Source organism: Gallibacterium faecale (assembly GCF_027920745.1).
In the GTDB taxonomy this organism is placed as follows: Bacteria; Pseudomonadota; Gammaproteobacteria; order Enterobacterales; family Pasteurellaceae; genus Gallibacterium; species Gallibacterium faecale.
Genome location: NZ_JAQIBB010000046.1, coordinates 1 through 57,671, shown reverse-complemented (window position 1 = coordinate 57,671; position 57,671 = coordinate 1). Strand labels below are relative to the sequence as shown.

The following is a 57,671-nucleotide window of genomic DNA, read 5'->3' as shown; positions in this document are numbered from 1 at the left end:
TGGTAATACTGCACGTGCAATTCGTGAAATGTATCCAAAAGCAAAATTTGTTACTGTGTTTGCTAAACCAACTGGTGCACCATTAGTTGATAATTATATTGTTGATATTCCCCAAAATACTTGGATCGAACAACCTTGGGATATGGGTATTACCTTTGTTCCACCTCTCTCTCGTAAATAATTTTAAGCAAAAGATATTTGGAGTTGCTTATGTATTTAGCACAAATTAAAGCAGAACTTACTCAAGCTGCTGATGTATTAGATAAATTTTTATCTGATGATAGAAATATTCAACTCATCCAAGATGCCGCATTATTAATTGCCAATAGCTTTAAGCAAGGCGGGAAAGTGTTAAGCTGTGGTAATGGTGGTTCACACTGTGATGCTATGCACTTTGCTGAAGAATTGACGGGACGTTATCGTGAAAATCGCCCAGGTTATCCTGCCATTGCAATTTCTGATGTTAGCCATTTAAGCTGTGTAAGTAATGACTTTGGTTATGATTATGTCTTTTCACGTTATGTAGAAGCGGTGGGACAGCAAGGCGATGTGTTATTTGGTTTATCCACTTCTGGTAACTCTAAAAATGTATTAAATGCTATTGAAGCAGCCAAAGCCAAAGGTATGAAGGTTATTGCTTTAACTGGTAAAGATGGCGGTAAAATGGCAGGCTTAGCTGATGTTGAAATTCGTGTTCCTCATTTTGGCTATGCTGATCGCATTCAAGAAATTCACATTAAGGTGATTCATATCTTAATGATGTTAATTGAGTTTGAAATGGCGAAAGATAACGCCTAATTAATTTATCTGTATCTAGGGGAGAAGTTCTCCCCTAATTTTTTGTCTATTGATTGTTTGAGTTGGCACACCATAATGAAAGTCTTTTCCTCTTTATTGCAACGTATTACGTTAAGACAGTTCTTTATCATTATTATTGCCCTGGTTGCTCTCTATTTTGCTTCACTCTTTATGCTGATGGGCAGCGGTAAGCAAGTAGAATTACAAGATGTTTTATTACTCGCAGCATTGATCTTAATTTTTAATGCTTCACGGATTGCTTTTTATATCATTGTTATTCCTATTGCTTTAGCCTATACCCTTTATGCTCCCGTTGGTTTAATGTTTGGCGAACCAAATTATCAATATCTTGCTTCTGTATTAGCGACCAATATCGCTGAAGGGGCTGAATTTTTACAACAAATTCCGCTTAAATATTATGCGATGGCGATTGCCATTATTCCGCTATTGCTCTTTTTTCGTTATCTCACACAACGTTTCCAACTTAAATTTTATCGCAATAAAACTTTACTCTGTCTAATCCTTTTCTTTGCATTGGTAAATCAAACGCCATTTGCCTTTTTCCATACTTTTTTTACTGCTGCGGGGCAAGTGAAGGACGAATTGTTCAAACTCAATCAATTACAGTTAGAAAGCGAATGGGGACCAGCAAAATTCTCAGGTAAATATAAAAATTACGTCTTAATTATTGGAGAAAGTGTCAGACGAGATTACTTACATGCTTATGGCTATCCGATTGAAAATACCCCATTTATAGAAAAAACAAATGGTGTATTAGTAGAAGGGTTGGAATCTGCTGGCAGCAATACCATTGCCTCACTACGTTTGATGCTGACAAAACCAGATACTAAACGTTGGGCACCGAATTATTCGCTCACCTTAATCGATTTGATTAAAGCTTCTGGCGTCAAAACTTATTGGATTTCAAATCAAGGATTCTTAGGTGAATTTGATACGCCAATCACCGCCATTGCTAATTTGAATGATGAAAGATATTTTATTGCTAATAATGACTCTATTCGTAATGATTCTAGCGATTTCGAATTATTAGCACCTTTTAAACAGGTCTTACAACAAAAAACCGATCAAGCCAAATTTATTGTTTTACATCTTTATGGTTCTCACCCTAAAGCGTGTGATCGAATTAAAGATTATAAAAATATTGCACCAGTGAAAAATAAAAAATATCAATATTTAAGCTGTTATGTTTCTTCAATTAAGAAAACAGATGATCTTTTGGCTCAAGTTTATCAAGCTTTACAACATCAATATCAAACTGAACAGCAACCATTCACAATGATCTATTTTGCTGATCATGGCTTAGCTCATAAAACCATTGATGGAGAAATTCTGTTCTTTAATAATGCAGGAAGCCCATTACACCATGATGTTCCGCTATTTATGACCTCATCCGATAGCCAACAACATACTAAATGTAAGAGCTTTAAATCAGGATTAAACTTTACGGAATCTATTGCGAATTGGATGCAAATTACTAATGAAAAAGTTTCACCACAATTTGATTTATTTAATTGCAAAGATGATCCAGATGACTACGGCTTAGATGGCCGTTTACCAAAAACAAAACGTGATCCTGCAATTGATATTCGTGGAAAATAATCTTTGCTTTGCAGTAAATTTCGATGTATCAATTTACTGCGAATAACTAAATAATCTACTCATTGTTTAGAGGATAATACAATGCGAATTCTATTAGTTGAAGATGACCCGATGATTGCCAACGCTTTATCAGAAAGTTTAAAAGATGCCAGTTATGCAGTCGATTGGGTAGAAAATGGTGAATTAGCATTAGCTGCTGTCAAGGCACAACCTTATGATCTCGTATTGTTGGATTTAGGTTTACCTAAAAAAGATGGATTAGTTGTCTTAGCTCAATTACGCCAACAGCAATACCGTTTTCCAATAATTATTCTCACTGCAAGGGATGATCTCCCTAGTCGATTGCAAGGATTAGATGGTGGAGCGGATGATTATATTATCAAACCATTTGATATGGCGGAATTACTCGCTCGTATCCGTGTAGCACTACGTAAACAAAGCGAACATCTTACTTCAGAACTTTGTTACGGCACATTAAAACTTAATCTAAAAACCTATCAAGTGCAGCAATTAACGACAAATGACACTCACCAATTAACCAACAAAGAGTTCGCGATTCTACAAGTCTTATTACAACATCCAGGTGTTATTTATTCTCGTAGTGACTTAGAAGATAAAATTTATGGGTGGGGTGAAGAGGTAGAGAGTAATGCTGTTGATTTTTTAATTCATTCATTAAGAAAAAAACTCGGTAAAGAAGCAATTAAAAATATTCGAGGTGTCGGTTGGACTATTCCAAAATAACCAATCTCTTACGTAAATGGCGTTCGTCAATTCAAGCGAAGCTAACCTTTACGCTGGTCATTGTTACCTTATTAACTGCGGGGATTACAGGCATTACTACCGCATATAATGCTTTTTATGCTGCCTATCAATTACAAGATGATTGGCTGATTCAAACAGCCCGTTTTGTTTCTTTGCGTAGTGCATTAGCTGAAGAAATGCCATTAAATGATGATGACAACCAAATCTATGTACAAACTTCATTAACACCACCTCGTGATAAGTATTTTATTCCATTCTTAAATCAAATGTATGAAGGTTTCTATACCATCAAAATTAACAAAAAAGAATTCCGTGTTTATGTAAGACAAATTAAGACCTTACGTATTGCAGTGATGCAAGAAACTGAATTTAGAACTAAAAAAGCGATTGAATCCACGTGGGAAACCATATTGCCATTTTTAATTTTTATTCCTTTAGTGATCTTATTGGGGATTTTAGTTATTAACTTTACTTTTATTCCTTTACGCCGTTTATCTACATTAATCAAACAGCGTAATGAAAGTGATCTCAGTGTCATTCCATTAGCTAACACCCCTTATGAAGTGCATAGTTTTATTAATGCTATCAATCACCTACTGAAAAAAGTAGATAAATCAGTGAAAGAACAACAGCAATTTATTGCCAATGCAGCCCATGAATTACGTTCTCCAATGACAGTACTTTCTTTGCAAGCAGAACGTCTTACCACCCATACCGTTCCAACAGAAACTAAACAACAAATTGAACAGCTCGTCACTGCCATTCAACGTAATCGCCATCTATTGGATCAATTACTCTCTTTTGCTCGTAGCCAAGCACAACAATCGCCTTCAGATATCGGATTAATCTCAATCAAAAACACATTTAAACAGGTGATCGAAACGTTATTGCCTCTCGCTGAACAAAAAGAAATTGATATTGGGGTAATTACAGAACAAGACTATATGCTCAAAATTAGTGAAACTGATTTATTTACGATTATAAAAATTCTCGTTGAAAATGCGATTTTATATTCACCAGTTGGTAGTCTTGTTGATCTCGCAGTAACAAAAACTGATCAAAAAATTATAATTAGTGTTGAAGATAATGGCTTGGGTATGCCTGCTGAAGAATACGATAAAGTGCTAAAACCTTTTTATCGCATACTAGGTACCCAACAGCAGGGAACTGGCTTAGGATTAGCGATTGCTAATACTTTAGTTCAACATTATCAAGGGACTATCCAATTAAAACCAGCGTTGCAATATGAACATGGCTTGAGAATTGAAATTACATTTCTTGAGAAAAAATAGGGAATTTAAACAAAATTCCCCTTACTTATAATTATTCCGTTACATTCTGATTATTAATCTTTTGCTTATATTCCACACCCCAATCAAATAACGCTTGAATAATTGGCTCCATAGATGCACCTAATGGTGTCAGGGTATATTCTACACGTGGCGGTACTTCTGCATACACTGTCCGTTTCACTAAGCCATCATTTTCTAAACTGCGTAACTGTAAAGTGAGAGTACGTTGCGTAATATTTCGACACAGTTTTTGTAATTCATTAAATCGTTTAGTCCCACCTAATAGCCGATATAAAATTACTCCTTTCCATTTTCCACCAATAATGTCTAATGCAATTTCAATCGGACAAGGTTGATCCGAACAATTAGGGGTCATAGTATGTACATTTATTTCTTCTGATTGCATAGTGTGTACTCCAAATTTTTTATTCATCATTAATGGCAAAACCAATAGTATAAAAATGATATTTAAGTAAAATTAAGTATATTATATATCACTTCTGTGCGTACTTTCCATTATTGCTGTATGGTGATATAGTGCCCGCCTAATTTGTTAAACACAAAAGGTGATAATAAAATGAATAATGTAGATGTACTTAAACCTTTCCAATTTCGTTATGCTTGTAAAAAATTTAATCCTAACAAAATTATTAGTGAACAAGATTTCCAAACACTTTTAGAAGTAGCTCGCCTTTCTCCAAGTTCTTTTGGATTTGAGCCTTGGAAATTCCTCGTCATTGAAAAACAAACTATTAAAGATAAACTTGCTCCCGTAGCATGGGGTGCCAAAAGAAGCCTTGAGGGAGCAAGTCACTTTGTCATTATCTTAGCGCGTAAACAAGATGACGTTCGTTATGGTTCAGCTTATTTAGAGCATATCATGACCGATATTCAGCATAAACCACGTGAAATTATTGAAAGAATGAGCAGTTTATTCAAAGAGTGGCAAACCAAAGACTTTACTATCGCAGACAGCGATACCAGTTTATTTGACTGGGCAAGCAAACAAACATATATCGCTATGGCAAATATGATGACTGCGGCAGCTATGATGGGAATTGATTCTTGTCCAATCGAAGGATTTAATCGTGAAGCAGTTGAAAATATTTTAATTGAAGAAGGTGTTTTAGATCCACAACACTTTGGTGTATCTGTGATGGTTGGCTTTGGTTATCGTGATGAAGAACAACCGGCTAAAACTCGTCAAGCACTCCAAGATATTGTTCAATGGGTTAAATAATCAATCAATAAGGCTAGGGTGGTTAAACTGCCCTAACCTTTATACCTTTAAAATATTGCTAAATTATAGTTTTAGTTTTTTCAATAATCCTGCATAAAAGTAATTAGTGATAATACTCACTAGATACCAAATTACTCTTTTTACTATTGATAAATGTTTTGTATAAACAAAAACATATTCTAATTCTGCTGTTGCTCCACGTCTTACTTTAAATTGCCCAGCACCAGAACTTAAATTAAGTTGTAACTTATTATCTCTAGCATATTCCATCGCATAAGCAATCACCCTACGATATAACGCCTCTTTTTTAGAATAACTAAAATCATAACCAACAATAGGAGCGGTCACTATATTATCTTCTCCAATCAAGCCGACCACACCAACATATTTATTATATTTATGATCATAAAGCATTCTTAAATGTAGAATCTCTTTTTTTACTAATTCTTGTAAATATAATGGAGTAAATTGTACATTATGTTGAGAATATTTATCTAGATAAAGTTGATTATAAAGTGCTACTGCTCTTTCAAATAAAGCAAAATTCTCTATATCTACTTCTATAAATTCATAACGTTTATCATCCCTTAATTTTTTATCTCTTCGATAATTAATATGTTTATCACATTCAGAATAATCATTAAATAAGTAAACTTGCCTAAATGTAATAGGTAACCAATTATCTTTTAACAAATTACAATACAAACGATGATTTTGGATATTATTCACACTACGCAATAGCAGTGTATGAGCTGGATAGTCATTGATTGCCATTTCTCTCAATTTTTGCAAATCAATACTATTAAATGATTCAGGATAAAAATTTGTTGATAACATATAATTATTCAACATTTGTATTTTATCTATATTGATAACTTTTAAAATAAAGCTAAACAGTTTAATAAGAATTTTTGAAATTATTTTCTGATATTTTATCGTTATTTTACTTAACTCATCTTCTGCATAGGCAACGGTTGCATTATATATCGAAACAACATAACAGTTAGGCTTAATATCATCAACTACGGTAGTAATAATTTCAACTTCATTCAGTTTATATTTAATAACTTTAGTATCTAAATTAGCAATCATCTCTTTTGAATGATATTGCTTAAATATATCAAAAAGTTTTGCTAATATATTCTTAAACATTAATTGTATTTCCCATCATATTCAATATCAAAAGCCCTAAGGACACTAAGACAGGTCATATTAATATAAAACCCAGCTATAGGTTTGCTAGGATTTAATAAACGGTGAGTTGAAGCAGAGTTAAAGGGAATAGCTTGTTGATCAATCGCACTAGCATTAATAATACATATATCATCAACTTGGAGATTAGCTTCTGCTAATACTTCTCTAATCGCTTGATCCAGTAAAGCCTCTGCTGTCTACTCTTCCGCTAAAAAGCACCTTTTTGCTAATCCTGTTACTTTTTCTGTTACCCCTAACGAAAGATGATTACGCTTATCTATATCCGTTGATAACACAACTTTTGTCGGTAACGCCTTACCAATTCCAAGAATATTGATACCTTGCTTCACCATTTTATTTCCTTCCTATTTACTATCTAATCTGTTTAGAAAATATAGCATTGAAAATAAAAAACGCACTTAACTTGTTAGTTTAGTGCGTTTCTCATTAAGGTTATAAGAGAGTTTGTTTATAAATAATTAAATTAATACTTGATTAGGTGCCAAGTAACCTTGTGTTGCTTGTTCTTTTTCATCGAAAGATACAAGTTCCCAAGCTTCTTGATCTGCTAATACAGCACGGATTAATTTATTATTTAAATCGTGTCCTGATTTATATGCAGTAAATTCACCAATAATGTTATGGCCTGCCATATAAAGGTCACCAATCGCATCAAGCAATTTATGACGAACTAATTCGTCTTTAAAACGTAAACCTTCTTCATTCAAAATGCGATAGTCATCTAACACGATAGCATTATCTAAACTACCACCTAATGCAAGACCATGAGATTGTAAATATTCAATATCACGCATAAAACCGAATGTTCTTGCACGGCTAATTTGTTGAATAAAGGCTTTGGTTGAAAAATCTAATTGATAATATGCCACATCATTGCTAATCGCAGGATGTTTAAAATTAATCGTAAAATCTAATTTAAAGCCATTATATGGTTTAAACTCTGCCCATTTATCACCATCTTCAACACGAATTGCTTTTCTAATACGAATAAATTTTTTCGCTGCCTCTTGCTCTTCAATGCCTGCATCTAACAATAAGTAAACAAAAGGACTTGCACTTCCATCCATAATTGGAATTTCTGGTGCATCCACTTCAATGATAATGTTATCAATACCTAAACCAGCTAATGCCGAATTAAGATGCTCAACAGTAGAAATACGCACGCCGTCATCATTGATCATGCAAGTACAAAGTGTTGTATCACGGATCAAATGAGGATCAGCTGCAAAAGAAACGACTTCTGGCAAATCAGTACGACAATAAATTACGCCTGTATTTACAGGTGCAGGGCGTAAAGTTAATGTCACTTTTTTACCACTGTGAAGTCCGATTCCTGTTACTTTTACACTTTGTTTTAGCGTTCTTTGTTTAATCATAATTACTCCAGTTATCAATGATTTATAGTTCATTGAAACTTTTCATTTTTACAAAATTAATTTGCGTTCTCACGCAAGAATGTTGGCAAATCAAATAATTTTGCCTCTTCTAATGCAGTTTTCTTCACTGCATTACCATTATTTGCAGTTCCTACTGAACCTTCAGTTGCTCTAAATTGTTCAGCACGAGTTGTTTCACCTAATGGTGGTAATTTATAGCCGCCAAAATTACCTTTTGCATCTTGTGCTTGTGTATTATTTGCCACGATCTCAATACGTGGTTCACCATTTACATTGCGACCACCAATACCAGTCGCCACAATTGTCACACGTAATTCATCTTCTGGTAATTCTGGATTCACACTGGTACCAATCACTACAGTCGCATCTTCTGCAGCAAATGCATGGATAGTTTCACCTACCGCTTCAAATTCGCCCATCGCAAAATTAAAACCGCTAGTAGTAATATTTACCAATACACCTTTAGCGCCAGAAATATCAATATCTTCTAATAATGGGCTAGCAATCGCTTCTTGAGCAGCTTTCTCTGCACGGCCATCACCAACTTCGCCAGAAGCAATTCCTGTTCCCATCATTGCATATCCCATTTCAGACATCACAGTTTTTACGTCAGCAAAGTCAACGTTAATTAACCCTGGTGAAGTAATGATATCTGAAATACCACGTACTGCATTACGTAATACGTCGTTCGCAGCCGCTAATGCGTCAAGGAAAGAGATATTCTTACCTAAAACTTTTAATAATTTATCATTTGGAATTGTAATTAGAGAGTCAACGTATTTAGCCAATTCTTGGATGCCCGCTTCAGCAAATTGCATCCGTTTTTTTCCTTCAAATTTGAAAGGTTTTGTTACTACAGCAACTGTCAAAATACCTAATTCTTTTGCCACTTCAGCAATAATTGGCGCCGCACCAGTCCCTGTACCACCGCCCATTCCTGCAGCGATAAATACCATATCAGCACCTTCCAACATATTGCGTAATGCTTCACGATCTTCTTCGGCTGCTTGGCGGCCAACTTCTGGTTTTGCACCAGCTCCAAGTCCTTTAGTAATTTCAGCACCAATTTGGATAGTTTGTTGAGCTAAACTTTTACGTAACGCTTGGGCATCAGTATTCACTGAAAAAAACTCAACTCCTTTGAATTCATCCTGTACCATATGGTTCAATGCGTTACCACCACCGCCACCAACACCGATGACTTTGATGACTGCATCCTGGACTATTTCATCAATAGGCTCAAATAACATATTTGCTCTCTCTTATATAACCATTAAAAAACATTATGACATTCTGTTTATTGTATGCCAAAAATAGAGAATATCAAAATTCAGACTTCACTTTATCAATAAATTTTTTAAATAAATTACCGATTTTGTTTGTTTTTGACACTTCTCCGGTTATTCCTTTGATTTGTGGCTGTACTCCAGAACCTTGATAATAAGTATATTGTAATAAACCTAACACAGTTGCATATTGTGGTTTATCAACATAATCTGTTAATCCTGTGATATTCAATGGCGTACCAATTTTTACCTGGACTTGTTGACCAAAGACTTCTGTTGCACAATCCAACATACCATCAATTAATGCACCACCACCAGTCAAAACAATGCCTGCAATTAACTCAGATGACACATTGTTCTCCTTAAGGTGTCTTTTTAATTGGTGTAACTCTTTATCCACTAGGGTTAATAGCTCTTTATAACGCGCTGAAGTAATAATAGACAAAGACTCTTTAGTTAATACTCTTGATGGACGGCCACCGATCCCTGGTACTTCAATAATTTTTTCAGAAGCATTGCGTTTTTCTGGCGTTGATAACAACACCGCACTGCCGTAATTTACTTTAATATTTTCTGCATTGGTTCTGGAAGTAAAAATACCTTGCGCAACATCATCAGTCACACGATTTCCAGCATATGGAATCACTTTACTATAACGTAATGCACCATCAGTGAAGACTAAAATATCCATTGTGCCTGCTCCAATATCAATTAAGCATACACCAAGTTCTTTTTCTTCTTCACTTAATACTGAATAACTTGACGCCAGACCAGAAAATACAATTTCATCCACTTTTAAGCCACTACGCTCAACTGCTTTCCGTAAATTTACCAACCAATCTTGATGGCAAGCAATTAGATGAGCTTGGGCAGTAAGACGTACACCCTGTAAGCCTAGTGGATTTTTAATATTTGTTTGTTGATCAACTGAATACTCTTGTGGAATAACATGTAATACTGTTAAGCCATCACCTACTTTTACTGAGCTTGCAATATGCATTGCTTCATCAATATCTGCTTGAGTGACCTCACCTGATAACGCAACAAAACCACTTTCATTCAGACTTTGAATATGCTCACCAGTAATCGCTAAAGTAACACGCGCAATCAATTTTAGATCTGCTACTGATTCTGCTGCTTCAATTGCTCGTCGAATTGAATTCACCACGGCTTCTAAATCAGTAATACTACCTTTATCAATTCCTTTTGATGGGCAGCTACCAACACCAATCACATTCACCACACCATCAGGCAATAATTCCCCAACAACGGCGATAACTTTTGAAGTGCCTATTTCCAGGCCGACAATTATTTGTGGTTCATCAATCTTAGCCATAATTATTATTCACTTAATGTATTTTGTTGTTTTTCTGTATTTTGCGGTGCGTCAGCAAAACTAACCGCTGCTCCAGTATTATATCGCAAATCAATATATGCAATTTTTTTATTTTCAGGAATTTCAATTTGTGGATAAATCGTTAAAAAGCGATCAATTTTATCTTTCCACTCACCTCGTCCAAGCTTCAATATAATATCATTAGATAAGGTTACGTTCCACGAGCCCCTATCATCAATTGAAACAAATTTTAACCCCATATTTTTAGGTTTTAAAATTTTACTTAATTCATACCAAGCTTTTAGCGTAGTTACCCCTTGAAAATCAGGGCCAGATAAATGAGGTAAATTATCATCATTAATTTTACCTTTAGGTAAGGTAAAGATAACTCCATCTGAGGTTAGATAATTTACCTCATTCCATTTTGCTGCCGGAATATATTCCGTTACGCTAATATTTAACTGAGCAGGCCAAATTTTTCTAATAGAAATTGTTTTAATCCAAGATAAAGATTCAAACATTTTTTCAATAGATTCAACATCCTGCCCAAAATAACCTCTTAGCCCTTGATGACTATCCGCATATTTCTTTAGCATTTCTCTAACATCATCATTAGTGGTAAACAAAGGTTTACCTTTTAAGTTAAATGAATGAATCGGAGAAGGATCCATTTTCTCAAATAGATCCATACGGTGCGAATAGCCGTAATAAAGAATTCCAGCTACCACAGCAAACAAAACTAATTTCAGCCAAGTTTTTAAACTGATAACTGGCTCACTTTTTTCTGGTTTGCTGTAATATGCGACAGAGGCTCTATGATGGCGAGTTTGTGACACAAATTTTGAACGATTTCTCATTCAGCACTTAACTCCAAAATTTTAACCACTAATTGAGAAAAACTATACCCCACGACTTTCGCTGCCATTGGAAATAAGCTATGGCTTGTCATACCAGGATTAGTATTTACTTCAACCAATCTAAATTGGTCTTTAGCATCGGTCATCACATCAATGCGACTCCAACCTCGACATCCAACAATATCATAAGCTTGTTTTACTAATTGGCGTAATTCAGCTTCACGTTGCTCACTTAAACCAGATGGGCAAAAATATTGCGTATTATCAGAAATATATTTTGCTTCATAATCATAAAACTCACCCGCTGGTTTAATTAAAATAGAAGGTAATACTTCCCCATCAAGGACAGGAACAGAAAATTCTTGTCCCGCTAACCACTCCTCAATTAACACCGTATCATCATGAGTAAGCGCTAAATCAACTGCGGCAGCAAGATCTTCTACTTTTTTTACTTTAGTTAAACCAACACTTGACCCCTCTAAAGAGGGTTTTACCATCAATGGCAAGCCCAATTTGTTAACAATCGCTTGCGCATCTAAAGTAGCACGCGTTTCACGAGTGATAACTTCCATTTCAGCGACAGGTAATCCTACGGCTTTCCATAATAATTTGGTACGCATTTTATCCATGGTTAATGCGGATGCCATCACACCGCACCCGGTATAAGGAATACCTAATTGTTCTAATAATCCTTGTAGTGAACCATCTTCACCACCACGGCCATGTAAAATATTAAACACACGTTGGAAGCCTTGTTTTTTTAACTCTTCAACTGGAAAAGTTTGTGGATCTACAGGATGTGCATCAAACCCTTCTGAACGTAATGCCTCTAATACCGCCGCACCAGAAACTAATGACACTTCTCGTTCTGCAGAGTTTCCACCTAATAATACGGCAATTTTTTCTTGTTTTAATTGTTGAATATCCATTATTTACTCCATAACTCTACGAGATGACGAGATAATTTACTTACACTTCCCGCACCTTGCGCCAAAATTAAATCACCATCTTGCAACACTTGATCCATAATCTCTGGCAACTGTGCTGGATCAGCTAAAAAAATTGGGTCAATTTTACCTAAATTACGAATTGAACGGCATAAAGAACGACTATCAGCGCCTGTAATTGGTGCTTCTCCCGCTGGATAAACGTCTAACATAATCAATACATCAACTTGTGATAGCACTTGCACAAAATCATCAAAGAGATCTCGAGTTCGGCTATAACGGTGCGGTTGGAAAATCATCACAATACGTTTATTTTCCCATCCTTGACGTGCTGCCTGAATAGTAACATTAACTTCAGTTGGATGATGACCATAGTCATCTATTAACATTACTTTTCCATTTGGACGAATAAATGAACCTAATTGATCAAAACGACGACCAGCACCTTGGAAATCAGCCAGTGCCCCTAAAATCGCTTCATTATCAATACCCTCTTCTTTAGCAACAACTAACGCTGCCGTAGCATTAAGCGCATTATGACGACCTGGCACATTTAATAAAACTTCTATTTTTTCACCACTCGGACAAATTACCGTATAGTGTCCTTGGAAACCTGTCTGGCTATAATTTTCAATACGATAATCAGCTGTTTCACTAAATCCGTATGTAATCACTTGGCGTCCCACTTTTGCGGTTAAGGTCTGTAACACAGGATCATCCGCACATAACACAGCCAAACCATAAAACGGCAAATTATGTAAGAAATTCACATAAGTTTGTTTCATTTCTTCAAAATCACCGTGGTAAGTATCCATATGATCTGGTTCAATATTAGTGACTACTGAAACCATTGGTTGTAAATGCAAAAATGACGCATCACTTTCATCTGCTTCAGCAATTAAATAACGACTTAATCCCAGATGAGCATTCGTACCAGCTGATTTCACTAACCCACCATTAACAAACGTCGGATCTAATTTCGCTTGCGCATAAATCATCGCAATCATCGCGGTCGTTGTTGTTTTTCCGTGTGTTCCTGCAACGGCAATACCATGGCGAAAACGCATAATTTCTGCCAGCATTTGTGCGCGTTGGATTACAGGAATGCGCGCTTCACGTGCAGCCACCACTTCTGGATTATCAGGTTTAATTGCACTTGAAACTACGACCACACTTGCTCCTGCGATATTGGTTGCTGCATGTTGTAAAAAGATTTTTGCACCTAAGCTAGCTAAGCGTAATGTCACTGCATTTTCTTGAATATCTGATCCAGTAATATGGTAGCCTTCATTTAATAACACTTCTGCAATACCACCCATACCTGCACCACCAATACCAACAAAATGAATTTGTTTTACTCGGCGCATTTCTGGCACAACCATACGTACTTGATGTTGAAAACTTTGTTTAATTTTATCGTCCATGTTGTTCTCTTATTGTGTAACTGAAATAATCGTTGCCGCAACTTGTTGTGCAGCTTGAGGAGTTGCTTTTGTTTGTGCTTTTTCTGCCATAGCTAATAACGTTTGGCGCTCCCATTGCTGTAAAAAAACAACAACTTTATCAGCGGTTAAATCGACTTGCTCTATAATTTCTGCTGCACCCTCATCAGCTAAATAGCGTGCATTTAAATATTGTTGTCTATCTTTATGTTGGAATGGTACAAAAATTGCTGGCACACCGGCTGCAGCAATTTCACAAACTGTTAAAGCACCAGAACGACAAATCACTACATCTGCCCAAGCATAAGCCTCTGCCATATCATCAATAAAATCTGTTACGGTCACTTCAGCATTGCTTGGATATAAAGCGCGAATTTTCTCACTACCACCTTGCCCTACTTGATGGCGAATTGTAATGCGATCACCTACTTTCTTAGCAACTTCAGGCATTAATAAATTGAGAACTCTTGCACCTTGGCTTCCCCCTACCACTAATACACGCAATTTGCCTTCACGTTGTAAAAAACGCTGTTGTGGTGAGGGTAATTGAAACATATCTGCTCTAACTGGATTACCAACAACTTCTGCATCAGCAAACGCAGTAGGGAACGCTTGTAAAACACGTGTAGCAATTTTTGCTAGCCATTTATTAGTTAAGCCCGCTACTGCATTTTGTTCATGTAGAATGACTGGCACACCACATAACTTAGCAGCAACTCCACCTGGTCCCGATACATATCCTCCCATACCTAACACAGCATCAGGTTGATATTTTTTAATAATTTTCTTCGCTTGTAAGATTGCTTTAACAATTTTAAACGGGGCTTGTATCAGGGCTTTAATTCCTTTACCCCGTAATCCTGAAATTTCTATAAAATGGATTGGAATACCATGTTTAGGTACCAGATCGGCTTCCATCCGATCCTTAGTACCTAACCATTCAACTTGCCAGCCTTGAGCCTGTAATACTCTTGCTACTGCAATTGCTGGGAAAACATGACCGCCAGTGCCGCCTGCCATAACTAATAAACGTTTTGCCATAAATAACTCTAATCATCTCGTAAATGTGCATGCCCACTTGCTAAGCGATTTTCATGATCGACTCGCATTAAAATCCCAATTGCAATACACATAATAATTAAACTTGAACCACCATAACTAATCAGTGGGAAAGTTAATCCTTTGGTAGGTAATAGACCAATTGTGACACCTAAATTCACAAAACCTTGGAAAAAGATCCAAAATGCAATACCAAAGGCAAAAAAACCGCGAAATTTCGCTTCTAATTTTAATGATTCTTTACCAATTTTTAATGCTCGAAATACGAGTGCTGATAATAGGAAAACAATCACTAACACCCCAACAAATCCAAACTCTTCACCTATAATGGCTAATACAAAGTCGGTATGCGCTTCGGGTAAGTATTCTAATTTTAAGACAGAATTTCCTAACCCTTGTCCCCAAAACTCTCCATTACCAAAAGCCATTAATGAGTTTGATAATTGATAGCCTGTTCCGAATGCATCAGCAAATGGATCCATATAAGAGGTAACCCGTTTCATTCGGTAGGGTGAAATCACAATCAAAAACATCAACATACTTGCACCCATACCGATTAATAAAAAGAATTGGAATATTTTTGCCCCTACTACAAATAGCATCCCGAACGTGATCACAAACAGTACAACACTACTTCCGAGGTCAGGCTGGCAAAGTAAGAATAAGATTAGAATTCCGCAAACAATGGTCGGACGAATAAAAATGAGCTGTCGAGTAGTAACAACATCATACTTACGCACAAAAAAGCTAGAAAGGTAACAAATTAGGGCTAATTTTGCCAATTCTGCTGGTTGGAAATTAACAAATCCTAAAGAGATCCAACGAGTCGCGCCATTAATATTACGCCCGACAATTAACACCACAATTAACGATATTAAGGCGAGAAGGTATAGTCCTGTACTCCACTTTTCCCATTTTTCCATAGGAATCTGCAAGACAAAAAAGAATAATGCAACGCCGGTAACAATATAAACACCATCTCTAATTGTAAAATAGAGTGGATCATCATATAACTTAGCAGCAGTGGTAAATGAGGCGGTAGTTACCGCAATAAAGCCAATAAATAATAGGATAATAAACAATAAAAATAAGGTACGATCATACAAAGACGATTGTGGTGTAATACGTCCCCAGCGCCAAAACCCATCTTTTATTTTCGATAACATTAATCCTGACCTTATTCTGTTGATTGTTTTGCTAAACGGGCAAATTCATTTCCCCTAACTTCAAAATTTGCAAATTGATCTAAACTTGCACACGCTGGTGATAACAATACCATATCACCTGCTTGTAACAATGGACGAATTGCATTGATTGCTTCTTCCATCGTATCAACGATAACACTTTGTGTAGAAAGTTCTGCTAAAGCTTGTTTATCCTGACCAAAGCAATAACAGAAAATATTCGGCTTATTAATCAAAGGTTTTAATTCGCTAAAATCAGCACCTTTACCATCACCACCTAATAATAGGTATAGCCGTCCTGCAACTTCTAATCCATTTAATGCTGCTTGAGTACTTCCTACATTGGTTGCTTTTGAATCATTAACCCAACGTACTCCATTAGCTTCGTGTACAGTTTGGAAACGATGATCTAAACCACCAAATGTTTTTAATGCTTCAATAATACCGTGTTCAGGTACATTTACTGCTTGTGCTAAGGCAATAGAAGCTAATGCATTCATATAATTGTGGCGACCGCTTAATTTCAGCTGATCCAGTGCTAATAACTGTTTTTCTGGTGTAGCTAAATAGACTTTATTTTCTGTTATCGCTAAATAATAATCTGAACCTGTTTCTGCAAAACTTAATAATGTTTGTTGTGGCTCATTCTCATCTGGATAAGTTAAACGATCCTCTTTATTAACAATTAAAGTTTTTGCTTGATGATAAATGCGCAATTTAGCTTGGCGATAATCCTCTAAATCACGATAACGATTCATATGATCTTCAGAAATATTTAAAATTGTTGCTGCTGCCGCTTGTAAACTAAAGGTTGTTTCTAATTGAAAACTTGATAGCTCAAGTACGTATAAATCGTGCGGTTCGGTTAATAACGACAGCGCTGGAATACCAATATTACCACCAATGCCAACTTTGATACCCGCAGCTTTAGCCATTTCATATACTAAAGTAGTAACAGTACTCTTACCGTTAGATCCTGTAATAGCGACTATTGGTGCTTGTGCTTCGCGACAAAATAATTCAATATCACCAACCACCTCAACACCTGCGGCAATCGCTTGTGCAATTTCTGGTGTCTTTAATGCAATACCGGGACTTAACACAATTAAATCACTGTTTAATAACCATTCTGTGTTTAAACTACCTGTGTGTACTGGAATATCATTAGCAAGTTGATCTAAACCGGCTGGATGTTGGCGTGTATCAATGACTTGTAGCTTTACCCCCTTATTCACAAAATAATCAACACAAGAAATCCCTGTTTTACCTAATCCAACAATAGTGACTGTTTTGCCAGTATAATCGAAATGACGAGTTGCCATATGTCCCCCAATATTGCTTAACGCAATTTCAATGTGACTAATCCTAATAACACCAAAATCAAGGAAATAATCCAAAAGCGGACAATTACTCGTGGTTCTGGCCAACCTTTTAATTCAAAATGGTGATGAATTGGCGCCATACGGAAAATGCGCTGTTTTCTTAATTTGTATGAACCTACTTGTAAAATAACCGAGAGTGTTTCCATTACAAATACACCGCCCATAATCACCAACACGAATTCTTGTCTTACTAAAACGGCGATAGTTCCAATTGCACCACCTAGCGATAATGAACCAACATCGCCCATAAATACTTGTGCGGGATAAGTATTAAACCAAAGGAAACCTAATCCAGCGCCCACAATAGCGGTACAGACCACCACTAATTCAGCACTAAATTTAATATATGGAATATGCAAGTAATCGGCGAAATTGATATTTCCTGTTGCCCACGCAATTAAAGCAAACGCCGCACAAACTAACACGGTTGGCATAATCGCCAATCCATCTAAGCCATCGGTTAGATTTACAGCATTACTGGTACCAACAATCACAAAATAGGCAAGAACAATATAGAATAAACCTAATTGTGGCATAATCTCTTTAAAGAAAGGCACGACTAATAAAGTCGCATTAGTACCTTTCCCAATGTAATACATACCGCATACTGCCAATAAAGCCACCACAGACAGCCAAAAATATTTCCAGCGCGCAATCAATCCATCCGTATTTTTCCGAACAACCTTGCGATAGTCATCAATAAACCCAATCGCTCCATAGCCAAATAAAACAAATAACACGAACCAAACATAGGGATTTTCGAGGTTTGCCCATAGCAGGGTACTTACACCAATAGAAGCTAGAATCATAATTCCGCCCATAGTTGGAGTACCACGTTTACTAAAATGGCTTTGTGGACCATCATCACGCACTACTTGGCCAATTTGTAATAACTGTAAACGAGTAATCACTTTTGGACCAATCCATAAGCAGAATAATAAAGCGGTTAATAACGCTAAAATTGCTCGCACAGTAATATATGAGAAAACATTAAAAAACGTGTGATACTGAACTAAAAACTCACTAATCCAAACTAACATTGTTCAAAACCTTTAAATGCTTCGACGATCTCTTCCATTTTCATTGAACGAGATCCTTTGACTAATAATAAAATTGTTTTTCCTGCTTGTAGCTGTTCTGTTATGTATTGCTGCAATGCGGTAATTAATGCGGCTTTTTGTTGATAATGTTCTCCATGGCACAAACTACTAATGATTTCGCTATAATGCCCAAAACTAACCACTTTACTTAAATTCGCTTGTTGTGCAGCCTCAGCAACCTGATGATGGCACTGTTCTGTACTTTCCCCCAATTCTGCCATATCACCAACTGCAAGAATTTTTACGGTTTGTGCTGATTGTTGTAAAACAGCAATCGCTGCTTTTAGGGAATCTACATTAGCATTGTAAGTATCGTCTAAAATTGTGAATTGTGAATTCACTACTACTGGAAATAATCGACCTTTTACCCGTTTTCCTAAAGCTAAGCCAGCTTTAACATCTGCCAAAGACGCACCTAACGCCATCGCTAATGAAGTAGCTGCTAACGAATTACTAATATTATGCTCACCTAAATAAGGTAAATCGATCGCTGTTTCACCTTGTGGGGTACAAAGAATAAAATGATAGCCGATTGCAGAAGCTTGAATCTCTTTTGCGTAAATATCTGCTTGAGGAGAATTAATAGAAAATTGTTGAATCTGATGAGAACCAATATTGCGTTGCCAATAATTAAGGTACTGACAATTCGCATTAATGATTGCGATACCTGTTGTCGTTAGCCCTTGGTAAATTTCACCTTTCGCCTTAGCAACTCCCTCAATTGAGCCAAAGCCCGCTAAATGTGCTGGAGCAACGTTATTCACTAATGCTGCATCTGGGCGAGCTAATTGCGTAGTATAGGCAATTTCACCAGCATGATTTGCCCCTAATTCAATCACAGCATAACGGTGTTGGTTAGTTAAACGTAATAATGTTAATGGTACGCCAATATCATTATTGAAGTTTCCAGCAGTAAATAAGACTTCATCAGCTGATTTCGCCGTTTGTTGTAAAATCGCTGCCGTCATTTCTTTTACGGTGGTTTTACCAGAGGATCCTGTCATTGCTGCCACTTTTGGATTCACTTTAGTTCTTACCCAAGCAGCTAATTGTCCTAATGCTTTTTTCGTATCTGTTACGACTAATTGCGGTAACGGAATCGCCAAATTAGGTTGTTCAACCACTAAAATTTTTGCGCCTTGTTGATACACACGATCTAAAAATTGGTGTGCATCAAAACTTTCTCCCCGTAATGCAAAAAAAATACTGCCGCAACAATTTGTGCGGCTATCAGTTGTAACACTATCTACTTCAATATCAGCTTGGGGAGGATTAATTTCTTTTGCTGCTAATACTTTACTTAAAGTAGAGAAATTAATTGAGATCATTTGTTATTCTTCTTTGTTGACTAAGTTTTGTTATTAAGTCCAAGTAATTGTGAAACAATTTCACGATCAGAAAAATGGTGTTTTGTGTGTCCAATAATTTGATAATCTTCATGGCCTTTACCCGCAACTAAAATCAAATCATTAGGCTTAGCCTGCTCAAATGCATAGGCTAATGCTTGTTCACGGCGATGAATTATAGTAGCGTTATTTGGAAAGTCTAGCCCTTGAACAATATCATTTATAATTGCTGCCGCATCTTCAGTACGTGGATTATCATCCGTAATAATCACTTTATCTGCTAATTGTTCTGCAATCTTTGCCATTTGTGGGCGTTTACCCTTATCACGATCACCTCCACAACCAAAAATACACCACAGTTCACCATGGCAATGTAAACGTGATGCAAGTAATGCTTTTTCTAAGGCATCTGGTGTATGAGCGTAATCAACAACGGCTGTTGGTTTATTTTCTGCGGTAAAACGCTCCATTCTTCCACATACACCTTCAAGTTGCGAAACTGTGTTGAGTAAATCTGATAAAGGATACCCAAGTGATAATAATGTTGCTGTCGCTAACAACAAATTACTCACGTTAAATTCACCAATTAATTTTGAGTGGAAAATTGCACTTCCCCAGCTTGATGAGAAATGAATTGTAGCACCTAGTGGATGGTATTCAATTTGTTCTGCTTTCAACCATTGTTGATGTTGTGGAGTAAAGGTTGCAGATAAACTCACTTCTACTGCATCAGGTAGTTCTTGTAGCCACTGTTTTCCCACAACATCATCTGCATTAATCACTCTTTGTTTTACATCTAACTCTGTAAACAATGTTTTTTTCGCAGCTGCATAAGCTTCTAATGTATGGTGATAATCTAAATGATCACGGCTTAAATTAGTAAATACGGCTGCATCAAAATGTAATGCCGCAACACGTTGTTGTACCAAGCCATGTGAAGAAACCTCCATCGCAACAAATTCTGCACCCTGTTCAACAAACTCAGCTAAATTACGTTGAATTTCTACTGCTGAGCCTGTGGTATTTGTTGCAGGTTGGATATGCTGATAAAAGCCGTTACCAATCGTCCCCATCACTGCACTACGTTTACCCAATAGATGATTCCATTGCGTTAATAGATTCGCTACGGTAGTTTTACCATTAGTTCCGGTGACACCAACAAGGGTTAATTGAGTTGAAGGTTGTTGATAAAACTCACCAGCCAGCTTAGAAAGCTGACTAGCCAGTTGATAGACATGAATAACAGGGATATTATCTTGCCACGTTAAACGAGTATGATCTGCTGGATCATCACTTTCGACAATAATTGCTGCAGCGCCTGCATTAATTGCTTGTGTCACAAATTTTCTACCGTCAATTTGATGTCCAATTAATCCAATAAACACATCACCTTGTTTTACTGCTCGACTATCTAATTGCATAGTTTGCAACTGATGATTTGGTAATGTTAGACCAAAATAACGGCTTAAACGCTGCATTGCTTTACCCTTAGTTATCTCTTAAATTTTCATTTTTTAATGTGTCAATACGCACAATACGTTTTGCACTCTTTGTATCACCCTCAATACCATCTGGAGTAATATTTTTCGCGCGTAAAGTATGCCCCATAATTTTTGAGAATACTGGCGCAGAAATTGCCCCACCATAATATTTACCTGCTGTTGGGTTATTAATCAAAATAACTAACGCAAACTGTGGATCACTTGCAGGCGCAATTCCAGCGGTATAAGCAATATATTTATCTACATATTGACCATTTTCTAATTTTTTCGCTGTACCAGTTTTAATTGCCACACGATATCCAGGAACAGCCGCAGCAATACCACCACCGCCTGGTTGTGCAACACTTTCCATCATATGTACTACTTCACGCGTAATTTTTTCTGGATAAATACGCTCACCAATAACTGGTGGATCAACTTTAGTGATTGAAAGCGGACGATAAACACCAAAACTACCTAATGCCACATAAGCTCGAGCTAATTGTAATGGTGTTACAGTTAAACCATAGCCATAAGCTACTGTTGCACGTTCAATATCCGCCCAACGCTTACGGTGTAATGGTAAGGTTCCTGATTGCTCACCGACTAAACCTAAATTAGTTGGCATTCCAAATCCAGCTTTATGATATGTATTCATCAATACCGAAATTGGCATTTGTAAAGATAAACGGCTCACCCCAACGTTACTAGATTTTTGCAAAATCCCAGTAATAGATAATTCATTACGTGGAGCAACATCGCGGATAGTATGCCCATTAACCACAAATGGTTTAGTATTAATCACTGTATCTGGTGAGATAATTTTTTGATTTAATGCAGTTAACACCACAAACGGTTTTACTGTTGAACCTGGTTCAAATGTATCGGTAATCGCACGATTACGGCGTAATTCAGCTTGTGAACCAAAAATATTATTCGGGTTATAAGACGGCGCTGTAGCCATCGCTAGAATTTCACCTGTACTAATTTTTACTAATACGGCTGTACCTGATTCTGCTTTATTCTCAGCTACTGCTTTTTTAATTTCGCGGAATACCATTGACTGTAAATGGCGATCGATACTTAATGTCACATCATGGGCATCATATTTTTGAGTACTCGAAATATTCTCAATAATATTTCCTGATTTATCACGACGATAGGTTTTAGATCCTGATTTTCCAATTAACAAAGAATCAAAGCTTTTTTCGATCCCTTCAATCCCTTGTCCATCAATATTGGTATAACCTAATAATTGTGCAGACTCTTCCACTGTTGGATAGAAACGGCGGTACTCTTTACGCATAGAAACGCCTGTGATTTTAAGATCGTGAATATATTTCGCCATTGTTGGAGAAATTTGGCGATCTAAATACACAAAACGAGATTTAGGATTTTTATTAAGACGATTGATAACGTCCGATAACGGTACATTTAATGTTTCAGCTAAGCGTTGCCAACGATCTTTTTCCATTAATGAATTTTTTTCAAAAATTTCTTTTGGATCGGCAATAATCGAATAATTCTCTACACTGACTGACAATAATTCACCTTTGCGATCAAGAATATCGCCACGGATATAAGGAATTTGTTCTGTACGAAGTGAACGTTTATTGCCTTCTGCAATATAAAAATCTGCATTAACTAACTGAACATATGCAGCTCTTGCGATAAGCGCAATTAGACCAGCCATAATTAATATAATCGTGACAATATAGCGTCCTTTAGAAAAACTGCTTGTTTGTTGTGATGATTTAATTTTTGCCCGTACCATTGTGTTACCTAGTTATCTGTTTTATTCAATAATTAATACTTCTTGTTCATCCTGTGTTGACTGCATTCCTAATTGACGGGCAATTCCTTCAATACGAGTACGATCACTCAATGCGCTATCTTCTAAACGCAAATTCAGTGCTTCACTTTGTAATGCCTGATATTCCGTCTGTAATTGATTTTTTTCATTAATCGCTAGACGTGTTAAATGCGTAATCCAAATTGTAGAAACTGCGGTAATTAATAAAGCAATTAATAAAAGCATAACGGTTTTATTCGCCTGAAAAATATCATCTACAATGATTCGCCATAACGGATAACGATCATAGCTTTTAAATATCATCTTAATCTCTCCGCTACACGTAATACTGCACTTCTTGAACGGCTATTTACGGCGAGCTCTGCTTCTGTTGGCATAATCGCTTTACCAATTAATTTTAATTTTTGATTACGTTCGATTTGTGCTTCAGTTAACGGGAGTCCTCTTGGAATTTCGTCACCTTTACTCTGTTTTTTCATAAAACGTTTTACTAAACGATCTTCCAAAGAGTGAAAACTGATAATCGCTAATCTGCCTTCAGGTGCTAACACATCGATAGCTGAATTAAGAATCTTTTCTAATTCTTCTAACTCACTATTAATAAAAATACGAATAGCTTGAAAGCTACGAGTTGCTGGATGTTTATGTTTTTCTTTTATTGGCATAGATTGCGCAATCAGTTGTGCTAGTTGCAATGTGCGTGTTAATGGTTCTGTTTTATTTTGTAATGCCTGGCGATTAAATTCGACAATATTATGTGCAATACGTTTGGCAAAACGCTCTTCACCAAAAGTTTTCAATACCCAAACCAAATCACTTTCTGATACTTGTTGTAACCATTCTGCGGCAGAAATTCCTTTAGAACTATCCATTCTCATATCTAATGGACCATCTTGCATAAAGCTAAATCCACGTTCAGCATCATCTAACTGTGGCGAAGAAACGCCTAAATCAAGCAAAATACCATCAATTTTGCCAACTAAATTATGCGCTTCACAGATTGATTTAATTTCAGAAAAAGTATTGTGTTCAATTGAAAAACGAGAATCTTGAATTGCTTGTGCGGCAAGAATCGCCTCTGGGTCACGATCAATAGCAATAAGACGACCTTGTTCACCTAACTCAGATAAAATTTTACGAGAATGTCCGCCTCGCCCAAAGGTACCATCAATATAGATACCATTAGGCTTTAAAGACAATCCTTCTACTGCTTCATTGAGTAAAACAGTAAAATGTGCAGGATCTGAATAGGTTACTTGTTCCATATGAATAAAACTCGCTTATAAAAACAAAGTTCTTAACTCATCAGACGTCGCCATCGTACCACTGCTACCAATTTGAATGTCTTCTGCAATTTGTTGTTGCCATTTTTCAGCTTGCCAAATTTCAAATTTATTTAGCTGACCAACAAGCATAATTTCTTTTTCTAGGGCGGCATGTTGTCTTAATGCAGGACTTAACAAAATGCGACCAGTTTTATCCAATTCACATTCTGTTGCATAGCCCAACATAACACGTTGTAAACGTCGTCCAGTTTCATCAAAGTTTGGTAATTGCAGTAATTTTTGCTCGACGATTTCCCACTCTGATAAGGGATATAACAATAGGCAAGGTTGGCGAATATCGGCGGTACAAATAAGTTGTCCTTGTTCTTTCTCAAGAAGCTCGGTGCGATAACGAGTTGGAATCGCTAAACGACCCTTGGCATCCAGATTAATTAATGATGCACCTCGAAACATAACTCGCTACCTATAAATCAGTTGAAATGAAGAATTTATTACCACTATTTACCACAATTTACCACTTATCGTTAGTCTATTCTCTGAAATAGAGGATTGCAAGTAATTCCTTGTTGTTTTTTATCAAAATAATGCTTATTTCACTTATCTTGTGATACAAAGCATAAAAAAAGCTATGAAAATAGAATTTCATAGCCAATTCGATGACAAAGTCTATTTAATATTTTGTTCTAATTAGCTTTTAGGTTTCGCCCTAAAGGGCGCCTTCATTTTCTTTACTTGTGTAAAGAAAACGAAGCAAAAGAAACACACCCTCACACACTTGCTAATCCTCATTCCAATAAGATTTTCCGGGCGGCAAAAAACAGAGATTTTTCTCACTACGTTCGAAAAATGATCACTTTTTTTGCCTAAAAATCTTATTTGCATTCGGGCAAGTGTGAGAGGGAACCTAATGAACATTTATTAAGATTTGTGAATAAATTTAAGTTTGTCAGCTATCTAAGCTATGAAAATAGAATTTCATAGCTTTTTTATAAATTTGTTCCTCAATAGATGATTAGCTTTGCGTAACTATCTCAATGCTATTCATTAATGATTTTTTTGCTGTACTTAAATGATGTTTTAACTCAGTAATAGCACCAAGATCATCTTGGCTTACTATTTTTACTAATATCGCCAAATGTTCTTCTACCGCCAATACATTTCTAGTCTTCAAATCTCGATTATCCCATTGATAATGAAAGTTAAAAATAATAGAAATAAGTTCAATGAAATCATTTATAAATGGATTATTAGCTGCTGATAGAATTAGAGAATGAAATTGATGATCTAATTTTGAAAAATCTGTAAATCTCTCAGAAATATTTTCTCTCAATGTACGATGTTCCTGTAATAGCATTTTCATTTTACTCCACCGTACATCTGAACTAGGTAAGTTCATAAAGCAATTCAATGCATGGCATTCCAACATTTCTCTTAATTCAAATAACTTATCTGCATAATGTGGTGTAAAGGCTACTAGTTGCCATTTTCCTCGACCTAAATTTTTAATTAAGTTAAAACGAGAAAATTGAATTAGGTATTCTCTAACAGAAAAAATATCTACATTCGCATTTTTAGCCAACCACAATTCCGACACCTGATCGCCTGGTTTTATAACTTTAGATTGAATAGCTGCTTTAAAGTAAGTTTCTATCTTTTTAATCGCTTTAGGATCATTTCTTTTCGTTTTCAATTTTAAAAATTTATCTTCTTCTGTAGGAACTCGAATGACAATATAATTATCTCCTTGTTTCGCTAAAATTCCTTTCTCTAACAAAGACATTAATACATAACGTATTGTCGTACGGCTTACACTGTATAAAGATGCCAAAATAGTTTGTGATGGTAATGGTGATGATAAAACACCTTCTCTTAAGGCATCTATCATTTGATTACTTACTTCTTGCCTCAATTCAAAATCTCTACTCATCAAATTTTCTCTCAATTAATAAAAAACATATAAAAAACATTAAAACACTTTCATATTCACATTACTACAACAACCCTAAGAATTTTTCCAAAATCTACAGAATAATGCTCCCACTATTTATTAAAAAGAGGATAACAAAATGAAAGCTTTAATTTGTAATAAACCGTTTGAATTCATTTATCAAGAACTAGATATTCCTACTCCAAAAGAAAACAATGTTCTACTAAAAATTGCAGCCGTAGGTATATGTGGTACTGATATACATGCGTTTGCCGGTAACCAACCTTTTTTTACTTACCCTCGTATACTAGGGCATGAAGCCAGTGGCACAATTAAAGCTGTTGGCAATAAAGTAACTAATTGGAAGGTTGGACAAAGAGTCGCTCTTATTCCTTATGTTTCTTGTGGTGAATGCGATGCTTGCCGCAGTGGAAAAACAAATTGTTGTGAAAAAATTTCCGTGATTGGAGTCCATGAAGATGGCTGCTTCTGTGAATATCTATCTGTTCCCGAAAAAAATATTCTACCTATATCTGATAATGTTGATGATATTAGTGCAGCTCTTATCGAACCATTTGCAATTAGTGCTCATGCTGTACGCAGAGCAAACATCCAACCAAATGATGATGTTCTTATTGTTGGAGCTGGACCAATTGGATTAGGTGCTGCGGCAATTGCAGCTGCAGATGGTGCACATGTTGTCATTGCAGATACAAGTGAGGCTCGCAGAGAACATATTAAAAAACAACTCAAATTATCTTCTTTTGACCCTATTTCTGAAAAAGTTGAAGATTATTTTAATGGGAAACTTCCTCTTATTGTCATTGATGCAACTGGTAACCAAAAAGCCATGAATAACGCAGTAAATCTGATAAGACATGGAGGCAGAATTGTTTTTGTTGGTTTATTTAAAGGCGATTTTTCATTTTCTGATCCTGACTTTCATAAAAAAGAAACTACTTTATTAGGAAGCCGAAATGCAACTTATGAAGATTTTTCTAAAGTACAACAACTAATGGCCCAAAATAAATTATCTGCTGCCATGATGTTGACTCATACTTTTAATTTTGAAGGTTTAGCTGATATCTATGCTGAGCAAATTGTTAATAATAAATCTTTAATTAAGAGTGTTATTACTTTCAAATAAAAGACAGATAAAAAACAGGCAATGTTGCGGTTTTAGTCATTTTCAACATTACGTTATTTGCTAATTACCTGATTATATTACAGTGATTTATAACGTGATTTCTTCTACTACAACTTAGCGAGGTAAAAACTATGCGCTTACTCAAAAAATCTTTATTAACTCTATCGTTAGGATTATTAAGCTTCTCTATTAATAGCTTAGCTGCAACAGAAATTATGATTGCTTATGGAAACCAACCAGGAGAACCTATCGATAAAGCAATGCATTTTTGGGCTGATAAAGTTAAAGAAAAATCTAATGGTGACATTATTTTTAAATTATTCCCATCAAGTCAATTAGGTGGTCAAACTGAAGTATTAGAACAAGCTCGTTTTGGAGCCAATATTATTACAATTAGTGACTATGGTGAATTGATGGATATTGTTCCAGATCTAGGAGTTGTCAATGCCCCTTATCTTTCACAATCATTTGAAAAAAATCAAAACTCCTTCATTCAGACTGGTTTAAAGGACTTAGTCAACAATTAGATAAACAAAACATTCATATTGTTATTCCTGATGTTATTTATGGAACACGTCATTTATTAACCAAAAAGCCTATTACTAAACCTGAAGATCTAAAAGGAGTAAAAGTAAGGGTTCAGCATTCTCGTGTCTATTTACAAACTATCAAAGCTATGGGTGGTGTCCCAACTCCTATGTCTTTAGCAGATGTTTATCCTGGATTATCTGAAGGTATTATTGACGGATTAGAAAATCCAACAGTAGTGCTATATGGTGGAAAATTCTATGAAGTTGCAAAAAATCTTAATTTAACCGCACATACTACTAATATGTCTCCATTTGTAACTGGAACAGCATTTTGGAATACATTAACACCAGAGCAACAAAAAATTATTGTTGATACAGGTAATGAAATGGTCGCCTATGGTGCTAGTTTGATTTTTGATGCAGAAAAAGATGCATTAGAAAAATTGAAGAAAGCTGGAGTTCAGGTTAATGAAGTTGATATAGAAGCATTTAAAAATTCTGTTAGAGAACTTATTCAGAATGGTTTTCCAGAATGGTCACCTAATCTATACAAAAATATTCAATCTCAATTAGAGCAATACTAATCACTATCAAACGGTGAGTTATCTTACTCACCGTTTTTTAATTGGAGGGATTTATCATTATGAATTCACAATCTCAACAAAAAAAATTCTGGTTTAGCGATATTGATGAAATTCTCGCTTCCTTTTTCTTAGCACTAATAGTGCTACTTTCTGGTTATGGTGTCATTATGCGCTATTTTCTTAACTCTCCAAGTGCTTGGGTTGAGGAAATTTGTGTAGTCTTTTTTATTTGGTTTACATTCCTCGCATCAAGTGCACTTTGTAAAAATAATGAGTTGATTCGTATTGACTTTTTATTAAGCAAATTACCTCACAAAATAGCGAACTTTATTGATGGCGTTATCCAGCCATGCATTATGCTTTTTGCACTTTTTTTTATGATTTATTTAGGTTTCAAGCTATTACCAATGTCTAAAGTCCGTTTTACACCAACTTTACATGTTTCTTATTTAGCTATTTACGCCATTATCCCTATTAGCGCTTGTTTCATGGCTTATTACGAAATAAGAAAAATTTATTATTTCTTTAAAATTAACAGAGGGAATCAACTATGAGCGTTATTATTCCTATAGCTATTTTATTAATATTATTTGTTATCGGTACACCTGTAGCTTTTTGTATTTTTATCTCCACATTAAGTTATTTTCTAATGAGCAATCAACCAATGATTATGCTTATTCAACGTCTTGCCGGTGGACTTGAATCTGTAACTTTATTAGCAATTCCATTTTTTATCATGGCTGGTGTCTTTATGAATCACACTGGTATTAGTGCTAGGTTATTAAAGTTTTGTGAAGTACTCACAGGACATATGAATGGTGGTTTAGCTCAAGTTAATGTTGCTTTAAGTACCTTAATGGGCGGATTATCTGGTTCTAATATTGCTGATGCCGCAATGAATTCTAAATTATTAGTTCCTCAAATGGTTGCTCGTGGATATAGTGCTTCATTCTCCGCGGCGGTAACTGCTGCAGGATCTTTAATTACACCAATCATTCCTCCTGGCATTGCCATGATTATTTATGGCTATGTTAATAATGTTTCTATTGGTCGATTATTTTTAGCTGGTGTAATCCCTGGTACTTTACTCTGTATATTAATGATGATCTTAGTATCTATTATTTCTAAGAAACGTGGTTATCTACCAATCAGAGAAAAACGTGCTAGTTGCAAGGAAATTGCACTTTCAGCAAAAGATGCTGTTCTAGCCCTCCTATTGCCAATCATTATTATTGGTGGTATCCGAATGGGAGTATTTACTCCAACCGAAGCTGGTGCTGTTGCAGTAATTTACGCAATTATTTTAGGAACTCTTATCTATAGAAACATGGATTTGAAACAATTATGGTTAGCAACAAGAGAGTCTGCTTTAGGTGCAGCCAATGTACTTCTTATCATTTGTATGGCAGTTGCTTTTTCTAAATTTCTTACTTGGGAAAGAGTACCTCAAGCTCTAGCACAATGGATGACAACAATTGTGGATAGCCCAATTACTTTCTTAATGCTAGTAAATATTGCTTTATTAGTTCTAGGTATGTTCTTAGAAGGCAATGCAATTATGATCGTACTTGCACCACTACTCGCTCCAATAGCTCATTCATATGGCATTGATCCTATTCATTTTGGCATTGTATTTATCTTCAATGGTGCAATCGGAACAATTACCCCTCCACTAGGTACAGTAATGTTTACTACTTGCTCAATTACTGAAGTACCAATAGAGAAATTTATCAAAGACGTACTTCCATTTTGGGGATTACTCTTAATCGAACTATTACTACTTACTTACATTCCATCCATTTCAACTTGGTTACCAAACCTTGTTTATGGTGTAGCTAATTAATAAGGAATTTATCATGCAACAACTCAATCGTACCAATTTTCCAGGCAATCAATATCCAACTAAGATTATCCAATTTGGTGAAGGTAATTTTTTACGTGCGTTTATTGATTGGCAAATTGATCTTTTAAATGAAAAAACCGATTTTAATAGCGGTGTAACGATTATTCGTCCAATTAATACTGATTTTCCGCCGCTATTAAATACACAAGATGGACTTTATACCACAATTATTCGTGGTTTAAATGAACAGGGGGAAGCGGTTAAACAGGCTAGAATTATTCGTTCAGTAAATAATGAAATTAACCCTTATCTTAACTTTGACGATTATATTAATCTGGCACACAATCTTGAGATCAAACTTATTTTCTCAAATACCACTGAAGCGGGAATTAGCTATCATGCAGGAGATAAATTAACCGATCGTCCTGCTGTAAGTTATCCAGCAAAATTAACTCAATTACTCTATGAACGTTTCCTATTTACTAATGGCGATCAACAATATGGTTTTACTATTTTGCCATGTGAACTTATCGACTATAACGGTGAACAACTTAAAGAATTAGTATTACGTTATGCTAATGAGTGGAAACTTCCAACTGAATTTATTTCTTGGTTAGAAACCGCAAATACTTTCTGTTCAACATTGGTAGATAGCATTGTAACTGGCTATCCTCGCAATGAAGTGGAACAAATCACTACTGAATTAGGCTATCAAGATACTTTCTTAGATACCGCAGAATATTTCTATCTCTTTGTTATTCAAGGACCAAAATCATTAGAAAAACTTTTCCATTTAGATCAATTAAAACTAAATATTTTAGTCGTTGATGATATTAAGCCTTATAAAGAACGTAAAGTTGCCATCTTAAATGGCGCGCACACTGCATTGGTTCCTGTGGCTTACCTTGCTGGCATTGATTATGTCGGTGATGCAATGCAAGATTCTCAATTACGTCAATTTGTTGTTGATACACTTGCTGAAGAAATTATTCCGACACTTTCGTTGCCAAAAGATGAATTACAACATTTTGCAGATGCTGTTATAAGTCGCTTCCAAAATCCATTTATCCAGCATGCCTTGCTATCTATCGCATTGAATAGTATGACAAAATACCGTACTCGTATTTTGCCGCAATTATTAACTTATCAGCAAAAATATCAACGCTTACCAGCTCGTCTTACTTTTGCATTAGCTGCATTAATTGCCTTTTATCGTGGCAAACGTGCCGATCAAACTATTCCATTACAAGACGATCAAATTTGGTTAGATCATTTTGCTACTTGGTGGCAACAAGTTGAACAACAACAAATTTCCCTCACTCAACTTGTTAAAAATGTATTAAGTCAAGAAGAACATTGGCAACAAGATTTAACCCAAATTCCACAACTTGTTGATGAGGTTTCAGCAAAACTTGAGGCTATTTTGCAACAAGGTATGCGTAATGCATTAACCCAATATTGCTAGGTGTGATTATGAAGCAGTTTATTCAAATTCAAGCTCAAGACAACGTTGCTGTTGCTTTACAGAATTTGTCTGCTGGGCAAATCATTCAATTAGATAAAGAAAATATCACGTTAACCCAAGATATTCCTCGTGGACACAAATTTGCTATTCATAATATTCATGAAGGACAAAATGTGATTAAGTATGGTTATCCTATTGGTCATGCTACCCAATCCATTGCTGCGGGCGATTATGTGCATACGCACAATGTCAAAACTAATTTGAATGATATTAATGACTATGCCTACCAGCCAGAACAGTTACACATTGAGGTCCAACAAGCTGATCGAGATGTAAAAATCTATCGCCGTGCCAATGGTGATGTTGCTATCCGTAATGAACTTTGGATTATTCCAACGGTGGGTTGTGTAGTTGGGATCGCTAATCAAATTCGTCAGCGTTTCTTAGCTAAAAACCCAGCAACTGATATTGATGGTGTATTTACCTTTGCCCATAGTTATGGCTGTTCTCAATTAGGAGATGATCATCAGAATACGAAAGTCATTTTGCAAAATATGGTGAAACATCCCAATGCAGGCGCTGTATTAGTTATCGGGCTTGGTTGCGAAAATAATCAAGTGGATGTATTTAGAGAAACCTTAGGTGATTATGATCCACAACGCGTTAAATTTATGATTTCTCAACATTATGAAGATGAGGTAGAAATCGGTTTAGAATTATTACAGCAGCTATATGAGCAAATGCGTCACGATCAACGTCAAGCTGGTAAATTAAGTGAACTTAAATTTGGCTTAGAGTGTGGCGGTTCAGATGGTTTATCTGGTATTACAGCTAACCCTTTATTAGGTAATTTTTCTGATTATGTTACTGCTTATGGTGGTACAACTGTTTTAACTGAAGTACCAGAAATGTTTGGTGCTGAGCGAATTTTGATGAGTCATTGTCGAGATCAAACCACTTTCCAAAAGACTGTTGATATGGTGAATGATTTCAAACAATACTTTATTTCACATCATCAACCAATTTATGAAAATCCATCTCCAGGAAATAAATCTGGCGGTATTACTACGTTAGAAGATAAATCGTTAGGTTGCACACAAAAAGCAGGACATAGCCAAGTCGTAGATGTTCTGAAATATGGTGAGCGTTTATCTCAACCTGGACTAAATCTTTTAACTGCCCCAGGGAATGATGCGGTGGCAACCAGTGCATTGGCTGCGGCTGGCTGTCATATGGTGTTATTTACCACAGGACGTGGTACTCCTTATGGTGGTTTTGTTCCTACTATGAAAATTGCAACAAATAGTGAATTAGCTCAACGGAAACGTAACTGGATTGATTTCAATGCCGGTCGTTTGGTAGAAGATGTAACAATGCCTCAACTACTGAATGATTTCATTGAGAAAGTTGTAGAAATCGTTAACGGTAAACCAACAAAAAATGAGCTAAATGAGTTCCGTGAATTAGCTATTTTCAAAAGTGGTGTCACTTTATAACGTAAAAATGAGTGTGCCTCCACACCACATACTCAATAACGTAATAATGCCCAAGGATGGGCATTATTTTTTTATTTATATACTACAAAAAAACGCCCAAAATGGGCGTTTTTCACTAGGATCGAATCCATTAAATATCTAAATTTGCGTGTAACGCATTGGTTTCAATAAAGTCACGGCGAGGTTCAACTTCATCCCCCATTAAGGTTGTAAAGAGCTGATCTGCTGCGACTGCATCTCGAATAGACACTTTCAACATACGGCGTGCTTCTGGATCCATAGTTGTTTCCCAAAGCTGTTCTGGATTCATTTCACCTAACCCTTTATAACGCTGTACTGATAAGCCACGGCGAGATTCTTTCACTAACCAATCTATCGCTTGCTCAAAACTGGTAACATTTAGACGACGCTCACCGCGTACTACATAAGCCCCATCTTCGATTAGATTACGTAATTGGTGACCTAATTTCAGGATTAAACTATATTCACTTCCTTCAACGAAATGGAAATCAAGCAAATAATCTGTATCGATCCCATGCGTGCGAACAGTAATCACTGGTTCATAAAGATGACGTTCTGCATTGTACTGCACTTTTGCCGCATAATGATTTCCATGCAACTCTTTCTTCGTTAGGGTATCAACTAAACTTTCTACCCATTGTTGTACAGATGCTTCTTGTTGCATGACTGCTTTATCTAAATCAGGGTGATAAACAAGGGCTTGTAAAATTGCTGCTGGATAACGGCGAGATACACGTTGAATCATCTTATTGACACGATTATATTCCGCAACAAGGTTTTCTAACGGTAATCCTTGCATCGCTGGTGCTGATGGATGCACAAATAATGCAGCACCATCTAATGCAATAGAAAGCTCATATTGCGTCATTGCATCATCATCTTTGATATATTGCTCTTGTTTTCCTTTTTTCACTTTATAAAGTGGCGGTTGCGCAATATAAACGTGTCCACGTTCAATTAACTCTGGCATTTGACGATAGAAGAACGTTAATAACAAAGTACGAATATGTGATCCATCGACATCCGCATCGGTCATAATAATGATACTGTGATAACGCAATTTATCTGGATTATATTCATCTCGTCCAATACCACAACCTAATGCAGTGATTAATGCAGCTACCTCTTGTGATGAAAGCATTTTGTCGAAACGTGCTTTTTCCACATTTAGAATCTTACCTTTTAACGGTAAAATTGCTTGATTCTTACGGTTACGACCTTGTTTTGCCGAACCTCCTGCAGAATCTCCCTCCACAATATAGAGTTCAGAAAGTGCTGGATCACGTTCTTGGCAATCTGCTAATTTACCTGGCAAACCACCTAAATCTAATGCACCTTTACGGCGAGTCATTTCTCTTGCTTTACGCGCTGCTTCTCTTGCTCTCGCTGCATCAATAATTTTACCTACAATGATTTTTGCATCGGCTGGATTTTCTAATAAATACTCTTGCAAACGCTCACCCATTGTAGATTCGACCACACCTTTTACTTCAGAAGATACTAATTTATCTTTAGTTTGTGATGAGAATTTTGGATCAGGAACTTTAACCGATACAATCGCAACTAATCCTTCACGCGCATCATCCCCTGCCATTGAGATTTTGGTCTTTTTATTGTATCCCTCTTTTTCCATATAATTATTAAGTGTTCTAGTCATTGCACCACGGAAGCCCGCTAAGTGCGTACCACCATCACGTTGAGGAATATTATTAGTAAAACAATAGAGATTTTCTTGGAAACCATCATTCCATTGCAGAGCAATTTCTACCCCAATACCATCTTTTTCGGTCATAAAATAGAATGGTTTTGGGTGAATTGGATTTTTGTTACGGTTTAAATATTCAACAAACGCTTGAATTCCACCTTCATAATGGAAGTGATCTGATTTATCAGTACGTTTATCAAATAATTTAATTGAAACACCAGAATTTAAGAAAGAGAGTTCTCTCAAACGTTTAGCCAGAATTTCATACTGAAATTCCACATTACTAAAAATGGTTGGGCTTGGCCAGAAACGTACAGCTGTTCCTGTTTTATCACTTTCACCAATGACAGCTAATGGCGCTTCAGGTACACCTAAATGATAAAACTGCTCATGAACATGACCTTCACGGCGAATAGTTAATTGCAACTTATCTGACAATGCATTAACAACTGAAACCCCAACACCATGTAAACCACCAGATACTTTATAGGAGTTATCATCAAATTTACCTCCAGCATGAAGGACGGTCATAATCACTTCTGCTGCTGATACGCCTTCTTCCTCATGAATCCCAACAGGAATACCACGCCCATCATCTTGTACTGAAACGGAATTATCTTCATGAATAGTGACAACAATATCCTTACAATATCCTGCAAGCGCTTCATCAATCGCATTATCCACCACTTCAAATACCATATGGTGTAATCCAGTACCATCATCGGTATCCCCGATATACATTCCCGGACGTTTACGTACGGCATCTAGCCCTTTTAAAACCTTGATACTTGATGAATCATAAGAACTTGACGTTTGATTTGACATATTTTTATTCTCTAGTTTTTACTCAAAAAATTAGGCGAAATTATAGCAGAAAAGGGGATTAAATCCTAGAAAATACCTTAGATTACCCCTTACCTTTTCGTAGTAAATTTCACCATTTAATTGCATTTAAGGACGACATTGTTGAGCAAATTTTTCGCTTCCTTGCTCAATCCAAATTTTATTTTTTGCTGAACGCTGTGCTTGTAAATCACGCAATGCATCATAAATCCCTTGCTGTAAACTCGGTAGATCAATACCCTGCCAACAGTTCAAACGTTGAAAATTACTCTGTAAGTCTGCTGCAAAAATCATTCCACTGTAATAATCATAAATATAGGCATCAAACCCTTTACCTTGATCATAAAGCTGATGTTTTAACTCAGAGATCGGTTGTTTATATTTGCCTTTAAACCAATCCAATACACCATGTTCAAATGAATCAACATAAAATTTATCATTTACTCGCCCTTGGTAAGTTTGTTGCGTTGCTTCATAAGCTGGCGCATAAGATGTTTGCACAATCTGTTCTAGCGGTAATTCAATCACTGGTTTAGGCGGCGTTTTTCCCGCACAAGCACTCAACACCAATACAGAAATAATTAGCAAGACTTTTTTCATACTATGCTTTCCTTAACTTCAAATTAAACTAATATACCTAAAGCAGTAGATGCTAAATTTTACAATTCAATGTTATAATCGCAACCCATATCACCTTTTTATAACCATTTATTATTCATTTTTGATTATGAGTCGCCAAAAGAAAACTAGAAAAATTAGTGATTTAATGCCTACACGTAAGCAAGATAAAAAAGAGCCTACTATAGCAAAAAAAGGCAAAAAGCCGACCCGCTATGAATTAGATAATAAAGCGTGGGAAGAAAAACGTAAAAAGAAACATAAAGGCCGCCCATCAGGCAACCGTTATAGCCCAGCAACTGAAAAACATCAGGTTAATCAACAGGTTAATAAAGATCCTCGTGTTGACAGTCGTAAAAAAATTCCATTAATTGTTGAAGAAGTTAATCGCCAAAATGTCACTGTATCTGATGAAATAAAACAATCTAAAAAAGTTATTTCACCAGAACAAGAGTTATTAGCCTTAGAAAATAATGTTGCATTAAATGAGTTACTCGATCAATTAGATGCCGGTGTAACTTTATCTAAACAAGATCAACAATTTGTTGATCAATGCCTAGCAAGAATTGAAGAGCTAATGGAAATCTTAGGTATTGAAGATGATGAAGATGACCAAGATCTCTACCAACAATTTGAAAAAATAGATATCAATCAATTTAAGTAATTATGAATAGTACGGTTTTATTATTTAGTATCGGTAGCCTAATTGTGCTTGCCATGCTTGGTTATTTAATTTCGCTATTACTAGCAATCAAAAAACAAAAACGAATGTTACAACAAGCATATCAACAACGCTTGGATCGTTTACAAGAAAGTATTGTGATTATTGCGAAAGCTATGTTGACTGATGAATGTAACCATTCTGAAGGGGTACTGCGTCTTAAACCATTACTTGAGGCTTATGGTAAAATTCAATTAAATGCGTTTCCTGCTATGTATCAGCTTTATCTCACGGTGAGAGAGATGCCGATTAAAGAGGAACGTCAAGCGTTAGCCAAGAAAGAAAGACGCCAATTAGATCGTACTCGAGAAAGTACGGAATCAAAATTAGAACAACAAATCAAATCGGAGTTACCTCAACTACTTGAGGGAATCAAATAATTAATTTAGTGGGAAATATATTATGTCCGAAATCTTGTGGGATCATGATCTGATTCGTAAATATAACCAATCAGGTCCTCGTTATACGTCTTATCCAACTGCATTAGAATTCAACGAAGTTTATAATAATGATGACTTTGTGATGGCGGCAAAACGTTATCCATCTCGTCCGTTATCTTTATATGTACATATTCCGTTTTGTCATAAACTTTGTTACTTCTGTGCTTGTAATAAAGTGATTACTCGTCATCAACACAAAGCGGATATTTATCTCGATTACTTAGAAAGAGAGATTCGCACGCGTGCATCACTCTTTTCACAACGTACAGTTACTCAAATTCACTGGGGCGGTGGTACACCAACTTATCTTACAGAGGAACAATCTGCACGTTTAATGGCTATGCTACGTGAGAATTTCACCATCAGTGATGAAGCTGAAATTAGTATTGAAATGGATCCGCGTGAAATCGAACTTTCGATGTTAGAGCATTTGCGTAATATCGGTTTTAACCGCATTAGTATGGGAGTTCAAGACTTCAATAAAGAGGTACAAACCGCAATTAACCGTGAACAAGACGAAAATTTCATCTTTGCTTTAATGCAGCGTGCTAGAGAACTTGGTTTCCAATCAACAAACCTTGATTTGATTTATGGTTTACCACTACAAACCTTAGAGAGTTTTATGTTTACCTTGAAAAAAGTGGTAGAACTCAACCCAGATCGTTTAAGTGTATTTAACTATGCTCATCTACCGACTCGTTTTGCTGGGCAACGTAAAATTAAGGATGAACAGCTCCCTTCTCCTGAAACCAAACTGGCTATTCTGCAAAATACAATCGAGTTTTTACAAAAATCAGGATATCAATTTATTGGTATGGATCATTTTGCTAAACCTGATGATGAACTGGCTATTGCACAAGCAAACGGTGTATTACATCGTAATTTCCAAGGTTATACCACACAACAAGAGTGTGACTTATTGGGGTTAGGGGTTTCTGCAATTAGTTTATTAGGTGATACTTATGCACAGAACCAAAAAGAGTTAAAAAGCTATTATGCTAACGTAGAAACTCGTGGTATCGCATTGCATAAAGGTTTGGTACTCACCAACGAAGATTGTTTACGCCGTGATGTCATTAAAGCGTTAATTTGTAACTTTAAATTGCCATTTGCAGCGATAGAACAGCAGTATCAAATTGACTTTAAATCCCACTTTGCAGAAGATCTCGCATTATTGGCACCTCTGGTTGAAGACGGGTTATTACAAATTAATGATGACAATATTACCGTTTCTGCAAAAGGTCGTTTATTAATTCGTAATATTTGTTTATGTTTTGATACTTACTCTCGTCAGCAAGCAAAACGCCAACAATTCTCACGAATTATTTAATAGATAGGAGATTTAATGAACACATTGCAATTCCTTGTACAAACCATTATTGGTATTTATCTTTTCATCTTAGTAGCAAAGACGTGGCTACAATATTGTCGTGTTGATTATTACAATCCGATTTCACAAGCATTAGTTAAACTTACAACACCTGTATTAGCGCCACTACGCAAGCTAATTCCAATGAAATATAACATTGATTTTGCTGCTCTCTTGGTCGCTTTTGTGTTAGGCGCAATTAAATTACCGATTTTATATTGGTTGATGGCTGGTAAATTGTCATTAGATATTTTCTACCTTTTATTATTAGGTGTTCTCTCTATTGCTAAGGCTTGGGGTGAAATGATTTTCTGGGCAATTTTCTTACGAGCCATTATGAGTTGGTTTAGCCGCGGCAATAATCCTTTAGATTATCTGTTATATCAAATTAGTGAACCTTTATTGGCTCCTATCCGCCGTATATTACCAAGTACAGGAATGTTAGATTTTTCCGTAATGGTGCTTGGTATTCTACTTATTTTATTGAATAACGTACTGCTCGATATATTCGGACAACTTTGGTTAATTGCATAAAGTTATTTTGATAAGCTTTCTAAGGAGAGTAAAGTGCGAGTAGAACAAGCTACACTAGAGGATCTTTCTAAAATTGAAGAAATTTACCTAGCCGCTAAACAATTTATGAAAATAAATGGTAATGGTAGCCAGTGGCCTGATAATTATCCTGGGAAACCGGATATTATTCGAGATATTGAAAAACAATCTCTGTATAAATGTATTGATAACAATGATGGCGCCATTGTTGGTGTCCTCTGTTATCAATATGGGCAAGATATTGAACAAAACTATCTTTCAATACAGGGCAACTGGATTAGAGAGAATACTTATGGTGTAGTACACCGTTTAGCTTCTATTAAACGCGGTGTTGGTCAATATTTATTAGAATGGGCATATAACCAACACCACCATCTGCGTATTGATACCCATCAAGACAATATCCCAATGCAAAATCTATTAAAAAAATTAGGTTTCTCTTTTTGTGGAACTATCATCTTGCAAGATATTCTGGAAGAACGTATTGCATTTGAAAAATAGCATTCAACAAATATTCTTTTCATTATGCCGGTACAACAAACAGAACAAGGATTATTACTTAATATTTATTTGCAACCTAAAGCCAGCAAAGACCAAATTGTTGGCTTACATGGTGATGAACTTAAGGTTACCATCACAGCTCCGCCTATTGACGGACAAGCTAATGTTCATCTGATTAAATTTCTCAGCAAACAATTTCGTGTTGCTAAAAGCCAAATTGAGTTACGCAAAGGTGAATTAAATCGCCACAAACAACTCTTCATTACTGCGCCAACACAAATTCCTGAAGTGATTGCTCAATTATTGAAATAAATTAATTTGCTTGTTATGTTGAAAAATACTGTACTGCAAGATCAGGAAAATCGGTAAAAATACCGTTAGCCCCAGCCTTAATTAGCGCTTCTAACAACTCTTCCATACTATTAGCATATTCAGGTAATTTATCTTTTCTTACAGTATAAGTATGGACACCTAACCCATATTGTTTTGCCCAATAACCTAATTTCGTTGGGACAATATTACCTTTCCTTGATAACTGTCCATCAAGTAACATCGTAAATTCTGGACTAATTCCATCAAAATGTGTTGCAATTTCTTTGATACCTTCTTCAGTAAAGACCCAATCATAACTATAATTTCGCCATTTATTTTCACTTATCTTTTCTTGTGTTTCTTGCCAATCTGTATAAGCAATTAAAAAGTGTAGTGGCAACTCTACCCCTAACATTGGCAATAATTGATACTTAATTCTGAGTAACTCATGATAATCAAAGGTTTCAACAATAATATTCTCTGTACGTTGGTAATAACCATACTTTTTTAATAATGTTAATGTTGCCAGACTAATATCCTTCCTAGCTTGATGATGTAACCAAGGTGCTTTAATTTCAACATACAAACCAATTGAACATGACAAAGTTTTCTCTAATCCTCGGATAAACTGTAGTTCTTCCTCAAAAGTATGAATAGAGAAACGACTCGCCCATAATGGAAAACGATTCGGATAGATCGCTTGTTGTTGTCCTGCATGTTGTATAAATGGCTCTGTCATTTGTAATTGACGAATTTCCGCTAAAGTAAAATCCATCACATAAAAATGCCCATCTGCTCTCGCTCGATCAGGAAAATAATCAGCTACATTACTAATCCCATCTAAGAAATGATCATGTATAACTACCAATTGATCATCTTTTGTCATTACCAAATCTAATTCTAAGAAATCTGCACCTTGTCCAATCGCTAATGCTTTGCTTGCAAATGTATGTTCAGGTAAATATCCACAAGCGCCACGGTGCGCAATGACTAATGGTTTTGTCATTTAGGCCCCCTTTTTCTGTTCTTTTCATCCTAACTATAGGCATTTATTATGACGACTTAATGACAACAACATAATTTATAACTGTCATTAATTTGTCACAATTCTTTGCTACATTTCACCACAATAAAGCAACCCTATCATCTTATCCAGAAGGAGAAAACTTATGTTATCAAAGAAGTGGCTTTATTTAACGTTAGGTGCAACTTTAGTTGCTAATGCCAATGCAACGACTGAAATCACTTGGTGGCACGCTATGGGTGGGCAACTTGGTGAAACTGTAAATAAAATCGCTAATGATTTTAATGCATCCCAAAATCAATGTAAGCTAAATCCTGCTTATAAAGGCTCATACGAAGAATTACTTACCGCTAGTATTGCTGCTTTCCGAGCTAAAAAATCTCCTAATATTATCCAAGTACATGATGCTGGTTCTGCCACGATCATTAATGCCAAAGGGGTTGTAGTGGGCGTAGAAGATCTAATGCAACAAAATAATGTCACATTTGATAAGAATGACTATATTGCTGGAGTGCGTAATTTCTATGCTGATAGTAAAGGCAAAATGATTGGTATGCCATTTAACTCTTCAACACCAGTTCTTTATTACAATCAAGAAATTCTCGATAAAGTCGGCGTTAAAGCGCCAAAAACATGGGAAGAATTTGAGGTTGTAGCGAAAAAATTAAAAGATGCTGGCTATACAGCATTATCTGAATCACATACACCTTGGATCTTTGCTGAAAATTTTATGTCACATCATAACTTACAGCTTGCTGATCAAAATAATGGTTATGATGGCGCTGCAAAACAAATTTACTATAACAATCCAGATATGGTAATGATGTTTAAAAAGTTAAAAGAATGGAAAGATAAAGGTTATTTTAATTATTATGGTTCTGATTGAGGACCAAATCAGGATGCATTTGAAAAAGGGGATGTTGTGTTATGGTTAGGTTCCTCTGGATCATTTGGTGGTATCAAGCAAAAAGTAAAATTTAAATTTGCTACTGCTTTCTTACCTTACTGGGATAGTTTGAATAAAGGTAAAGAATACAATACATTCGTTGGTGGAGCAGCATTATTTGCGATGTCTAATCACCCAAAACCAGAAAACCAATGTACCGCTCAATTTTTCAATTATCTCTCAACCCCTGACGTGCAAGCATTCTGGCATAAAGAAACTGGTTACGTCCCTGTTACACACGCAGCCTATGAAAAAGTAAAAGCTGAAGGTTACTATCAAAAAGAACCTGCAGCAGAAACTGGCGTATTACAACTTGATCTACCTAGTGGTGAATGGACTAAAGGCTATCGTTTAGGTTACTACCCACAAATTCGAGTTGTGATGAATCGTGAATTTGACAAAATCTTTGATGGTAGTAAATCTCCAGAAGATGCATTAAAAACGATTCAAGTAGAAAGTGATAAGCTACTCGCTCGTTTTGCACAAACAGTTGAACAATAATCTACTTTTGTCCTTAACCGCTCTAGGTTAAGGGCTTTTTCATTACTGGCGGATAATAAAAATGAAAAAAATGTGTTTAAACATTCTCCCATTCCCTATTTATTCATTGCCCCACAACTGTTAATCATCTTGATTTTCTTTGTTTGGCCTGCTTGGGAATCAATTCGTATCAGTTTTTTTATGGAAGATCCGTTTGGACTTGGTTCTACTTTTGTTGGATTACAAAATTACTTTGATATTTTTCACAATAATTTTTACCTACAATCCATTCAATTTACCTTAATTTTTTCTGTATTAGTCACTTTTTTCTCTCTTGCTATTGCGCTGTTACTTGCAGTAAAGGCAGATAAAGTAATCAAAGGGCAAAAGGTTTATAAAATTCTCATTATTTGGCCTTATGCTGTTGCCCCGGCTGTTGCTGGAATGATTGGTGTATTTCTACTGGATTATCATGTTGGTCCTCTTTACCATTTACTCAATTTCTTTTGGGAATTCGATCATAAGATAGATCCATTTGATGCTGGTTTTGCCGTAGTTTTGGTTTCAGTATGGAAACAACTAAGTGTCAATTTTGTTTACTTCTTAGCTGGATTACAGAGTATTCCAAAATCTATTCAAGAAGCAGCAACTATTGATTGTCGCAGTAACACCAAACGTTTTTGGTCTATTACTTTTCCATTATTAGCGCCAACAACCTTCTTTCTTCTTATTATTAATATCACTTACGCTTTTTTCGACACATTCGGCATTATCGATACGCTAACTCGAGGACGACCTGGTGGGGCAACGACCACGCTTGTTTATAAAGTTTATCAAGATGGTTTTGTAGGTGTTGATTTGGGTGGTAGTTCTGCTCAATCCGTCATTTTGATGTTATTTGTCATTCTGCTAACAGTTATTCAATTTAAATACATTGAGAAAAAAATTCACTATTAAGGATCTATTATGAAATTGAATAAAGTTATCGATCACATTATTTTAATTGTTGGTGTGCTATTTTTGATGTTGCCATTATGGCTCATTTTTACTTCCTCAACACATAGCACCGAGGAAATCGCTCGCAATGGATTACAATTCTGGTTTGGTGATCAAGGATTTGCAGCTTATAAAACTATCTTATTTGGTCATACTGACTCTGACCCTCAGGCCGGTACTGCCCTTGTACACGGTATGTTATTACTAAAAAATTCAATGATTTTAGGATTAGGATTTGCGATTGGTAAAATTATCATCTCTATGACTGCAGCCTATGCAATTGTCTATTTCCGTTTCCCCTTTGGTAATCTTATTTTTTGGATTGTGTTTAGTTCACTCTTGATGCCTTTAGAAGTACGGATTATTCCTTCTTATGAAATTGTGGCTAAATTAGGTATGGTTAATACTTATACTGGACTAATCCTCCCCTTAATCGCATCTGCCACAGCAACATTTTTCTTTCGCCAATTCTTCAAATCAATTCCAGAAGAATTAATTGAAGCAGCGCGTCTAGATAATGCTGGCCCATTCCGTTTTTTCATAGATATTTTATTCCCTTTATCAAAAACAATGATTGCAGCAATTTTTATCATTATGTTTGTTGTAGGTTGGAATCAATATTTATGGCCAATTCTAATGACTACGGATGAAAGCTTTAAAACACTATTATTAGGCATCAAAGATATTATTAGTGCTTTATATGAAGGGCGTATCCCTGACTATGATCAAATCTTTGCTCTCGCCGTAATTTCCGTTATTCCACCTGTCTTGGTTGTGATTATATTTCAAAAGTGGTTTATCAAATGCCTTATTCAAACAGAAAAATAGAGAGAGAATTTTATGTCTAGTTTACATATCAATCAGGTTTCTAAAATCTATTCTAATGGCAAAAAAGCAATTAATGATGCCAATGTTGAAATTAACTCTGGAGAGTTTGTGGTATTTGTTGGCCCTTCTGGTTGTGGTAAATCCACTTTATTACGTATGATCGCTGGTTTAGAAACTGTCAGTGAAGGCGATATTCTATTAGATAACATACGTATTAATGATGTTGAGCCTGCTGATAGAAATATTGCAATGGTATTTCAAAATTATGCACTTTATCCACATATGACCGTGTATAACAATCTCGCTTATGGTCTAATCAACCGTAAGGTTTCAAAAGAGGAAATTGAAAAGCGAGTCAATACTGCTGCTGAAATGCTGCAACTTACTGAATATCTTAACAGTAAACCACATGAACTTTCTGGTGGTCAGCGTCAGCGTGTCGCAATGGGACGAGCCATTGTACGTGAACCAAAATTATTTCTCTTTGATGAACCACTCTCAAACCTTGATGCAAAATTACGTAATATTATGCGAATGGAAATAAAAGCATTACAGCGTCGTTTAAAAACCACATCAATTTATGTAACTCACGATCAAGTAGAAGCCATGACCATGGCAGATAAAATTGTCATTATTAATGCAGGGAAGATTGAACAAATCGGTACGCCAGATGAAATTTACAACCAACCTCGAAATCTCTTTGTAGCCACTTTTATGGGATCACCTGCTATGAATATTTTACAAGCCAATATTCATGGTCACCAATTATCCCTAGCTGAAGATGCAGATATTACGACCCAATTTCATCTAGAACAATATTACAGTGAAAATACGTATAAACAGCACAACGCATATAAACGGATTTTCCTTGGCGTTCGACCAGAAAGTATTACATTAAGCAATCATCCTACTCCAAATCATCCTTTGCAAATTCCTATTTGGGTAGAAGCTATTGAAGATTTAGGTCCACACTTTATCGCTCACTGCCTTGTTGGTAATCAAAAAATGCTTGTCTTAAGCCGTAATAAAGAAATTCAAAGTGAATCACATGCTTTTGCTCAATTCAAACATGACGCACTGTATTTATTTGATCAAAGTAGCGAATTGAATGTTACACCACAACTGTTATAAACATAAAAAAGGGCGGATATCCGCCCCTTTTCTGTGGAAATTTTGCTATTAGTGATGATGGTGATGTTCACCACAACCGCAACCACCATGACCACCGCCACAGCAGCCTCCTTCTTCATCATCGTGGTGATGATCATGTCCACCACAACAACCTTCACCATGTTGATGTAAATGGCCATGCGCAATTTCTTCTGCTGTTGCTTCACGTACAGATACGACTTCTACCGTGAAAAGTAATGATTGGCCCGCTAACATATGGTTACCATCTACAACTACATCATTATCTGTTACTTCAGTAATCACAACTGGTAATGGACCATGATCAGTATCCGCAATAAAACGCATACCTTCTTTTAATTCATCAACACCAACAAAAACATCTTTTGGCACACGTTGCACTAAATTCTCGTTATAAACACCATACGCTTCTTCTGGCGCTACCTTAACATCAAATTTTTCACCAACTTCTTTACCTTCTAAGGCATTTTCTAAACCAATCACCAAGTTATTATGACCTTGTAGATATTCTAGTGGTTGATTCGCTGGTGCTTCATCAACTAAAACGCCATCTTCTGTACGAACTTGATAAGCAATGCCTACTACATGATTTTTTGCAACTTTCATTAATTTCTCCAATAATTGTAGGAATAAGAATAAAATTGTAACGGAATTTCTATTTTTCGGATAGTGAAATCACAACATCCGCACTCATCATTAATCGGGTTTCCCCTGGTGTAAAACTTAAACCATCATTAGCAGCTTGTTCAGCTACCGCTGTTTTTGCTAAACGCATAGGCATCGCTCGAGTCGCCATATACCCTGAATTATTCAAATTAATATTGATAATATGATACCGCTCACGGTGCAATTCCGTTTTAATGACTTCTGCTTGCTGTTGTGCCAAAGCCAATAACGTTTTTACCATCTCTGCTTCTTGCTGTTTTCGCATTTCCGTAGAAACAAAGAAATTTGTATTTTGCACGCTAAAATCATTAGGTAATTCAGAAATAAAGATAGCCACTTCAGCAAAATCACCGCTCTCTAATGTCAGACTTGCCTCTAATGTCCAACCAACCACCTTACCCTCATTACTATAATTTGCATAGCTATTGCGTTGATTTCCTACTACTCTTAAAGCAGGATAATGTTTCGCTAGCTGAGGTATCAGATCATCAATACGTTGTTCAAGCGCTTGTCTTGCCTTTTTAGTCAATTTATTTGTCCGAATTTGAGTATTTAATACAACTTGAACCCTATCTTCTTTAACTACTGATTCTGTTGTGACTTGATAACTGACTTTACTTAAATTATCTAGCTGAGTTGATACACTATTATCGGCTTGAATTTGCCCAATAAAAAACATCCCAACTACAAAACAAATTCGCCCTAATAATGCTCTCTTGTTCATATTTTTCATTACGCCCTATTTACTCACTATCAAACCAACCACGAATAAATTGAATTGATAAAAATAATGTCAAAAGTAAGACAATATACAAAATATAACTGACGATTGGGTGTGATGCGGTATCTTCTGCGGTGACTTCTTTCAATGAAACCACATTACTAAATTCATCAAACATCGTAATCCGCCAACCATAATACTTTACTTGTACTAACGCTTTTTCACTGGCTAGCGCTTGTGCTTTGGCTTGAATATTTGCGGAATCAAATTTGAAATAAAATGGAAATCCCCAACGCGTATCTTCATTGCGATAAACCATCACTTTCTCAGTTTGTGGTTCTTGAGTATAAATATAATAAACATCTCTGGTTGGGCCATCAGCAGGATTTGACTTGGTAATTGGGCCATCTTTATCTACCCGTTTTACTTCAACACCTGTGATTTGTTTAATCGCATAGCTTGGAAAAGTGTAATTCACTCCTGCGGCTAAAATAAGATGTACAACTAATGCAACAGTAATGAAAAACCACATAAAAAAACGGCGTACTTTAGAGTGCTGTGCCATAGTTATTTCCCCTTTTATATCAATAACTGTTATTTATCCTAGCATATTATTGTGACAAATTAACGCCAAATAACTGACTAAAGTTGTTTGTTGTGATCTCTGCCAATGCTTCTGTGGAAACGCCTTTCAAAGTGGCTACATATTCACAAACTTCTCTTACATAAGCTGGCTGATTCTGTTTTCCACGATAAGGAACAGGTGCTAAATAAGGCGAATCCGTTTCCACTAAGAGCCGATCAAGAGGTACACGGCGAATCACTTCTCGAATATCTTCTGCATTTTTAAATGTAATAATCCCTGACACCGAAATATAAAATCCGAGATCTAAAGCTTGATCCGCAAACCATTGGTTTTCAGTAAAACAGTGAATTACGCCACCACAATGTTCTGCATGATATTCTTTTAATAGACTAAGTGTATCTTCACCTGCGGATCGTGTATGAATAATCACGGGTTTATTAAATTGGTTAGCAATATCAATTTGTGCTGCAAAACAAGCTTGCTGTTCAAGTTTATTTTCTGCACTGTAATAATAATCTAAACCGATTTCTCCTACGGCAACTACATCTGGTAACGCAATGATCTCTTTTAATTTTTCCGCATCAAATACTTCATCGTCAATATCTAATGGATGTAGCCCACACGAAAATGAAATGTCACTGCGTTGCCCTAACATCTGCTGTAATTGATGAAAACGAGAAATTCCCACACCAATCGCAAGGCAATGTTTCACATCTCGCTGTTTCGCTTTTTCTAAAACATCATCAACATTTTTATGTAATTTTTCATAATCCAATGCATCTAAATGACAGTGTGAATCAACAATAAACATCTCTCTAACCTTCAAATACGTTTTCAATCATTTCTATTAATCCATTAGCAATAATTAACTCTTGGTTAACACCATTAATCGACAACAAATCACCTCGCATTCGGCGAATTATTGCTAATCCTTGATAAATTTTTAATGCCGATAATTGTTGGGCGAATGCTTCAACACCTTGGCGTAAATCATTACATTGCCAACCTGTATGAATTGCCAATGCGCCTTTTAAAGCATCCATTAAAAACGCTTCTAGCCAATTTAACTGAGGAATCGGATTATCCATTTGAAAATAAGGCAATAGCATTAATAAATTTCTATTACGATAAAACTTCCAAAATTGACGTAAAAACTCTAAACGTTTAGCAATTTCACCCTGCTCTAGGGTATTTTTTGCGGCAAATGGCCGTCCGTAATTCATTGCTAACGCAATTTGTAAATCATTACTTGGTTTAAACCCTTGTGCTAACAGCCAAGCTACACCTTGATCTTGAGTTGGCAATGGTAATGGCCAAAGTTGGCATCGGCTATAAATTGTGGCAAGTAATTGATGTTCAATATCTGTTTGCAATAAAAAATAACAATCTGCTGTTGGTTCTTCTAATGTTTTTAACAGTGCATTTGCTGCGGCTTCTGTTAATTGTTCTACTCCTTGGATATACACCACTTTCGCACTCTGCTGCTGACTATGCCGAGAAAGTTTATCTGTGATTTCACGGATACTTTCAATACTGATCTTTTTTCCTTTTTCTGCCGCTAAAAAATAAAAATCAGGATGAGATTGGTGTTCAAATAATTGACATTGACGACACTCACCACAAGCTCTCCCTTGCTGTTTATGTTCGCAAAACAGCCATTGAGCAACTGCCTGACAAAACTGTTCCGCACCATTATCATTCGCACTGCGAATCAATAACGCATGGTGCCCATGCCCATTTAAAAAAGCTTGGGTAATTTGTTGATAAACAGGCTCAAGCCAAACTAGCCCGTTTAATTGTGTCGTTGGAACCATGAATTAATAGCCTGATTAAGTTGTGCCGTTACCTCTTCGATTGCAAGATTTGCATTAATTGTCACGCTATTGGGATCGTTAGCGACTAATTGCAAATATCGTTGGCGTGTACGTTCAAAAAAATCAATTTGTTGTTGTTCAATGCGATCAAGTTCACCACGGCTTCTCGCTCGTGATAAACCAATTTCAGGATCAATATCTAAATATAAGGTCAAGTCCGGACGGAAGTCCCCTAAAACTGTCTGTTTGAGTGTTTGTAATAGTTGCGAATCAATTTGTCTTCCGCCACCTTGATAAGCTTGTGACGAAAGATCATGGCGATCACCAATCACCCATTTTCCTTGTGCTAACGCTGGTTTAATCACATTTTCAACTAATTGTACACGGGCTGCATATAACATTAATAATTCAGCTTTATCAGTAATTATTTCATCGCCTTCACCCTGTTTGATTAGCTGACGTAATTTTTCTGCTAATGGTGTGCCACCAGGTTCACGCGTAAAGACAAATTCGTTAATACCTAATTGTTGTAATTTTTCCACGACTACATTTTTTGCTGTAGTTTTTCCTGCACCTTCAAGCCCTTCAAGTACAATAAACTTGCCTTTCATTATTTATTTCCTTGTTGATTTTTCCAATTACGATACCAGCGCAAATAATCCTGTACTGCACGATTATGTTCATTCAAAGTACGACTAAATTTATGTCCGCCATTACCATCTGCGACAAAATAGAAATAATCTGTTTTTGAGGGATTTGCTGCTGCATCAAGAGAACTTTTATCCGGCATAGCTATCGGTGTTGGTGGCAAACCATCAATAATATAAGTGTTATATGCGGTTTCCGTATTAAGATCTTTTTTCGTAATATTGCCCTGATATTTTTCACCCATTCCATAAATCACAGTGGGATCAGTTTGTAATTTAATTCCTTTCTTCAAACGATTGACAAATACAGACGCAATCTCTGGTCGTTCACTGGCTACAGCACTCTCTTTTTCAATAATTGAAGCTAAGATTAATAATTCATAAGCTGATTTTAATGGCAAAGTTTGATCACGTTGTTGCCACACCTGCTGTAAGGTCTTTTGCATCTTATCGGCAGCACGTTGTAATAACGCCAAATCAGTCGAATTTACCGTGTAATAGTAAGTGTCCGGATATAACCACCCTTCCATTTTGCCTACGGTCTTATCCTCATTGGGTAGTTTTAATAATTGATAAATTTCAGCTTCACTTTTGTCAGCCAAGGTATGCTGTAAATGTGGAGCTTCTGCTAGTGCCTTACGCCACTGTGCAAAAGTGCTTCCTTCAGGCAAAGTAAGGGCAAATTGAGCCTCTTTGCCACTATGAATTAATATCAGTAATTGCTGTAAATTTTCGATCTTTGTTAAAGAAAATGTTCCTGCTTTCAATGTATATTCAGGATGTAATTTGAATAAATAGGGTAAACCCCAAACTGACTCTTGCAATAATCCTTGCTGCACCAATTTTTCAGCAAATTGTTTACTACTTGTCCCTTTTTCAATAGTCAATAATTGTTGTTCGGTATGAGAAATTGGTAAAGTCAATAATTGAGAAAGATGGTGGTAAACATAAGCACCAGCGCCGCCTAAGCCAATCAATAATAGCAAGAATAAAGAGAGTAATTTTTTCATCGATATTGAACTACTTTTTAAAAAGTGGCTAAGTTTACCATAAACTTAACCTATTCTAAAAATATGGTTATCCATAATATAACAGCGTGTAGGTAATTACTCCGACACGCTGTTACAACAACACTAAAGATTATCTTTTTGCCACTTCAAGCGCTTGTAATACATCTGCTTTAATATCTTCGATATTTTCCAAACCGACAGAAAAACGCAATAAACGATTACATACACCACGGGCAATACGTTCTGCCTCAGGAATATCCATATGAGTTTGCGTAGCTGGATAGGTAATAAAACTTTCTGTTCCACCTAAACTTTCTGCAAAAGTAATCAATTTTAATGCCTTCAAGAACGGTACTACCCACTCTTCTTTCGATAAACGGAAAGATAGCATCCCCCCTTTATTTGGATATAACACATCTGTTACTTCAGGTTGTTCCGCTAAAAATGCTGCAATTTGTTGAGCATTTTGTTGATGACGTTCCATACGTAAAGATAATGTCTTTAGGCCACGAATTGTTAAGTAGCAATCAAATGGCGCTAACACTGGACCTGCGCCATTTTGCATATAGTAAAGGCGATCACATAACTCTTGACCTTTAGCAACAATCAATCCCGCCAATACATCATTATGACCTGCAATATATTTAGTCGCACTGTGAATGACAATATCAGCGCCATGCTCAATTGGACGGAATAATACGGGTGTTAAGAAAGTATTATCTACAATTAATAACAAATTATGTGCTTTAGCCACTTTTGCTATCGCGTCAACATCACACTCTTCCATCAATGGGTTAGAAGGCGTTTCAATAAAAATCGCTTTTGTATTTGGTGTAATTGCTTGTTCTATTGCAGCTATTGATGCTGTATTCACATAAACAGGTTTTACCCCATGATTATTTTTATAACAGAAGTCTAATAAACGGTATGTTCCACCATAAACATCACTTGAGATAATCCACTCATCTGGGCTTGTAAATAGACTCATAATTAGTTGAATGGCTGCCATCCCAGATGAACAAGCAAAACCACGATCCCCACCTTCTAATTGAGCTATACCATTTTCGAGTACGTTTCTGGTTGGATTTTTGGTACGAATATAGTCAAAATTATCGGTAGCAATTCCTTTAATATCTGTATGACCAAAAGCAGTAGATAAATGAATTGGTGTTGCTACTGAACCTGTACTTGGATCAGAGCGATTACCCAGTTGAACTAAAAGAGTTTCTATTGATTGTTGTGTCATAAAAATTCCTATCCTTAACTTTATACAACAAAGGTCATCATTCTGGCACAAACTTCACTTCCAGAAAAGCAATTCACTCTAGTTCATAAATTTTCAGCACTTTACGCATAAAAAAACAACAAAACACGACTATCTATGGGTAATAAGCTTTTTTTTTCATCAATCAAACAAAAAAGTAAGAATTATCGTTTGACAAAAAAAATCAATTCCGTAAAATGCGCCTCGTTGATTAACGATGCTGACAGCAACATTAATCTTAGCGGGAATAGCTCAGTTGGTAGAGCACGACCTTGCCAAGGTCGGGGTCGCGAGTTCGAGCCTCGTTTCCCGCTCCAAACTGCCCGGGTGGTGGAATCGGTAGACACAAGGGATTTAAAATCCCTCGCCTTTCGAGGCGTGCCAGTTCAAGTCTGGCTTCGGGCACCATTAAAATTTGATAAAAAAATATGCGGGAATAGCTCAGTTGGTAGAGCACGACCTTGCCAAGGTCGGGGTCGCGAGTTCGAGCCTCGTTTCCCGCTCCAAACTGCCCGGGTGGTGGAATCGGTAGACACAAGAGATTTAAAATCTCTCGCCTTTCGGGGCGTGCCAGTTCAAGTCTGGCTTCGGGCACCATTGATAATAAAGATTGTGATTTTTTCTTTGTTTTAACTATTTCTTAATTCTTTATATCACTCATTAATATTATTTTGGCGTGTTAGCAAAGCGGTTATGCACTGGATTGCAAATCCATGTAGATCGGTTCAACTCCGGTACACGCCTCCACACCTCTTTTAATTGTCTATTTTTTGTTCTGGTGGCTGTTTGGTGGCTGTTTGGTGGCTGTGGCTGTTATTTTTTTAGTGGCTGTTATTAGATCTAATTTAGTTATATTGCCTATTTTTTATTCAAAAGATAGCTTTTATCTTTAACTGTAATCAATTTTTACATTTCTTTTCACGTAAAATTATATTTCTGTTTATTTTTCATATAGATAAAGATATGTACTTACAAAACAGCAATAAAATAAACTGAAAAACACCGAAATTAACTGAAATTTTACAAAATGATCTTTTTTACTTATTCCAGTCACACCAAGCTATTAACTGATCTTTTTTCTGTTGCTTAACTGAAAAATTAGAAAAATTTTTCATAAAATCCGCAGGTGAGCGAGTGAATTTTGCGTGACGTAGATTTTGACGTAATAAATTTGACTCAATAAAAAAAGGGCTTTCGCCCTTTTATCTATATAATTGTTTTAATTATGATTTAATGCCTTATTTAAAAAATAAATTGCCAAATTGGCAACTTTTTTTAAGTTGACCAACTATTCAATTATCGGTGTTAGCTTCGCCTTTTCTTCTGTTGCCCTACTTGATTGACTTGCAAACTCACCTGATTGTACTGGTGGTGACCCACCATGTGTATGATTCGCAGCAGTTGCAGCAACATCAGCAAGAATCTGTATAGTTTCTTCTAATATTCGATAAATATTCTGTCCCTCTGATCCTGCATATGACTTCGGGGCAACATGACGTATCTTTTCATCTGATACCATTTGAGCAAGCCCTTTTATTTTTTGATCTAACGCACCACCTACGCCAACCATTTTATTACTTGCCGTTACTTCTGTGATATTGCCAACAACTGACGTCGTAAAATTTCCGCCTACATCAACGGTTTTATCCGCGTCAATCTCGCTTGTGCTTGTGCCAATTTGCTTTGTTTCGGAATCTGTCTTAATCACACGATTAAGCGATTTATCCGTTATTGTTTGATCGGTTTCTCGAATTTTGTTACCAGCTGCGTCTGTGCGTTCGTAAACTTCTGGTCGTTGCTGTTTTAACTGCTCACCTATCGCTACTGCTGGCACTGTTTTATCTTGAGCCAACATCGTACGCACAAACGGCTTATCTTGCCGTCCATAGGCAAACCCTAGCTCTACAATAGTGCCGACTTCTGGAAATGCAAAATCACCGCCCTGCGAGCCTGTACTAGTGACTGGTAACGGTACTGCAGAATAAACACCAACTTTTTCATCATTGCCGTTTTCATCCAATAACTGCACTTCAACGGCATATTTAGGGCGAAATTGATCAGAAATATCACCGCCCGCACTTGCATCCGCAACACCGACAATTCTCGCTAATCTCGGTAAATGATAACCGCCTGCCAGCTCCGGGAATTCCTTTTCTATCATATTACGACCTGGAGATTTTCGCTCTGGTTTGCCGTTATTGTCGCTTTCCTGCCAGTATAAAATTAATTCATCATCAACTAATTCGGTTTTGTTGATAATCTGATTATTAATAATCGCACCTGGTCTAATCGCAGCATAAATTGGTAATGTCATCGTATTACTACCGCTTGCTAACATATCGCCATTATCAATCGTAATCGCTTTACCCGCCCAACGGCTATCATTATGACTACCAACATAGATTGATCCATCTGGCGATTGCTGCCAGATATATTTTTGAATGCTAAACAGATCGCCTAATTTATTAATGAGCTGATAGCCCGACCCTGAATGTGTAAAATTCGGAATCGGTGTTGTTGCATATGCTTGTGGGGGTGTTTTTACCGAAATTCCTGTCTGTTGAGTAACAAACGCACACACATCATTCAAGGTTGCGTGACGAATCGAGCAATTTAACATCCGCTCCAACTTAGCCGCGTTTTCTCTGATCAATAATTTTTTAAAGCCTGGCTGTTCATCTTGCACTTGCTCAACAAACCCCTGCAAATACTGATAAAAATTGTCGTGTGTACCGACTTTAATTGTAACCGACTTACCAACAAATTCGCTTTCTTCCGCCTCAATAACAATATAGCCTCGACCTGTATTATTTAGCTCAAGAACAATCATTACACTACTAAGATGATAATTTTTATTGTCTATCAAACATTCTTTAATAATTTTCATCTCTAAAATCCTGCCTTTTCTAATAATTTATCAAAATCTGTTCGTAGTGAACTGTCCGCATTTGCGTCTTTTGATTGCTGTGTAGATTGTGCTTGCGTTGCTTTTGTTTCTTGCTGTACTTTCGTTGTCGGTTTCTTTTTACGTTGCTCTTTCTTCTCGCTGACACTATTGATTTCTCGCAGCTTAAACGATACTTGCCAAGCCAATAAATTAGTTTGTTCAACCACAGAAATTTCATCGGTAAATTGCACTTCTCGCATATTGATCGCTTCCGCACTAATCGCAGCAACCCGATATTTCACTTGTTCGCCTTTTTTATCGACTGCTTCGGCTAGATTAAACAGATCAGTAAGATTTTGTTTATCTCGATATGCAATAATGCCTGTGACATTAATTTCTTTTGCTTTTACCCCTTTATCTGTTTTTTTCGTGCTTGACTTCTGCCCGCTCATATCTTTTTCTTCGCGTCGCATACTTACCGTGATAATCATGTTAGACATATAAATCGGTTTACCGTTTAAAGATAACTGCACTGACGGTCTGCGACGCTGCCCAAAAATATCTGATACTAAACTCATACAATCATCCCCCGAATATTTGATAAGTCATTACCGACATACATCACTAACGCAGTATAAACATACGCAGACGACGGCTTACCAGCTTGTAATGTAAGCGCTATTTGCTCTAATGTACCTGTTGCCTGATATGCGTAAATTGACGCTTGTGCAGATAGCAATTTATTCACTTTTTGTTGATTCTCTTCCTCTTTTTTTGCTTTTTTCTGCAAAATATTATTAATTAGCGTTGTCGGATCGCCCCTCACTGCCATCGCCATTGCATTAGCATTACGCATAACTCCGTTTAAAGATTGTGCAGATGCTGGCGTAATATCCGCACCAGGTGAAAATGCTGGATAGCCTACCGTTGGCATTTTTATCATTTTTGTTGTTGCCAGATCTTTTTGTGATTTTGCATAGTCATACGACTGCTTAAAAACAGGATCAGGTAATAAAACAGCGACTTGCTCAAGCTGTGTAATAAAATCATCAATATTTTGTGTAGATACCATAATACCGACTACATCAACACTATTTGTCGGTCTGTTTTTATCTGATGTATCTGCAAATTTAGCCGAAATTGCTTTTATTGCATTTTCTGGTGATAGATAGCGTCCATCTTTTGTTTTGCTACCATGCGTCCAGTTATGCACGCCCAACTTCGTGCCTGTCACCGCTAAATTAACTGGCTGTACGTTGCCTCGCTGAATATCAGCTAGCTTATCTCGCATTTGTGGACTTAGTTTTAATAATCGTTTTTGCCACATCATAAATTCCCCTTTTTATATAAAAAACGGGCTTACGCCCGATTAATAATTTTATTTTCGACAAATAACCGCTAACTGATTCGGGCTAAATCGCCACCCGTCTTCGCTACCATATTTAATCGCATTAAAACACCACTCTGAGCAAAAATACTTATCCTGTTTTTGCTTAACACCAAACGCAATCCCCACTACACCTCGCCAGTCATAAGGTTTGCCTTTGGTTTGCTCATAATAAGCTTTGATTTCTCGCTCGGTTAAATTAGGAAGCTCAATCAAGTCCCACTTGCCGTTATTAAGGTTAATAATCTGTTGCCGTACTCCACCATCACGAGGGCTTGAGCTATAACACTCAAACCACTCCTCACGATGGTAATGGTCTCTTATCTCGCTCTTACAAACCGCAATC

At 36.3% G+C, this 57,671-nt stretch carries 55 protein-coding genes, 5 tRNA genes and 2 pseudogenes (1 of these 62 running past the window's edge); 27 read left to right on the top strand and 35 right to left on the bottom strand.

The window, feature by feature from the left end; translation table 11 throughout:
• The 5 genes from gpt to PF272_RS04085 form a co-directional block, all read left to right on the top strand.
• Window positions 1-181 carry the 3' end of a xanthine phosphoribosyltransferase gene (gpt, locus tag PF272_RS04105; RefSeq protein ID WP_271141720.1) on the top strand. It extends 278 nt beyond the left edge of the window, so 181 of the gene's 459 nt are visible here — the last part of the coding sequence; its start codon lies off the left edge, out of view; it ends in the stop codon at window positions 179-181.
• Between the two features lie 29 nt (window positions 182-210).
• Entirely contained in the window at window positions 211-798 is a 588-nt protein-coding gene (lpcA, locus tag PF272_RS04100; protein ID WP_065237140.1) for a D-sedoheptulose 7-phosphate isomerase, read from the top strand.
• A 75-nt stretch (window positions 799-873) separates the two neighbouring features.
• The gene (locus PF272_RS04095; RefSeq protein WP_271141719.1) at window positions 874-2,418 is read left to right on the top strand and encodes a phosphoethanolamine transferase; all 1,545 of its coding nucleotides are present in this window, start codon (window positions 874-876) and stop codon (window positions 2,416-2,418) included.
• Window positions 2,419-2,499: 81 nt separating this feature from the next.
• Window positions 2,500-3,162 (top strand): response regulator transcription factor, encoded by a 663-nt coding sequence (locus tag PF272_RS04090; protein WP_065234822.1) that lies wholly within the window; start codon window positions 2,500-2,502, stop codon window positions 3,160-3,162.
• Window positions 3,144-4,475 carry a sensor histidine kinase gene (locus tag PF272_RS04085; protein ID WP_271141718.1) on the top strand — a complete coding sequence of 444 codons (1,332 nt, stop codon included), beginning with the start codon at window positions 3,144-3,146 and terminating at the stop codon, window positions 4,473-4,475. Before PF272_RS04090 ends, PF272_RS04085 begins: the two co-directional genes overlap by 19 nt.
• Before the next feature lie 31 nt (window positions 4,476-4,506).
• On the opposite strand, the gene PF272_RS04080 is transcribed toward PF272_RS04085, so the two are convergent.
• The gene (locus tag PF272_RS04080; protein ID WP_413789420.1) at window positions 4,507-4,881 is read right to left on the bottom strand and encodes a winged helix-turn-helix transcriptional regulator; all 375 of its coding nucleotides are present in this window, start codon (window positions 4,879-4,881) and stop codon (window positions 4,507-4,509) included.
• 171 nt (window positions 4,882-5,052) lie between these two features.
• Between PF272_RS04080 and PF272_RS04075 the strand changes: the two genes are divergently transcribed.
• Window positions 5,053-5,715, top strand: coding sequence for an NAD(P)H-dependent oxidoreductase (locus tag PF272_RS04075; RefSeq protein ID WP_271141717.1), 663 nt, complete (start codon window positions 5,053-5,055; stop codon window positions 5,713-5,715).
• 63 nt (window positions 5,716-5,778) lie between these two features.
• On the opposite strand, the gene PF272_RS04070 is transcribed toward PF272_RS04075, so the two are convergent.
• From PF272_RS04070 to PF272_RS03980, 19 genes are all read right to left on the bottom strand, one after another.
• The gene (locus PF272_RS04070; protein WP_271141716.1) at window positions 5,779-6,867 is read right to left on the bottom strand and encodes a hypothetical protein; all 1,089 of its coding nucleotides are present in this window, start codon (window positions 6,865-6,867) and stop codon (window positions 5,779-5,781) included.
• Between the two features lie 239 nt (window positions 6,868-7,106).
• The gene (locus tag PF272_RS04065) at window positions 7,107-7,262 is read right to left on the bottom strand and encodes a hypothetical protein (RefSeq protein WP_271141715.1); all 156 of its coding nucleotides are present in this window, start codon (window positions 7,260-7,262) and stop codon (window positions 7,107-7,109) included.
• Window positions 7,263-7,388: 126 nt separating this feature from the next.
• On the bottom strand, window positions 7,389-8,306 hold the full coding sequence (gene lpxC / locus PF272_RS04060; protein WP_271141714.1) for a UDP-3-O-acyl-N-acetylglucosamine deacetylase: 918 nt from the start codon (window positions 8,304-8,306) through the stop codon (window positions 7,389-7,391).
• Between the two features lie 56 nt (window positions 8,307-8,362).
• Window positions 8,363-9,577 carry a cell division protein FtsZ gene (gene ftsZ / locus PF272_RS04055; RefSeq protein ID WP_065233570.1) on the bottom strand — a complete coding sequence of 405 codons (1,215 nt, stop codon included), beginning with the start codon at window positions 9,575-9,577 and terminating at the stop codon, window positions 8,363-8,365.
• Window positions 9,578-9,650: 73 nt separating this feature from the next.
• Window positions 9,651-10,949 (bottom strand): cell division protein FtsA, encoded by a 1,299-nt coding sequence (ftsA, locus tag PF272_RS04050; RefSeq protein ID WP_065233571.1) that lies wholly within the window; start codon window positions 10,947-10,949, stop codon window positions 9,651-9,653.
• Window positions 10,950-10,954: 5 nt separating this feature from the next.
• Window positions 10,955-11,806: a cell division protein FtsQ/DivIB gene (locus PF272_RS04045; protein ID WP_271141713.1), complete on the bottom strand. Its 852-nt coding sequence runs from the start codon at window positions 11,804-11,806 to the stop codon at window positions 10,955-10,957.
• The gene (locus PF272_RS04040; protein ID WP_065237545.1) at window positions 11,803-12,735 is read right to left on the bottom strand and encodes a D-alanine--D-alanine ligase; all 933 of its coding nucleotides are present in this window, start codon (window positions 12,733-12,735) and stop codon (window positions 11,803-11,805) included. The genes PF272_RS04045 and PF272_RS04040 overlap by 4 nt, the downstream gene beginning before the upstream one ends.
• The gene (murC, locus tag PF272_RS04035; protein WP_065233574.1) at window positions 12,735-14,177 is read right to left on the bottom strand and encodes a UDP-N-acetylmuramate--L-alanine ligase; all 1,443 of its coding nucleotides are present in this window, start codon (window positions 14,175-14,177) and stop codon (window positions 12,735-12,737) included. The genes PF272_RS04040 and murC overlap by 1 nt, the downstream gene beginning before the upstream one ends.
• 9 nt (window positions 14,178-14,186) lie before the next feature.
• The gene (gene murG / locus PF272_RS04030) at window positions 14,187-15,236 is read right to left on the bottom strand and encodes an undecaprenyldiphospho-muramoylpentapeptide beta-N-acetylglucosaminyltransferase (RefSeq protein ID WP_271141712.1); all 1,050 of its coding nucleotides are present in this window, start codon (window positions 15,234-15,236) and stop codon (window positions 14,187-14,189) included.
• Between the two features lie 8 nt (window positions 15,237-15,244).
• The gene (ftsW, locus tag PF272_RS04025) at window positions 15,245-16,420 is read right to left on the bottom strand and encodes a putative lipid II flippase FtsW (protein WP_065239436.1); all 1,176 of its coding nucleotides are present in this window, start codon (window positions 16,418-16,420) and stop codon (window positions 15,245-15,247) included.
• An 11-nt stretch (window positions 16,421-16,431) separates the two neighbouring features.
• Window positions 16,432-17,760: a UDP-N-acetylmuramoyl-L-alanine--D-glutamate ligase gene (gene murD / locus PF272_RS04020; protein ID WP_271141711.1), complete on the bottom strand. Its 1,329-nt coding sequence runs from the start codon at window positions 17,758-17,760 to the stop codon at window positions 16,432-16,434.
• A gap of 17 nt (window positions 17,761-17,777) precedes the next feature.
• Complete coding sequence (gene mraY, locus PF272_RS04015; RefSeq protein WP_065233578.1) at window positions 17,778-18,860, bottom strand: phospho-N-acetylmuramoyl-pentapeptide-transferase; 1,083 nt, start codon at window positions 18,858-18,860, stop codon at window positions 17,778-17,780.
• A complete protein-coding gene (gene murF / locus PF272_RS04010) occupies window positions 18,854-20,248 on the bottom strand; it encodes a UDP-N-acetylmuramoyl-tripeptide--D-alanyl-D-alanine ligase (RefSeq protein WP_271141710.1) in 1,395 nt (464 codons plus the stop codon). Before murF ends, mraY begins: the two co-directional genes overlap by 7 nt.
• Before the next feature lie 20 nt (window positions 20,249-20,268).
• Window positions 20,269-21,744: a UDP-N-acetylmuramoyl-L-alanyl-D-glutamate--2,6-diaminopimelate ligase gene (gene murE / locus PF272_RS04005; RefSeq protein WP_271141709.1), complete on the bottom strand. Its 1,476-nt coding sequence runs from the start codon at window positions 21,742-21,744 to the stop codon at window positions 20,269-20,271.
• 10 nt (window positions 21,745-21,754) lie between these two features.
• Window positions 21,755-23,521 carry a peptidoglycan glycosyltransferase FtsI gene (ftsI, locus tag PF272_RS04000; RefSeq protein WP_271141708.1) on the bottom strand — a complete coding sequence of 589 codons (1,767 nt, stop codon included), beginning with the start codon at window positions 23,519-23,521 and terminating at the stop codon, window positions 21,755-21,757.
• A 21-nt stretch (window positions 23,522-23,542) separates the two neighbouring features.
• A complete protein-coding gene (gene ftsL / locus PF272_RS03995; RefSeq protein ID WP_271141737.1) occupies window positions 23,543-23,860 on the bottom strand; it encodes a cell division protein FtsL in 318 nt (105 codons plus the stop codon).
• The gene (gene rsmH / locus PF272_RS03990) at window positions 23,860-24,825 is read right to left on the bottom strand and encodes a 16S rRNA (cytosine(1402)-N(4))-methyltransferase RsmH (protein ID WP_271141707.1); all 966 of its coding nucleotides are present in this window, start codon (window positions 24,823-24,825) and stop codon (window positions 23,860-23,862) included. Before rsmH ends, ftsL begins: the two co-directional genes overlap by 1 nt.
• 15 nt (window positions 24,826-24,840) lie before the next feature.
• Window positions 24,841-25,299: a division/cell wall cluster transcriptional repressor MraZ gene (gene mraZ / locus PF272_RS03985; RefSeq protein WP_065237555.1), complete on the bottom strand. Its 459-nt coding sequence runs from the start codon at window positions 25,297-25,299 to the stop codon at window positions 24,841-24,843.
• 559 nt (window positions 25,300-25,858) lie between these two features.
• Window positions 25,859-26,773 (bottom strand): GntR family transcriptional regulator, encoded by a 915-nt coding sequence (locus PF272_RS03980; protein ID WP_271141706.1) that lies wholly within the window; start codon window positions 26,771-26,773, stop codon window positions 25,859-25,861.
• A gap of 139 nt (window positions 26,774-26,912) precedes the next feature.
• Here PF272_RS03980 and PF272_RS03975 point away from each other — a divergent pair, with 139 nt between their 5' ends.
• The 6 genes and pseudogenes from PF272_RS03975 to PF272_RS03945 all read left to right on the top strand — a co-directional run bounded on the left by PF272_RS03975 (window position 26,913) and on the right by PF272_RS03945 (window position 33,838).
• Window positions 26,913-27,920 (top strand): zinc-binding alcohol dehydrogenase family protein, encoded by a 1,008-nt coding sequence (locus PF272_RS03975; RefSeq protein WP_271141705.1) that lies wholly within the window; start codon window positions 26,913-26,915, stop codon window positions 27,918-27,920.
• Window positions 27,921-28,051: 131 nt separating this feature from the next.
• A pseudogene (locus PF272_RS12960) lies at window positions 28,052-29,034 on the top strand (C4-dicarboxylate TRAP transporter substrate-binding protein).
• Between the two features lie 59 nt (window positions 29,035-29,093).
• Complete coding sequence (locus PF272_RS03960; RefSeq protein ID WP_271141703.1) at window positions 29,094-29,588, top strand: TRAP transporter small permease; 495 nt, start codon at window positions 29,094-29,096, stop codon at window positions 29,586-29,588.
• Window positions 29,585-30,877: a TRAP transporter large permease gene (locus PF272_RS03955; protein WP_271141702.1), complete on the top strand. Its 1,293-nt coding sequence runs from the start codon at window positions 29,585-29,587 to the stop codon at window positions 30,875-30,877. Before PF272_RS03960 ends, PF272_RS03955 begins: the two co-directional genes overlap by 4 nt.
• A 13-nt stretch (window positions 30,878-30,890) precedes the next feature.
• Entirely contained in the window at window positions 30,891-32,342 is a 1,452-nt protein-coding gene (locus PF272_RS03950; RefSeq protein WP_271141701.1) for a tagaturonate reductase, read from the top strand.
• A gap of 8 nt (window positions 32,343-32,350) precedes the next feature.
• A complete protein-coding gene (locus tag PF272_RS03945; protein ID WP_271141700.1) occupies window positions 32,351-33,838 on the top strand; it encodes a UxaA family hydrolase in 1,488 nt (495 codons plus the stop codon).
• Between the two features lie 130 nt (window positions 33,839-33,968).
• Here PF272_RS03945 and gyrB read toward each other — a convergent pair whose 3' ends face one another.
• Both gyrB and PF272_RS03935 read right to left on the bottom strand, forming a co-directional pair.
• On the bottom strand, window positions 33,969-36,389 hold the full coding sequence (gene gyrB, locus PF272_RS03940; protein ID WP_271141699.1) for a DNA topoisomerase (ATP-hydrolyzing) subunit B: 2,421 nt from the start codon (window positions 36,387-36,389) through the stop codon (window positions 33,969-33,971).
• Between the two features lie 126 nt (window positions 36,390-36,515).
• A complete protein-coding gene (locus PF272_RS03935; protein WP_271141698.1) occupies window positions 36,516-37,007 on the bottom strand; it encodes a hypothetical protein in 492 nt (163 codons plus the stop codon).
• 127 nt (window positions 37,008-37,134) lie between these two features.
• On the opposite strand from PF272_RS03935, the gene yihI reads away from it, so the two are divergent.
• Genes yihI through yggU form a run of 6 tightly spaced genes read left to right on the top strand, consistent with a single transcriptional unit; the run spans window position 37,135 to window position 40,920 of the window.
• Window positions 37,135-37,689: a Der GTPase-activating protein YihI gene (gene yihI / locus PF272_RS03930; protein WP_271141697.1), complete on the top strand. Its 555-nt coding sequence runs from the start codon at window positions 37,135-37,137 to the stop codon at window positions 37,687-37,689.
• A gap of 2 nt (window positions 37,690-37,691) precedes the next feature.
• Window positions 37,692-38,126, top strand: coding sequence for a DUF2489 domain-containing protein (locus PF272_RS03925; protein ID WP_065237565.1), 435 nt, complete (start codon window positions 37,692-37,694; stop codon window positions 38,124-38,126).
• Between the two features lie 22 nt (window positions 38,127-38,148).
• Window positions 38,149-39,516 (top strand): oxygen-independent coproporphyrinogen III oxidase, encoded by a 1,368-nt coding sequence (gene hemN / locus PF272_RS03920; protein ID WP_271141696.1) that lies wholly within the window; start codon window positions 38,149-38,151, stop codon window positions 39,514-39,516.
• Window positions 39,517-39,531: 15 nt separating this feature from the next.
• Window positions 39,532-40,089: a YggT family protein gene (locus tag PF272_RS03915; RefSeq protein ID WP_271141695.1), complete on the top strand. Its 558-nt coding sequence runs from the start codon at window positions 39,532-39,534 to the stop codon at window positions 40,087-40,089.
• Between the two features lie 33 nt (window positions 40,090-40,122).
• Window positions 40,123-40,608: a GNAT family N-acetyltransferase gene (locus tag PF272_RS03910; protein WP_271141694.1), complete on the top strand. Its 486-nt coding sequence runs from the start codon at window positions 40,123-40,125 to the stop codon at window positions 40,606-40,608.
• 24 nt (window positions 40,609-40,632) lie between these two features.
• Window positions 40,633-40,920, top strand: coding sequence for a DUF167 family protein YggU (gene yggU / locus PF272_RS03905; protein WP_271141693.1), 288 nt, complete (start codon window positions 40,633-40,635; stop codon window positions 40,918-40,920).
• 13 nt (window positions 40,921-40,933) lie between these two features.
• Here the strand turns inward: yggU and glpQ are convergent, their stop codons facing one another.
• Complete coding sequence (gene glpQ / locus PF272_RS03900) at window positions 40,934-41,926, bottom strand: glycerophosphodiester phosphodiesterase (protein ID WP_271141692.1); 993 nt, start codon at window positions 41,924-41,926, stop codon at window positions 40,934-40,936.
• A gap of 163 nt (window positions 41,927-42,089) precedes the next feature.
• Here glpQ and PF272_RS03895 point away from each other — a divergent pair.
• The 4 genes and pseudogenes from PF272_RS03895 (at window position 42,090) to PF272_RS03880 (ending at window position 46,325) form a co-directional block, all read left to right on the top strand.
• A pseudogene (locus tag PF272_RS03895) lies at window positions 42,090-43,391 on the top strand (extracellular solute-binding protein).
• Between the two features lie 72 nt (window positions 43,392-43,463).
• Complete coding sequence (locus PF272_RS03890; protein ID WP_271141691.1) at window positions 43,464-44,327, top strand: ABC transporter permease subunit; 864 nt, start codon at window positions 43,464-43,466, stop codon at window positions 44,325-44,327.
• 9 nt (window positions 44,328-44,336) lie between these two features.
• Window positions 44,337-45,194 carry an ABC transporter permease subunit gene (locus tag PF272_RS03885; protein ID WP_271141690.1) on the top strand — a complete coding sequence of 286 codons (858 nt, stop codon included), beginning with the start codon at window positions 44,337-44,339 and terminating at the stop codon, window positions 45,192-45,194.
• A gap of 12 nt (window positions 45,195-45,206) precedes the next feature.
• Window positions 45,207-46,325 (top strand): ABC transporter ATP-binding protein, encoded by a 1,119-nt coding sequence (locus PF272_RS03880; protein ID WP_271141689.1) that lies wholly within the window; start codon window positions 45,207-45,209, stop codon window positions 46,323-46,325.
• Between the two features lie 48 nt (window positions 46,326-46,373).
• Here the strand turns inward: PF272_RS03880 and slyD are convergent, their stop codons facing one another.
• The 8 genes from slyD to PF272_RS03840 all read right to left on the bottom strand — a co-directional run bounded on the left by slyD (window position 46,374) and on the right by PF272_RS03840 (window position 53,033).
• On the bottom strand, window positions 46,374-46,949 hold the full coding sequence (gene slyD, locus PF272_RS03875) for a peptidylprolyl isomerase (protein WP_271141688.1): 576 nt from the start codon (window positions 46,947-46,949) through the stop codon (window positions 46,374-46,376).
• A gap of 49 nt (window positions 46,950-46,998) precedes the next feature.
• Entirely contained in the window at window positions 46,999-47,733 is a 735-nt protein-coding gene (locus PF272_RS03870) for an SIMPL domain-containing protein (RefSeq protein WP_271141687.1), read from the bottom strand.
• A 19-nt stretch (window positions 47,734-47,752) separates the two neighbouring features.
• Window positions 47,753-48,295, bottom strand: a complete 543-nt coding sequence (locus tag PF272_RS03865) for a DUF1523 family protein (protein ID WP_065233814.1) — start codon at window positions 48,293-48,295, stop codon at window positions 47,753-47,755.
• Between the two features lie 46 nt (window positions 48,296-48,341).
• On the bottom strand, window positions 48,342-49,127 hold the full coding sequence (locus tag PF272_RS03860; RefSeq protein WP_271141686.1) for a YchF/TatD family DNA exonuclease: 786 nt from the start codon (window positions 49,125-49,127) through the stop codon (window positions 48,342-48,344).
• Between the two features lie 4 nt (window positions 49,128-49,131).
• Window positions 49,132-50,130, bottom strand: a complete 999-nt coding sequence (gene holB, locus PF272_RS03855; protein ID WP_271141685.1) for a DNA polymerase III subunit delta' — start codon at window positions 50,128-50,130, stop codon at window positions 49,132-49,134.
• Complete coding sequence (tmk, locus tag PF272_RS03850; protein WP_271141684.1) at window positions 50,109-50,741, bottom strand: dTMP kinase; 633 nt, start codon at window positions 50,739-50,741, stop codon at window positions 50,109-50,111. The genes holB and tmk overlap by 22 nt, the downstream gene beginning before the upstream one ends.
• On the bottom strand, window positions 50,741-51,787 hold the full coding sequence (gene mltG / locus PF272_RS03845; RefSeq protein ID WP_271141683.1) for an endolytic transglycosylase MltG: 1,047 nt from the start codon (window positions 51,785-51,787) through the stop codon (window positions 50,741-50,743). Before mltG ends, tmk begins: the two co-directional genes overlap by 1 nt.
• Before the next feature lie 130 nt (window positions 51,788-51,917).
• Complete coding sequence (locus PF272_RS03840; RefSeq protein WP_271141682.1) at window positions 51,918-53,033, bottom strand: methionine biosynthesis PLP-dependent protein; 1,116 nt, start codon at window positions 53,031-53,033, stop codon at window positions 51,918-51,920.
• A 259-nt stretch (window positions 53,034-53,292) separates the two neighbouring features.
• Here PF272_RS03840 and PF272_RS03835 point away from each other — a divergent pair.
• The 5 genes from PF272_RS03835 to PF272_RS03815 all read left to right on the top strand — a co-directional run bounded on the left by PF272_RS03835 (window position 53,293) and on the right by PF272_RS03815 (window position 53,798).
• Window positions 53,293-53,368, top strand: a tRNA-Gly gene (locus PF272_RS03835).
• A gap of 4 nt (window positions 53,369-53,372) precedes the next feature.
• Window positions 53,373-53,459: transfer RNA gene (locus PF272_RS03830), tRNA-Leu, on the top strand.
• Between the two features lie 22 nt (window positions 53,460-53,481).
• Window positions 53,482-53,557 (top strand) — tRNA-Gly (locus PF272_RS03825).
• Window positions 53,558-53,561: 4 nt separating this feature from the next.
• A tRNA-Leu gene (locus tag PF272_RS03820) sits at window positions 53,562-53,648 on the top strand.
• 76 nt (window positions 53,649-53,724) lie between these two features.
• Window positions 53,725-53,798: transfer RNA gene (locus PF272_RS03815), tRNA-Cys, on the top strand.
• A 541-nt stretch (window positions 53,799-54,339) separates the two neighbouring features.
• On the opposite strand, the gene PF272_RS03810 is transcribed toward PF272_RS03815, so the two are convergent.
• From PF272_RS03810 to PF272_RS03795, 4 genes are all read right to left on the bottom strand, one after another.
• On the bottom strand, window positions 54,340-55,938 hold the full coding sequence (locus PF272_RS03810) for a hypothetical protein (RefSeq protein ID WP_271141681.1): 1,599 nt from the start codon (window positions 55,936-55,938) through the stop codon (window positions 54,340-54,342).
• Window positions 55,939-55,940: 2 nt separating this feature from the next.
• The gene (locus PF272_RS03805) at window positions 55,941-56,516 is read right to left on the bottom strand and encodes a baseplate complex protein (protein ID WP_271141680.1); all 576 of its coding nucleotides are present in this window, start codon (window positions 56,514-56,516) and stop codon (window positions 55,941-55,943) included.
• A complete protein-coding gene (locus PF272_RS03800; protein ID WP_271141679.1) occupies window positions 56,513-57,268 on the bottom strand; it encodes a hypothetical protein in 756 nt (251 codons plus the stop codon). Before PF272_RS03800 ends, PF272_RS03805 begins: the two co-directional genes overlap by 4 nt.
• Before the next feature lie 48 nt (window positions 57,269-57,316).
• On the bottom strand, window positions 57,317-57,671 hold a 355-nt coding region (locus PF272_RS03795; protein ID WP_271141678.1), incomplete at its 5' end, for an enoyl-CoA hydratase.

Bases quoted from the DNA above. Each gene is read 5' to 3' on its own strand.
- lpcA (WP_065237140.1), top strand. From the start codon at position 211: ATGTATTTAGCACAAATTAAAGCAGAACTTACTCAAGCTGCTGATGTA.
- PF272_RS04095 (WP_271141719.1), top strand. From the start codon at position 874: ATGAAAGTCTTTTCCTCTTTATTGCAACGTATTACGTTAAGACAGTTC.
- PF272_RS04090 (WP_065234822.1), top strand. From the start codon at position 2,500: ATGCGAATTCTATTAGTTGAAGATGACCCGATGATTGCCAACGCTTTA.
- PF272_RS04080 (WP_413789420.1), bottom strand. From the start codon at position 4,881: ATGCAATCAGAAGAAATAAATGTACATACTATGACCCCTAATTGTTCG.
- PF272_RS04075 (WP_271141717.1), top strand. From the start codon at position 5,053: ATGAATAATGTAGATGTACTTAAACCTTTCCAATTTCGTTATGCTTGT.
- PF272_RS04070 (WP_271141716.1), bottom strand. From the start codon at position 6,867: ATGTTTAAGAATATATTAGCAAAACTTTTTGATATATTTAAGCAATAT.
- PF272_RS04065 (WP_271141715.1), bottom strand. From the start codon at position 7,262: ATGGTGAAGCAAGGTATCAATATTCTTGGAATTGGTAAGGCGTTACCG.
- lpxC (WP_271141714.1), bottom strand. From the start codon at position 8,306: ATGATTAAACAAAGAACGCTAAAACAAAGTGTAAAAGTAACAGGAATC.
- ftsZ (WP_065233570.1), bottom strand. From the start codon at position 9,577: ATGTTATTTGAGCCTATTGATGAAATAGTCCAGGATGCAGTCATCAAA.
- ftsA (WP_065233571.1), bottom strand. From the start codon at position 10,949: ATGGCTAAGATTGATGAACCACAAATAATTGTCGGCCTGGAAATAGGC.
- PF272_RS04045 (WP_271141713.1), bottom strand. From the start codon at position 11,806: ATGAGAAATCGTTCAAAATTTGTGTCACAAACTCGCCATCATAGAGCC.
- PF272_RS04040 (WP_065237545.1), bottom strand. From the start codon at position 12,735: ATGGATATTCAACAATTAAAACAAGAAAAAATTGCCGTATTATTAGGT.
- murC (WP_065233574.1), bottom strand. From the start codon at position 14,177: ATGGACGATAAAATTAAACAAAGTTTTCAACATCAAGTACGTATGGTT.
- murG (WP_271141712.1), bottom strand. From the start codon at position 15,236: ATGGCAAAACGTTTATTAGTTATGGCAGGCGGCACTGGCGGTCATGTT.
- ftsW (WP_065239436.1), bottom strand. From the start codon at position 16,420: ATGTTATCGAAAATAAAAGATGGGTTTTGGCGCTGGGGACGTATTACA.
- murD (WP_271141711.1), bottom strand. From the start codon at position 17,760: ATGGCAACTCGTCATTTCGATTATACTGGCAAAACAGTCACTATTGTT.
- mraY (WP_065233578.1), bottom strand. From the start codon at position 18,860: ATGTTAGTTTGGATTAGTGAGTTTTTAGTTCAGTATCACACGTTTTTT.
- murF (WP_271141710.1), bottom strand. From the start codon at position 20,248: ATGATCTCAATTAATTTCTCTACTTTAAGTAAAGTATTAGCAGCAAAA.
- murE (WP_271141709.1), bottom strand. From the start codon at position 21,744: ATGCAGCGTTTAAGCCGTTATTTTGGTCTAACATTACCAAATCATCAG.
- ftsI (WP_271141708.1), bottom strand. From the start codon at position 23,521: ATGGTACGGGCAAAAATTAAATCATCACAACAAACAAGCAGTTTTTCT.
- rsmH (WP_271141707.1), bottom strand. From the start codon at position 24,825: ATGGAACAAGTAACCTATTCAGATCCTGCACATTTTACTGTTTTACTC.
- mraZ (WP_065237555.1), bottom strand. From the start codon at position 25,299: ATGTTTCGAGGTGCATCATTAATTAATCTGGATGCCAAGGGTCGTTTA.
- PF272_RS03980 (WP_271141706.1), bottom strand. From the start codon at position 26,773: ATGAGTAGAGATTTTGAATTGAGGCAAGAAGTAAGTAATCAAATGATA.
- PF272_RS03975 (WP_271141705.1), top strand. From the start codon at position 26,913: ATGAAAGCTTTAATTTGTAATAAACCGTTTGAATTCATTTATCAAGAA.
- PF272_RS03960 (WP_271141703.1), top strand. From the start codon at position 29,094: ATGAATTCACAATCTCAACAAAAAAAATTCTGGTTTAGCGATATTGAT.
- PF272_RS03955 (WP_271141702.1), top strand. From the start codon at position 29,585: ATGAGCGTTATTATTCCTATAGCTATTTTATTAATATTATTTGTTATC.
- PF272_RS03950 (WP_271141701.1), top strand. From the start codon at position 30,891: ATGCAACAACTCAATCGTACCAATTTTCCAGGCAATCAATATCCAACT.
- PF272_RS03945 (WP_271141700.1), top strand. From the start codon at position 32,351: ATGAAGCAGTTTATTCAAATTCAAGCTCAAGACAACGTTGCTGTTGCT.
- gyrB (WP_271141699.1), bottom strand. From the start codon at position 36,389: ATGTCAAATCAAACGTCAAGTTCTTATGATTCATCAAGTATCAAGGTT.
- PF272_RS03935 (WP_271141698.1), bottom strand. From the start codon at position 37,007: ATGAAAAAAGTCTTGCTAATTATTTCTGTATTGGTGTTGAGTGCTTGT.
- yihI (WP_271141697.1), top strand. From the start codon at position 37,135: ATGAGTCGCCAAAAGAAAACTAGAAAAATTAGTGATTTAATGCCTACA.
- PF272_RS03925 (WP_065237565.1), top strand. From the start codon at position 37,692: ATGAATAGTACGGTTTTATTATTTAGTATCGGTAGCCTAATTGTGCTT.
- hemN (WP_271141696.1), top strand. From the start codon at position 38,149: ATGTCCGAAATCTTGTGGGATCATGATCTGATTCGTAAATATAACCAA.
- PF272_RS03915 (WP_271141695.1), top strand. From the start codon at position 39,532: ATGAACACATTGCAATTCCTTGTACAAACCATTATTGGTATTTATCTT.
- yggU (WP_271141693.1), top strand. From the start codon at position 40,633: ATGCCGGTACAACAAACAGAACAAGGATTATTACTTAATATTTATTTG.
- glpQ (WP_271141692.1), bottom strand. From the start codon at position 41,926: ATGACAAAACCATTAGTCATTGCGCACCGTGGCGCTTGTGGATATTTA.
- PF272_RS03885 (WP_271141690.1), top strand. From the start codon at position 44,337: ATGAAATTGAATAAAGTTATCGATCACATTATTTTAATTGTTGGTGTG.
- PF272_RS03880 (WP_271141689.1), top strand. From the start codon at position 45,207: ATGTCTAGTTTACATATCAATCAGGTTTCTAAAATCTATTCTAATGGC.
- slyD (WP_271141688.1), bottom strand. From the start codon at position 46,949: ATGAAAGTTGCAAAAAATCATGTAGTAGGCATTGCTTATCAAGTTCGT.
- PF272_RS03870 (WP_271141687.1), bottom strand. From the start codon at position 47,733: ATGAACAAGAGAGCATTATTAGGGCGAATTTGTTTTGTAGTTGGGATG.
- PF272_RS03865 (WP_065233814.1), bottom strand. From the start codon at position 48,295: ATGGCACAGCACTCTAAAGTACGCCGTTTTTTTATGTGGTTTTTCATT.
- PF272_RS03860 (WP_271141686.1), bottom strand. From the start codon at position 49,127: ATGTTTATTGTTGATTCACACTGTCATTTAGATGCATTGGATTATGAA.
- holB (WP_271141685.1), bottom strand. From the start codon at position 50,130: ATGGTTCCAACGACACAATTAAACGGGCTAGTTTGGCTTGAGCCTGTT.
- tmk (WP_271141684.1), bottom strand. From the start codon at position 50,741: ATGAAAGGCAAGTTTATTGTACTTGAAGGGCTTGAAGGTGCAGGAAAA.
- mltG (WP_271141683.1), bottom strand. From the start codon at position 51,787: ATGAAAAAATTACTCTCTTTATTCTTGCTATTATTGATTGGCTTAGGC.
- PF272_RS03840 (WP_271141682.1), bottom strand. From the start codon at position 53,033: ATGACACAACAATCAATAGAAACTCTTTTAGTTCAACTGGGTAATCGC.
- PF272_RS03810 (WP_271141681.1), bottom strand. From the start codon at position 55,938: ATGAAAATTATTAAAGAATGTTTGATAGACAATAAAAATTATCATCTT.
- PF272_RS03805 (WP_271141680.1), bottom strand. From the start codon at position 56,516: ATGAGTTTAGTATCAGATATTTTTGGGCAGCGTCGCAGACCGTCAGTG.
- PF272_RS03800 (WP_271141679.1), bottom strand. From the start codon at position 57,268: ATGATGTGGCAAAAACGATTATTAAAACTAAGTCCACAAATGCGAGAT.